Genomic DNA, 57,282 nt, shown 5'->3' with positions numbered 1-57,282 from the left:
CTGTATTTCTCGTGTACGAAGACCACTGCACCCTCGGGGCCTTGCATGGTGTACGCCTTGAACGCGCAGAGCCGGCCGGGATCAGCGGGCCACCGGGCACGGCCGACGTCGTACAGTCGCCGCACCGTGGCGAACCCGGACCGGCTCAGTGCGAACCCCAGGGGCTGCGCCGGGTCGTTCATGGCCGCATCCAGACGGGGGTCGTGCGCTCTCGGCGCGACGACCGTGTTGAACGAAATCGTCGCACCGTCCGGCGTGAGCAGGCGGCTGTGACGCAACCAGCACAGTTTCTCTCCCTGCAGGCGCAGCGCGGACACCGCTTCGGCGTCGCCGAGGGCGTCCGTGTGGATCTGCTCGATGGCGTCGGTGTGGATGTCCAGCGAGGCCTGTGCCGCGGCTTGGAGCAGCACGGTGGTCAGACCGTCTGCTGCCAGCAGTATGCGGGTGGCGGGGGAGGCGAATTCCGCGATGCGCGGATCCAGGCTCTCCGAGTGGGTGCGAAGGGGCAGGGGGAAGGCGGGGACGGGTGCCGTCTGATGCACGAGGGGGCAGCCTTCGCTGGGAGGTAGCGGTGCGTGCGTCGGGGCTGTCGGGAGTGTGTCAGGAGTGGTCCAGGTGCCGGCCCTGGGGCGATGCGGGCGGCTTGCGTCCCCATGTCGTGCGCACTTCGAAAAAAGGCTCCCTGGTGTCGGGTCGGCGCACATGGGCGAGGGCCTCGTCCATGGCCCCCGGCTGCATGCCGTGGGTGAGGAGGAAGTCCCGGGACTGCCGCAGGGTGCCCTCGACGAACTCGGTGAACCCGTGGTCAACGCCGACGACCGGCCGGTACGTATGCGACCCGATTGCGGTCAGCCCCATGTCGGCGAACATCTGCGGGTACCGGTGCGCGAAGCGCAGGTCGCTGCCGATCACTTCGGCCATCATCCGGTAGTGCCCTGTCACCGCTTCGCGGTAGTGAGGGTGCAGAAATTGTGTCTCGGGAAGCATGACTGCGTCGGAGAGCACCAGCAGTGCGCCGGGCTTGAGCCAGGAGAACATCCGGGGCAGCAGGTCCTCGCGCTCATGTACGTGCATCAACACCAGACGGGCGTGCACCAGGTCGAACTGGCCTGGCCGGAATCCGGGATCGGTGATGTCCGCCTGGAGCACGTCCAGTTCGCCGGGGATTCCCTTGAGGAAGGCTGTGTCACGGTCCACCGCGGTGACCCGTGCCCCTGCCTGCCGCGTCAGCCAGTGGCTGAGCGTACCGGTGCCCGCCCCGATGTCCAGACAGCACCAGCCGCACGCGACACCGAGCCCCGACAGCACGTCCCGGCTGATCGGGTCCAACGCCCCCGCCAAGCCTCCCAGCCGCTCCCGCTCGCTGTCGCATCCGGAGGAGAACAACACATCGCCGTAACGCTGTGCAGACGAGTCCACAGTCACGCCCCGACCAACGATCCACGAGTGGATTTGTCACCTGGGTCTACTGGTGGGCTCGCCTTCGGTGGTGCGGAGGAATTCGGCGACCCTGCCTGGCATGTCGGCGGTGACCGGCAGTTCCGGGGCGGGGCGGTCTCCTCGATGGCGGTGTGCTCGCCCGGCAGATCGCCCGTGAGGAAGAACAACACCGCGCCCTGGCCGCCTTCGTACGGGGCTGGGGCACGGCGGGAGGAACGTAGCGCTACTGCTGTACTGGTCGGACGACGGCGGTGTCATGCGCAGTCCATACCGAGCTCAGCGAGCGAGGTGCGTTGCGGGCATCTCAGCACATGGTGAGCTGTTCGTGCTCGGGCAGGTCGAGGTGGACGATCCGGCTCTGGGGAAGGACGTCGGCGATCTCGCGCGCCTCCTGGGCGCTGCGGGCCAGGATCAGTTCTTCCGCGAGTTTGGGCCAGGCAGCGGCCAGACCGGGGCAGGGCCGCACGATCCCGTACAGCGTCCGCCGTTTGTCGGCCACGTGGACCGGGACGCCGCGGGCGTACTGTGACCACATCATCGGCTTCTGCGGGATCTCCACCCGCAGGTTCGACGCCCGCCAGGCGTATTCGGCGACGGCGGCGAACAGCTCGGTCTGCTGCTGCGTCGACAGCCGGCCCCACCACGCCCGCGCGGTCTCCAGGTCCTGACGCTCCCTCTCCTCGCGCTCGGCCTGCTCACGGGCGAGGCGCGCCTCGTGCTCCGCCCGTTCCCGCTCCCGGCGCGCTTCCTCCTCCGCCCACCGACGCCGCATCTGTTCCATGAAGACGAGGTGCTCTTCTTCCCGCCGCAGCCGTCGACGTTCGTCCTCCTTGGCCTTCCGCACCCGCTCCTGCTCCTCCAGCTCCTTCCGGCGCTGTTTCGCAGCCTCCTCCTGCTCTTGCTGGCGGGCCTCCCGCTCCGTCCGCGCGGCCTCCTGCCGCTGCCGCATCTCCTCATGCTTGTCCTGATCGGCGATCGACCGCTTCGAGGTCCACCACAGATCCCGCTTGAACTGCCGCTGCTCACCGTCGACCGCCCGGTACACCCGCCGGTACCGGCGCAGTACCTCGGCAGGAACGAGCTGCCCCTCCAGCGCCCAGCGCACGAACCGCTCCAGCGTCTCCTCCTGGAACTCCCACCGCCCGCTCCGGTAGACGAACCCGGCGAGCCCGTCGTCCACCATCCACGGTTCCTCCCGCTCCCGCGGGGCGCGGACGCGGACGGCCGGCACCGCGCTGATCCATCGCGGCGGCCGGGCGCCCGGGTGCACCCAGCACACCCGGATCCCCTCGTCGGCGTACCGGTCGGTGCGATCAGCGATGTCGTCCACGGTGATCTGCGACAGCTGCGCCTCCCAAGCCATGCGCTGGCCCCCGTCCGTGGACGAGGCCATGACGTCCGCGCGCCACGACCCGTCCTCGGCCGGCACCTCCAGCGCCGCGAACCACCCGGCCGCCCGGACCGCGCCCGCCATTTCCAGCTTGAGCATGTGGTGCTCCCACGACTCGTTCAGCAGCTCGCACGACTTCGGCCGGTCCGGGGCGTGGCAGAAGAACCGAACTCCGTACCGGGAGACCTTCGGGTGCAGGCCCCAGGAACAGTCGGGGCAGGCGAGCGGGATGCGGGGATGGACCTTGTGGAGCTGGCCCCATTCCAGGCCGCGTCCGAGGCCTGGGAGGGTCGAGTCGAGGCGGCCCAGTTCAGGGTGCAGCGCAGTGAAAGGCATGAATCGCATCTCCCGGCGATCGGCATGCTTGCGGCGTATCTGACAGGACAGCAGATATCAGGCACCACTGACAGAGGGCCGCCGCCAGCGTCTGACGGCTGGGGCGCGCGGCCCACCGCACCGGCTCGGCGCCGAGGTCACCAGGCTGGGGTGAACTGCCGTCGGACGGCCGGGGTGGACACCCCTCTGGCGGCGGTCACCATTGCTCTCCGGCCATTGTCAGTGGGCGAGTGGAGAATCACCGGATGGCTCATGAACTGACGGAGATCGGCGAGTCCGAGATCCTTGCCGCTTCCTTACGCACATACCTGTTCGAGACCGGCTTCTCCTTCAGCGGCCTGACCGGGAAAGAGGCGACCCGGACCATCACCCGGGCGGTGGTGCAGTGGGTGGGAGCGTCGGGGTGGAGGTGCAGATCAGAAGCGCAAATGCGCTACATCGACCCGCCCGTGCTGCAGAGCGGGGGCTGTATCGCCTATTGGTCGCCTTCCTGGTCCGCCTACCTGGACTTGCGCGTCATTCGCAAAGACGGCCCACCGATCGCTGTGGAGATCGACCGCGCAGACGAGAGCACCGCCGTGGACAAGCTCCGCGACGAAGCACTCCGTGGGCGACCCGCGCTGTGGATCCGCTGGCACGGAGCACTGCGCGCCGAACTCCCGGCCGGTGTGGCCCGTTTGCACCTGCCCACGCGATCCAGTAAATCGCCCCTCCGGTACTCGCTGGCTCCGGTGGCCGGAACCGAGACGATCACCCTCGGACCAACCGTCACCCCCGAGGCCCGAGTGGAAGCCCTGCACCGCGATCAGCAACGAATCGCGGACGAGAAGCGCGCTGCTGCCCGCCCTCCAGGGCCCGGCCGTACACGCTGCTACTGGTAGGCCAGACACATCACGGAGACGGGGCGGCTTCGGCCAGTGGGAAGACTTCCCCGACGACCTGGCACAGACGCAAGCCGCCTGGAACACCACCTACAACACGCTCGCCGCGCCCCGCCCCCGCGACATCACCGCGTTGCGCCGCCGCCTGCTGCTCCTGCCCGGGCGGCTGTGGTGGCACCCCTGCTGGCAGACCGTTCCCCCGGCGCCGGCGGCGCGCTCCGAGCTGCGCAGCCGGTCCCCGCCCAGCGAGCCGTCCGGGCCGCGTAGAGCGCCGCCTCGGCCGACCAAGAGCCGGACCGTGGCCGCGGCTGGTTCTGCCGGGGATCCCGACCGCGTGCCCGGGTGCCCGCTGTGCGGTTGGCAGCCGCCAGACCGCACAGCGGGACCGACCCCGAAGCCACCGCACCACAAGGTGGAACGGGCGGGCCCATCCGACGTCAGGCAGCGGTGTGATGTTGTCCTGCACGCGTAGGCGTCACGCCATCGTTCCCGGGCCGCGCGCATCGTCGTGGGCCCGCGGCAGTGCCAGGGCTGCGGGTGCAGCGGGGTTGGCCTGGGGACCGGTGCTCGGGCCGTGGCCGGCCGCAGGCCCAACCGCTGTGTATCGGTCGATGATCTGCTCGTCGAGGCCCATCGCTTGGTGCCGCCGTCGCGCTGGGCGAGGAGGATCTGGCGGAGCTCGTTGCCGCGACCGCCCTGCGCCGCCCCGCCGCGCTCCCGGACGGCCAGGGCCCGGCGATGCTGGCCGCCCTCGCGCTGCGCCGCACGGGGTGGCCGGCCGCCGTCGGCCCGCGACCGCGTGCCCCGCTGGTGCCGCGCTCGCCTTCTTCAGGCCGGCGGGGCCGTTGGGGCGTGGGCCCGGGCGTGCCGGTGTCGCCGGCCTGGGCCGTCTTCGTCTGCACGTGCTCCGTCTGCTGGCTGCTCCCGCCCGGTGCCGGGTCCTCGTCGGTGGCCTGCGGGCGGGTCCGGCGGTCGGTGCCGTCGCGCCGGCTGAGGCCGCGGCACCGGTCCGGCCGGTGCCTCGCCGGCCGCCCGGCCGGACCGGTGCCGCGCCCTCGGTCCGCCCGCTTCGCGGTTCTGCCGGCGGCGGCCTGACGGGTTTGTGGGCACTGTCGCGCCGGGCCGCCCAGCGGCTCGGCTGGACGGTGGTGGTCGGCGGCCCGGAGGTGCTGGGCAGTCTGCTCGCGCCGGCGACGGTGAAGTCGAGGTGGCTAACGGCGGCGCGGGTGAGCGTTGTTGTGGCGCCTGCGGGTGTCGTATCGCAAGTTCCTGCTGATTTCTGCGGCCCGGGCCTTGGGTCGCAGAAATCAGCTCAGGGAGCTACTTCATCGTTGCGGGGATGCTTGTGTGGTGGAGATCGCTTCGTCGAGGGTCGTCACCGCCGCGACCAGTTCCTTCGACGTGGGAACGATGTACCGAGACGGCAGATTGAAGCCGTACTTACCCGTATCTCCAAGTTCCAGAGTGTAGGTGTATTTGACTCGCAGCTTGGCCTTGGCGTAGTCGTCGAGGCCTCCGGCTGCTGGGTAGAGCAGAATGGCACTGTTGCCGACGCTGTATTCCGTCTGGAACTCTTTTTTGATCTTGTCTGCCATCAGCCTGCCTACCCTATCCATTTCCTTATAGTCGGGTGACAGGACCTTGTCGTAGCCCCAGGGGTACAGGATGTACTGGCCGTAGGAGTGGATGTCCAAGACGGCGGCCGGCTTGGTCTTGAGCGTCTCGAAGTAGTTCTTCAGGGCGGCCGTCTCCGGCTCGGAGAACGCCTTGGTACCAGGGTAGGTTTCCTGGCACATATTGCGGCTTGTGCCCTTGCCGCCCCATTTGTAGCCCCAGTTGCGGTTCAGATCCACACCGGCACAGCGGGGACCTTTCCGCCTGTTCTTGCGCCACAAGCGGTCGTACTGGAACGTGTATTCGTAGCCGTCGGGGTTGGCCACGGGCACGATGGTCACCGTGCGGTCTTTCAGCGCGGAGGCTCTGCGGCCCTCGGTGATGTACGACATCAGGTAGGTGCAGGTCGCCGGGGAGATCCACTCCCGTCCGTGCTGGCCGCATACCAACACGATGCCCGGTTTCTTGTCTGCCGGGTCCCCGATCGTGATCGTCTTGAGCGGTCGCCCTTCGACGCTTTTGCCGATCACGGTCTCGCGCGCGATCGAGGGGTAAGCGGCGGCGACATGGTCCATGTACCCGTATATGTCTGCCAGCGGATGGTAGGTGGTCCATTCCATCCGGTTCCCCGTGGTTTGCTTACTGGAGGGCGCAGCCGTAGCCGGTGCTATCGCCGCGACCGCGGCCATGGTCACCGCGAGCCCTAACGCGGACCGTAATCCCTTACCGAACTTCACTGTTGCTCTCCCTGGTCGACCTGCCACACCGATGCTTGTTCGCAGAAGCCCGCCGCCCGGTCGATGCGCCGGGACGGTCACGGGCAAGGCAGTGGCCGCATTCCGGGAACCCAGCCCGCCACCCGGCAGGCTTCCGGTCACACCTCCAAAGATCAACGCACCTTCACTCGTACGAATGAAATCTCGGATGAATATCAGCCGATTCCTGCCGGCGGCTCGCCGCTACGGCGACGCTCGCCCTCCACCCAAGCCATGGCCCGAATCCCCGCGGCGGCGGGGTCCGCAGGAGCCCGTGCTGGGTGCGAGGTACGAAGGCTCGCACCGCCCGGCGCAAGGGCGTTGACGCAGCCGTCCAGCCAGAGGCAGAGAAGCGGGCGCGGTGCGGGGGCAGCGCCGTTCGTTGGCCAGGTTGGCGGTGAGGTCCAGACAGTGGCGGGGGCGGGCTGGGGTGTCGATGTCGTGCGGGCAGAGGTAGTCGGCGACCCAGTTCATACCGATGAAAACGGCGTCGAGGCAACCGACATCGTCCAGGAGCCAGCAGCGTGGATGACGTCGGCTTCCTCGGAACCGATGAAGGTGACGACCTGAACGTCGTTCTCCCAACGCGCGCTCCGAGCACGGCACCCGCAGGCGTCTAGGGCCGCCAGCAGGTCTTCGAAAGGGGCCGGTTCCGGTGGTGGTGCCGTTGCCCGTCGCTTCCGAACTTCACCCCCGCTGCGTCCTCGTCGCCAGCCGGGCGCTGCCGTGCGATGCCGGCCGGGTGGTCGCGGAGCGGTCGCTGAGCTCTGACAGTGTTCGTCGCCCGCGTGTACCGCTTCGTCGACCAGGCGCCATCGTCCGCCTGTCCGCCTGTCCGCCTGTCCGCCTGTCCGCCTGTCCGCCTGTCCCCATGCCTTGCCTGTGGTGGCTGCGCCCTCGGACGCCACAGGTCCCGCGCCGCCGGCGGGCGCGGCACTGTCACCACAGGGCGGATCGAATGCGGAATCGTTGCGGGATGCCGGGCCGGCTGCTGAGGAGTCACCTTCGCCGATGTCGATGCCGCTGCCTGCGGCCGGTGCCGGCGTTGGAGCCAGCGGTGCCGGGGGCGTTACCGACAGCCGGGCCGCCGGCCGCCGAGCCGGCCCGGGCCGCCAGTTTCCGCGCCTGCCCGTCGAGGGTGTACCTCCACGAGTCGGCGCTGGCACCGCCGTCAGCAACTCCCGTCCTGTCCCCGGGGGCAGTGACCAGGACGGCGACGAGGGCAGCGAGTCGGGCCGGGAGCCGCGTCCCCTTTCTGGAGGGCTGGGGCGCGGCGGGTGGTGGCCTTTCTTCGCTGTGCGCGGCTTGTCGTCGTCACGCGGCGGCGAACTCCTCGACGGGGGCGAAGGGGCTGGGGTAGGCGGCCATTTCCTCCAGTCGCCGGATGACGGCACGCGTATCGCCAAGGGCCCGGTGGCCGCCGCGTAGCTTCTGCCATGTGTAGCTGCCGAAGTAGTCGTGCCAGTCGCCGTAGAAGGCCGCGTACTGCTCCATCGCGCACTTCTCCCACACCTGCGCGTCCAGCCAGGTCTGGGCGGCCGGATGCCGCCCGGGTGTCGTAAGGGGAGCGCTTGGCCAGGTCGACTGTGCCGTCGGCCTGGTGATGCAGGTGGAGCTCCCACAGCAGCCGGCCGGTGTCGTAGGCCCGGTTGTAGATCACGATCCGGCGTCCGGCGAGGGCCTCGGTGAGGCGGGGGAGGACCTCGGAGAAGGTGGGCGCGTCGTGGACCATGGCGTCGGTGATGCCGTGAATCGCCGTCGCCTCAGCCGGGATCGGCTCGCCCGGCAGATCGCCCGGGAGGAGCAGCAGCGCCGCGCCCTGGAGGACTTCGCCGGCCGGTGGCGCGCGGCGGGCGGTGAGCAGTCCTAGGCGGTGGCTTGCGCGGGTCGGGCGAGGAGCAGCAGGACGGCCTGGAAGGTCAGCGGCTCCTGATGGTGCCGCGGACGAGCGCGTAGGGCATGACGCAGAAGGCGCCGAGGGTGGTGGCGACGATCAGGGTGAGGAACAGCCAGTAGGAGAAGCCGTGGCCGTTGGACGAGGCGAGGAGGTACCCGTACGTGAGGCTGGTGAGGATGCCGGTGAGGGCGATACCGGCCGCCCACCCCACCACGGTGAGCCCGAAGCCGAGACCGATGTACGCCCAGAACAGGGCGGGGCCGGCCACGGCCGCGATGGCCAGGAACACCGGGAAGTCGATGTCCCGGCCGCCGATGTAGTCCGTGAGCTCAGGTACCGAGATGAAGGTCATTAAGCCCATGTAGGCGACGGCGATGACGACCAAGACAGTGGTGAGCACGCGGGCGGTGCGGGTGGTGGGAGGGGTGTTCGCGGCGTCGGTCATGAGGCGGTGGGCTCCTTCTCCTACGGCGGGCAGGGCAGTCGGCCCCGCTCCGGTATAGCCGATGGGGACCACAGGGGTGCGTGCTTCCCGGCAAGGCTCCCCGGGGCCGGTGACGAACAAGCCACTCGAAGCGGTGACGCGACACCGGTGACGGCAACGCACCCGCTCGGCCGTGCAACACCAGCTCTGCAAGACGTCAGCACATTGCACCTCTGAACTGCGAAAACACCGGCCAACGGGAGGTCTGGGCGCTCACGTTGCAGTGCGTGTTGCACCGCCGTCCGGTGCCGGAAGGTAAGACGAAGGCCCCGGGGGTCACGACGTCCCGGGGCCTCCACTTCGCTGACCTCCCAGTTCAACGACGGGCGAGGTGGCGTGTCACGCCCACTCCCGCGGCGCGTCTGGCTGCGCTCTGGAGGGCCTGTCGCGTGGGATCTGCAGGGCCGCGGCAGCCCGCAAAAGCCAGCGGCGTTGACCTTTCCCAGTGGATACATTCGGGTGGTGAATGAGATCGCGCGCCGAGACGTGCTGCCGCCTGCTGTGGACGACCTTGAACGCTTCGAGGAGATGCTCCTCGATCAGCTCGCCGAGACCGGGCTCCCGACTGACGGAGTGCTGGTGGAGCTGGCGGAACGCGGGCAGGCACTCGCGAGCTTCGGGGGCGCTCTCCGGCGACTGCCGATGGAAGACCGCGGCCGGTCGGTGTATGTGAGCAAGATGATCACTGCGGCGGCCGCCGGACTCTTCGACGCGGCGCTCAACTACCTGTGGAACGAAACAGTCGGCGAGCTTCGCCGGCGCGTAGCCGGATACGACCTGGCCTACTTCTTCGACATCGCCGTTCCGTCACACGACCGACGGAAGCACCTGTCGACGGAGGACGACCTGGTCAAGGTCGACGACATCGACCTGCTGCGTGCTGCTCGCGAGATCGGACTGCTTTCCGCCACCGGCCACGCTCAGGTTGACCACATCCGCTACATGCGGAACTACGCCAGTGCTGCCCACCTCAACCAGGTGGAACTCACTGGCATGCAGCTCGCCGCCTGGCTGGAGACGTGCGTACGGCAGGTCATCACCCTGCCGTACGACACCATCACGGCCGAGACGGGCAAGCTGCTGGCCAACATCAAGAAGGACCAGCTCGACTCGAGCGAGGTCAAGAACACCACGGCGTTCTTCGAAGACCTTCCCGCAGACCGTGCCGACGCGCTCGGCGCCGGCCTGTTCGGCCTCTACACCAACACCAGCCGCACACCGGTCGTCGCCAACAACGTCCTCATGCTGTGGCCGGAGCTGTGGCCAGAGATCAGCGAAGAGGCGCGGCAGCGCTTTGGCGTCCAGTACGGCCGATTCAGCGCCAGCGCCGACATGACGCAGGCCCGGGCGGCCAAGGAGCTCCTCAACCTCGTCGACGGCGGGGCCTACCTGCCGGAGAACGAGCGGGCGGCAGAGATCGATGGGGTACTGGACGACCTGCTGGCCGCTCACCACGGCTACAACAACTTCCACACCGAACCGGCACCGGCTCGATCCCTGGCCGTGCTCGTTGGACAGTACGGCAACGTCCCGGAAGCGGTGGAAGGCAAGTACGTCCTCACGCTGGTCGAGGTCTTCCTCGGAAACGAGTGGGGCGTATCCAACGCGGCCGTACCCAGCTACGACAAGCTGTTCGGGAAGCTGACGAGCAGCCAGGCCGGCCGCGTGCTGCGCAGCTTCACCGAGGCGCCGATCTCCGCCAAGCTCTGGTTCGCCAAGCCTCGGGCACGGTGGAAGAAGCTGCTCGACATCATCGAGCCCAAGCTGACCGCCCGCTCGGACCGGGAACTGTTCGAGGCGGTACGCGCCTTCACCGGGACCCCGGACAAGCTGGCCAGCGACACCAAGATTGCTCGGCTGGCCACCCCCCGGCGCGTCGTACGGCGCCCGAAGAAGAAGTGAAGGGGTGGGCTCCATACCCGGAGCCCACCCCCTCGCCTACGCCCAGTCGATGCCGAGCTCCTGCAGTGCATGCCGTTGTTCGGTGGTGAGTTTGTCGCGTCGGGTCTTGGTGTTGGAGATCCACACGCCCAGTTTCACGATCACCGGCTCCGCCTGGCCGTTGACCGTGATCTCCTCGACCGTTCCGCGTGGCACAGGTCGGTCCGTGCCTTCCCGCTCCACCCACTGTGCGAGGGCCGCCAGGCCGCGCTGGAACGCCTGCTGCGCCTTGCTCGGGCCCTTCGTCGCACGGGACGCCACCGGTGCGGGAGACGGGGTCGCAGGTGCGGTGATGCCGAGCGCGGTCAGCCGCTGCTGCTCGGGGAGGAGTTGCGCCCAGGTGCCCGGTTCCTGCTGCCGCCATCGCCACTTGCCCACGTCGTCGCCGTCGAAGACGACGCCCGGCGCGATGTAGGGCAGAACGCCGTCGGCGTCGACCAGGTCGGCGACCACTCGGCAGTGGCGCTGCCAGTCCAGCGGCCATGGCCAGTCCCAGTCCGGGTCGATCTCGGTGAGCTGCGCCGCGCGTGCGGCTGCCCGCTCCGGGTCCTTGCCCAGGCCGTTCTTCGCGCCCTTGCGCCGGAGGCTGGCCACGTGCTGCCCGACGGGCACCATCGCCTCGCCCTCGCCCCACACCGCGTCCTGACGCGGCGCGAGGTGCCCGGTGGCCCGCCGGTACGACCGCAGGGCGGCGAGCTTGGCCTCCCACGCTTCCTCGCCCGGCTCCCAGACCATCCCGGCCTCCGGCGCGTCCAGCAGCGTCTTGCGCCGGTCCTCCAGCTCCCCGGCCCGCAGCGCCTTCCTCTGCTGGTGCACCCACCGCCCGAGCGGGAAGTCCTTCGTGACGCCGACCTCGACCTCAACGTCATACGGGACGGCGTAGACGCCGTTGATCTCGTGCTCCTTTCGCCAGCGGATCAGGGCCTGGTAGCCCTCCAGCCACACCAGCGACTCCGGCCGGTACACCCGGGTCCGCAGGAACGCCGCGATCGTCGCCGCGTCGCGCGGGCTGGAGAAGTGCAGCAGCGCCGACTCGGCAGCGGCGTCGGCGTCGTCCTGCTCCTGGTCCGCGCCGTCGCTCTCGCCGCCGGCCCCGACGATCCGCCCGTCCTCGTCACGCTGGACGTGCACGGTGTGCTCGTGCTTCCTTCGGGTCAGGGCGCGGGAGGCGAGCTGCTCGACCAGGCGCTCATCGTGCGAGCGCAGGCCCTGGAGCACGGCCACGAGCGGCTTGAAGCTGGCGGAGGCGACCATGTCGGTTGGGTCCTAGTTCGGCTCCAGGAACACCGGCACGATGATCCTGGCGACCTTGGTGGAGCCGTCCTTGTTGGGCCGGAGCGCGCGGCCGATGTTCTGCACGATCTCTACCTGCGAGCCGCGGGTGTCGGCGAAGCAGATGGCTTCCACGCCCCGCTCGCCGGTGATGTCGACGCCTTCCCCGAGCACGCGTACCGAGGCGAGGAAGGCGCGGTGGACCCGGCGCCCGGCCGCGTCGATGCCATTGGCGAACTGTCGGAGCACCTCGCGGCGTTCGGCCACGATGACGCTCGGAGGGGGGTTAGTTGGTGTACGGGGTGTGGGCTGATCTGGGGTGTTGCTGATTGGTTGAGAGGCCGGGCGAGCGGTTCGAGCGGGGAGGTCAGCGTGTGTGAGCTGGGGTTGTGTCTTTTGCGTTGAGTGGAGCCGGGCTCGTTGTATGTATCGGTAGCGCTAAAAGACCCGGTGTGTGTTTGTGCTGGTCGGGGCTGTTCTGCCTGGTCGTGGGTGGGGTTAGCGGGTCCGGGTGGGGCGGTGGTGGGTTTCGGCCCGCTGCTGTTGGCCCACCTCGGTGTGCTGCCACCCGGGGCGTAGTGTGCTCGTCGCTGACGGTCGGTTGGAGCCGGACGCTGGTGCCAGGCCGGGTGGCTCGCTGGTCGGGCGGCCCGTGCAGAGGACCGTCGCACCAGTTTGTCGTCCGTCGCGCCCGTGTTGGCTGCTGTCTGGAAGCTCTCTGCGCGGCGGCCGCTGTGGGTGCGATGTTGCCGTCGTCGCGTTGGTGGTGCTGGCAGAGTGGTGGGGCAAACGGGGAGGGGCCGTCATGTTGGGGTTGCTCGGTTTCTACGACGAGTTCGAAAAGAGTCCCGGGCAGCCGAATGGTCCTGTGCGTGATGCTGTGCGACCGGTCGGAGAACCAGATGCGACAGCACTGGTTTCCTACCTCGATGCCGGTCACGTGTTGCTCGACGTCATGGAAGGCGGCAATGACGTCATCACAGGAGAGGCTCACCGCCACTCGCCAGGCTGCTCCTCGCTGCTCACCGACGGAGCGTGGCTCTGGCGGCAGGACTTCCCTCACTACGTGGAGACCCACCACGTCCTGCTCCCCGCCGTGTTCATCGAGCGCGCCCGCGGCCTGAACTACCAGATGCCCACGCTCAACTGTGCGCAGTTCGCTCCCCACTTCGACGAGACCATGCCCGTGATCGGCTGGACGTCAGCCGTGCCCTGGCGATCGACCAAACCCGTCATCGAACCCGAGCCGCGCACGGTGATGAGCAAGACGGAATACGACGCCCAGACGCTGGCTCGAAGCCGGCACCGGCCAGGTAGCAAGCGCACCAAGCCACGCAAACCGAGATCGCCCTAGCGTTCGAGAGAGCGCGGCCGGTTCCCGCCGTGGCGCTGGCTCGTGGGGTGGCGCGGGCCGGGCCCCGCCCGCCTCGGCGAGCGCGGCGCGTCCGCGGTGATGTTGATGGCCAAGCCGAGGCACAAGAAGGTCGGGAACGTCCGCCGGTACTTCAGCCCTCTGCGGAGGCCGTCGTCGAGGTGACCGGTCTGCTGGCGCCCGGTGACGCCCGGCGGCCAGTAGGTCGCGCCACCGGCTGGCGGATGCCGTCCGCGGCCGGCTAGGCGGGCCTTGGCCGACAGGGCGCGATCTGTCAGGCGCTGGCGAGGAAGTCGATGGCGCGTTCGTCGAGTTCGGCCGCGCACCGTACGCCGCGGGCGCGGAAGCGGGCGAGGTCGCGGCGCATGCTGGTGAGGGCCTTGCGGGTGCGGACGGACCGGACGCCGTCCATGTGGTCGATGGCCCGGTTCCAGGTGGCGCACGCCTGCTCGATCTGGCCGCGTTTGAGGTGCATTTCGGCGCCGGCCACCAGGTCGAGGGCGACGATCCGCGCGTAGGTGCCGGCGGGGCGGGAGGCGGCGGCGCGGGCGTACTGCTCGGCGGCGGCCCGGTGGTCGCCCAGCGTCTCGTGGACCTTGGCGGTGCGCGAGTAGACGGAGGCGGCTGGAGGGCCCCAGGTCAGGGCCCAGAACGGTACCTCGTCACCTGGTGCGGAGGTCAGCAGGGCGCGCGCCTGCTCGGCCTCGGCGAGGGCTGCCTGTGGCTGGCCGGACTTGGCGAGGGTGTGGGCGTGGACGACGCGGAAGAGGGATTCGGTCTGGGCGTCGACCTTGCCTTTGGCGCGGTCCAGTCCGGTCTCGGCGAGGCCCTGGCAGTGCTCGGGCCGGTGCAGCTTGAGCCCTTGCATGGCCATGGTGCGCATCACGAACCCGTCGTGGCCGGTGATCCCGGATTCGACGGCGAGCGCGTAGGACTGGAGGTAGTAGCGCTGCGCGAGGCCCTGCTGACCCGCGTCGTAGGACTTCCAGCCCAGGAGGTGCACGCCTCGGGAGGCGGCGGAGAGCATGTGCCGGCGGATCTCCTCGGTGCGGAAGCGGCCCCGGCACAGCGGGGCGACGTCGTCGCGCAGGTACTGCACGAGCGCGCTGCGGCCGTGCTGTCCGCCGTGGCGTTCGTCCATCTCGGAGAAGACACGCACCATGTCGCGTACGGCGGCGACCTCGGCCATGCCGACGATCTGGCCGGTGCGGGCCGCGGCGCTGCGGTCGGCGATCTCCTGGACGTAGGACAGCGGCAGTGCGGCAGCGGCCACCGAATAGGCGGAGGTCATCAAAAAGCGGCGCCGATCCAACTCGAACCTCCACATCGGCAGCAGGGCGTCGATCGGGTCAGCCCCGAGCGACAGGCCGATGCTGTCATCCTCTCCGCCATCCTCGTCCGCCAGCCCGAGGTCGTGCAGCGTCAGCAGGCGGCCCAGACGCCGGGACAGCGCCACGGCGAGGTAGCGGCCGGTGTCGCCGGCGGGCGTGACGCCCGCGATCCAGTGCTCGACGGTGGACTTGTTGGTCCGTAAGCCGGTGCCGCACTCGGCGGCCACCGCGCGGACAGCCTTGGCCAGGGCCGCATACGTCAGCCCGGATTCGGCGACGAGGTCCCGCAGCTGGTGGTTCGGCGTTCGCGTGGTCATGAGCACCTGCCCGTATACCCGATATACCGCTTGCCCTGCCCGCCACCGTACCGCCGCACGGGCCAGGCGGGTTGACTGTTCATCAGGCCAGGCGGCTGGGCCCAAGAGGCTCCCCGGGTCCCGCCGTTCGGCGTGCACCGCCCGTCCACCGGCGCCCACTTCCGGGCGCGGGGGACGACAAGACCTGGAGGTTTCGATCATGGAGCAGACCACCATCCCCGTGTACGTGGCGCCCCTCGTCCTGGACGTCGGGGACGTCGCCGAGGTGACGCTGGGGACGAACAACTTCGACACCGCCGACGACACCCAGTACAAGAACGCCTGATCCACCGGGTTTGGCTCGGGGCCGCAGTGGCTACGTGCCGCGGCCGGCTCCGGGTGTAAGCGGGCGCCGGGCTACGAAGGTCGTGCTGGGGCACGGCCACAAACGGCCCGGCGCTCGCTCTTTTCCCAGACCACCGAAGTGAACTTCGAGGAGCGACTGATGCGGTGGAGCACGGGCTGGTACGCAGGAAGCGGACACGACCGGGTGCCGAGGGGCAGCCGGCCGGTGCCGGGCCACGAGGCGGCATGGACGGTTGGCTGGCCCGCCAGCCGGGTCCGCACGGCGGGCTCCGGCCCGCTGGCGTTGGCCATGGTCGGTGACTGCGGCGCCGACGACCAGCAGCTCGGGCAGGCGCTGGAGCGGGTACGGGCGAAGGACTGGCGGGCGCTGACCCGCTGGCCCGGCTCCTACCTGACGATCGCCCGCAGTGGCGAAGCGCTGGCGGTAATCGGTGACCTGGCCGGTCAGCACCCGGTGTACTGGCGGACCGAAGGAACCGGGACCTGGTGGTCGACGTCGGCCGGTGCACTGGCCGCGCTGGACGGGGCGCAGGTCGATCCGACCGCGCTGGCCGCCCATCTGGCCTTCGGGCAGCCGGACGTGCTCGGGCAGCGAAGCCTGTTCCGCGCGGTGAGCCGGGTACCGACCGGGCACCTGCTGCTGATCACCCCCGAGCAGACCGCGGCCGTACGCTACGAACCGGCCGAGTACACGCCGGTGAACCTGCACGATGCCGCCCCGACGGTGCGGGCCTCGCTGAGCGAGGCGGTCGCTGTCCGGCTCGGCGACCGGCCGATCAGCGCGGATCTGGCCGGGCTGGACTCCACCACGCTGGCCTGCCTCGCGGCCAGGAGCGGGCCGGTGGCCGCGGTGACGTTCGCCGACGACCGCCTGCGCGACGACGACCTGGCGTACGCGGTCCGCACCGCGGCCACGGTGCCCAACCTCGCGCACCATAAGGTGCCCGGCAGTGCGCGGACCGTGTACTACGCCGGGGTCGGCGACCTGGACCGTCTGCCGATCACCGACGCGCCCAACGCGTACGTGGTGACCGCTTCCATCAAACGGGCCGTCCTGGACACGGTCGCCGCCCGAACCCGCGCTCCCGGCGTGCACTTCACCGGTGCGGCCGGGGACGCGGTGCTGTCCGCGCCGTCCGCCTACCTCGCCGATCTGCTGCGCACCCGGCAGCACCGCCGGGCCTTCCAGCACGCCCAGGCGCACGCCCGGCTGCGGCACACCTCCGTACTGTCCGTGCTCCGCCGGGCCCGCCCCGCCTCCCGCACCGACCTGCCCGCCTCCTGGCGCCAGCTCGCCACCACGCTGCGTCAGGCACCTGGGGAGTGGGTTCCGCAGGCCCAGCAGCCGGCGGCCTGGACGCCGTTGCTGGCAACCGCGCACTGGATGAGCCCCGACGTACGGGGCCAGCTCGCGAACGCTCTCGATACGGCGGCCGACCACAGCGCCGAGGCGCCCCGGCTCCTGGCAGCGTGGGCGGACCGCCAAGACCTGGTCCGGGTCGGCGCGGACACCAGCGGGTGGCGCGAGATCGCACTCGCCGGTCACGGCATCGAGATCGCCGCCCCCTTCCTGGACAACGAGGTCATCCGGGCCTGCCTCGCCGTACCCGCCGACCAGCGCGCCGCCGCCGGCCGATACAAGCCGCTGCTGGCCGAGGCGTTCACCGGCACCAGCGTGCTGCCGGGCTTCGTGCTGTCCCGGGTGACCAAGGGCGGGTTCAACGCGCTCGCCTACGCGGGCCTGACCCAGAACGCCCCCGTGCTCATGGACCTGCTGGGCTCCTCCTCGCGGCTGGCCGCCGCCGGACTGGCCACCGAAGCGCCTGTGGCGAGGATGCTGGCGCGGGCGGCGGCCGGACAGTCAACCGCCCACGGCGCGCTGCACCTGGCCGTGGCCGCTGAGGTGTGGCTGCGGCGGTTGGAGGCGCACGCCGCCTCTTCGTGGTGGGAGGTGGGGGCTCATGCGGCTGCGTGAGAGCGCCCACGCGGTGCTGACCGATGCGGGCGGCGCCATCCTCGATGAGCGCACCGGGCGTTGGACGCACCTGACGCCGACCGCGTCCGCGGCGCTCATGCTCCTGCTGGCAGGGAGCACCGAGGACCAGGCCGCCGGACGTTTCGCCGAGCGGTACGGCATCGCCGCCGAGCAGGCCGCCCGCGATATGCGCACGGTCGTCGACACGCTCACCGCCCAGGGCCTGGCGGCTGAACCGGTGCCCGTTCGCCGCTGGTGGAGGTGGTGGCGGTGACCAGCATGGAGGCGTACTCCACTGTCCGCATTGGCACGTATCCCGAGCGGCTGGCCGCAGCCGCGGGCCTCGCCTTGGCGCTCGTCTTGCTGCACCGGCCCCTCCGCCGCAAGGTCCGCTTCCGCTACACCGTCCGCGGCGCCCGCCTTGCCCGCCGGATCGGCCACCGCGACCTCGACCCCGCGCGGGCCGAGGCGCTGGTCGACGCCGTCCGGCACACCGCCCGGCTGTGGCCGGGACGTGCCGCCTGCATGGAGACCTCTCTGGGCGCCGTGCTCGCCGCGGCCCTGCTCGGCCATCGCCTCAACTGGTGCCTGGGCGTGCGCTTCCAGCCGCCGCCGGTCGAATACCACGCCTGGGCCGAAATGCCCTGGGGCGGGCCGGTCGGCGAGTACACCGCCGGCGGGTGGCACCAGCACACGGCCCTGACGATCTGGGACGTCTTGGACGCCGCGGCCGGCAGCCCCTGGGGGTTCTCGCAGTGGGACACCGACGATCCGGAGGGCGAAGATGTCCGCATCGGATCCGTCGGCCAGCTCTCGGTGATCTACTTCGCCAACCGCGCCCTGCGCCACCTGTCGGTCCTGGACATCGTCTGGCTCGGGTAGCCGCCGTGCCGACGCCCCGCCCGACCGTCCGCTGCCCGCGTCGACCGAGCCAGCGGGTCGCGAGCCGGCTCCGCACGGCCAGCGAAGGGGGCGCGCTCACCGGTGCCGTTACGGCTAGGCGTGCTGGTCGTTGATCCCGTTATGACTATGCGTGAGGTTTCTCATCTCTGCAGGATGTGCACCGCCGGCTTGTCCGCGGGACCGGCCTGCCTCGTCGACGGCGTCGTGAAGCGGAAGCGACGAGCGGTCTTCGGCACCTTCCTGATCTGCCAGGACTGCTACCTCAAGGGCGCCCCGGACCCGGTCACCGGCCGGACGCGCTCGCAGGCGGCCCGGCAGACGGACGGAGCCTGGTGGCTGGACCTGACGGGTCGTGGAGAGGTCCTGGCGCCTGAGCCGTGCCTCGCCTGCGGGATCGTCGTGGTGCGCCGGGCGGAGAGGCTGCTGCGGGGGGTGACGTGTTCGCGGGCGTGCCGGACGTCCCTCACGCGCAGGCGTAACGGTGGGCGGGGGTCGGGCCGGCCGTGCGGCAGTTGCGGCCGGCCCGTGATGTCTGGGCGTGCGGATTCTGCGTACTGCGACGCGGCGTGTCGTCAAAAGGCATACCGCCGCCGAGTCGCCGACCGCGCAGCGGAAGCGAGCGTCGACCGTGCGACGGACCCGGTCGCGGAACTGCTGACGGCGTTGGAACCCTACGTCGTCCGGCTCGACGGGGGCGTTTCCCAGGCGCTCTACAAGGCGCTGTACCTCGTGTACGCCGCGCACTTGCACGGCGATCCCGCGGCGGCCCTAGCGGAGCTGGCATCCATGAACGCTGACCGCGTCAAGATCCCGGACACCGACGACGGCCGCCGACTCCGAGCCGCCCTCCGCGCCATCAGCTCTCCGGCCTGAGGTTCCTCACGCACATCCGTAACACCATCGGATCCCGCATGCGGCAGGGCGACAGCGGCGGCAGCGGCGCGCCCCGTACGAGCCCGGCACCGCGCGGTTCTCAATCGCACCCGTGCGATGAACCTTGACCTGTCCAAACGTCTCGGTGCCGGCTGGACACTGAAGCAGGGTGAGGGTGACACCGAGAGGCAGACGTGGCTGGTCGAGCGTGACGGTGCGGTGCGCGGTCTGGTCCACCGCTACCACCACTAGGACGGCACCTAGTCCGCCTGCTGCGTACGCCGTCCACCACCACGGTCGTCTCGTGGCGAAGAAGTACCAGCAGGAGTGTAGGAAGCCCCAGGACACGCTGGACGGCGCGCCCGGCCCCGTATCGATCCCGTTCGCCGTGCCGCCGCTCGCCCCTGTCATCTCCAACTCGCTCTACAGGGCGCTGTATCGCCGACACGTCGCGCACGCACGTGGCCACGACCCGGCGGAGCCCTTCACCATGCTCCCCCGGGCCGGTGCCCGTCGCGGGGCTGGCGGGTGGCCTGTGCGCGGTGCGGCGTTCGCGAAACGAGCGGAACGGGTCACGACCGGGCAGTCGTCGCCGGGCGCCGCGCGCTTCCAGGACCGGCACGTCGCCGATCTTGAAGCTCGCATCGCCGAACCGGCACCGAAGTCCTGATATCTCCCGCCCAGTCACTGTGGACGGCCACGGTATTCCCCATGGAGAAGTTCATGGACTTCTCCATGGGGAATACCGAACGCGCCTTCGTGGGCATGCGGTCCTACCGGCACGGCGGCGCGCTTCCGGGGTCATCCGGCAGCTGCGGCGTTGGTCCGCCGACCTCGGTCAGTAGCCGATCGTGAAGCGGCGTTGGACGAAGCGCGGCAGCTCCGCCTCGTCGACGAGAGCGACAGCGGCGTCCTCCATGGAAATCCGGCTGCGCCCGTCCGCGTCGAGGACAGGCTGGTCGCCGCCGATCCTGAACCGGCCCGTACGCTCACCTGGCGCGATGTCCTCCGCAGGGCTGAAGTAGGTCCACAGCCGGTTGGAGGTGCGCAGGACGTTCAGGGCGTCCCGGTGGCCGCGCACCGCGGCGGCATACTCCCTCGGCAGGCCGATCGCGTCCAGGGCCTCGTGCAGGAGTTGGTCGGAGTCGGCCCGGACTACGCCGGGTTCGATCTCCAGGCTGCCGGCGCCGCCGATGACGATGAGCCGGGTCCGTGGGTGGCTCTCCAACGCCTTCAGGAGTACTCGCGCGGCGGTGGCGTACGTCGTCGGATCAGCGATCGAGCGGGCCACGGTGTTGGCCATGTCCTTGGCGGCGTTTCCGGGCTGGAATCCGCTGATCAGCACGTCCAGGCCGGGTATGGCGGCGGCGACACTGTTCACGTCGAGAACGTTGATGCTCTTCCAGACGGCGTTCTTCCGGTCGTCGTCGACCCGCGTGGCGTCGCGGCTGAAGGCCGTGACGTGGTGCCCCCGTTCGAGGGCTTCGGTGACGACGCGACTGCCGATGCCGCCCGTGGCCCCAATGACTCCAATGTGCATGGCTTCTCCCCTTAGTAGCTGCTCATGCTGCCGCTCCTTCGCGACATGGTAACTATACGCCGTGAAGTTTAGATACGGGCAACACTATTGTGACGCTGTAGAGTGAGCGGTCATGGGAAGCGTGGGAAACACCAAGGGGCGCCGTGAGCGACTGCGGGCCGAAACAACCGCCGAGATCAAGAAGGTCGCGCTGGAGTTGATGGCCTCGGGCGGGCCCGACGCGATCACGCTGCGGGCCATCGCGCGCGAGATGGGCATGACGGCCAACGCCATCTACGGTTATTTCGCCACCCGCGACGACCTGGTCACCACGCTGATCAACAACGTCTACACCTCATTGGCCGAAACCGTGAACGCCGCCTGGGGCGCTGCCCCCGTCCAAGACCCGGCCGCCCGGATCGAGGCATGGGCCAGTGCCTTCAGGAACTGGGCACTGGCCAACCCGGAGGGCTTCCGCCTCATCTACGGCGACCCGGTCCCTGGCTACCGGCCCCCCGAGGGCGGCGCCGCCCCGGAAGCCGCCCACCGTGTCTGCACCGGCATCACAGCACTCGCGGCCGCGGCCTGGCCGCACACTGAACCCCGTTACCGGGACAGCGACTTCGAGTGGTCTGACTTCGACCCCGGCCTGCTGGACAAAGTCCGCCCCGCCTTCCCCGACCTGCCCCCGGCCGCCGTGGCTCTTGCCCTGCGCATCTGGAGCCACCTGCACGGCCTGGTGTCATTGGAGATCTACGGTCACCTGCAGACCCAGACCCTAAGTCCGCAAAAGCTCTTCCGCGAAGAACTGGCCCAGCTCATCCGCTCCTTGGGCATCACCCCGCAGAGTTGACGGTCCTGCACAAGTGGCTGCCTGGAGGGCCGTGCCGCACCCACCGGGATGATCCGCAGGCGCTGGCCGAGGCACTGGTTGCCGCTGCCGCAGAAGACGGGGACGGCTACCGCGACGACGCAACTGCCCTGGTGCTCCTACGCCGGCCCAGCTGGAAAACGCCGCCACCGGGGCCGCGGGTCGCGGGTCGCCGCCGCACAGCACCGCACCGTGGTCACCTCCGGACAAGGCGAGCGCGGCGGGACCTGGTCCCGCCGCGCTCCCGCCGATTGGCCCGACTCACCGCTCTCAACCGACGGCTGTGCGTGTGAGGTGTTGCTGTCCGGCCGCCGCGAACCCGCCACGCTGCGGCGAAATGTTGTCCTGCACGTGTAGCCGTCACGTCATCGTTCCTGGGCCGCGCGCATCATCGCGGGCCCGCGGCAGTGCCAGGGCTGCGGGTGCAGTGGGGGTCGCTTGGGGACCTGTGCCCGGGGCCGCGGCTGGCCGCAGGCCCAACCACTGTGCGGTGGTCGACGGTCTGCTCGCCGAGGTCCATCGCTTGGTGCCGCTTACGTGCACCGTCGTGCTGGGCGAGGAGGGTCTGGCGGAGCTCGCTGCCGCGACCGCCCTGCGCCGCCCCGCTGCGCTCTCGGACGGCCAGGGCCCGGTGATGCTGGCCGCTCTCGCGCTGCGCCGCACGGGGTGGCCGGCCGCCGTCGGTTCGCGACCGCGTGCCCCGCTGGTGCCGCGCTCGCCTTCTTCAGGCCGGTGGGGCCGTTGGGGCGTGGGCCCGGGCGTGTCGGGTGTCGCCGGCCTGGGCCGTCTTCGTCTGCCCGTGCTCCGTCTGCTGGCTGCTGCCGGCCGGTGCCGGGTCCTCGTCGGTGGCGTTCGGCCCGCAGGGGCCGGCGGTCGGTCGTCCGTCGCGGTCTTGTCCCTCGGCCGGTGACGTCGCGCCGGCTGCGGCTGCTGCCGGCCGGGCGGACGGTGCCTCGCCGGCGGCCCGGCCGGACCGGTGCCGCGGCGTCGGTCCGCCCGCTTCGCGGACCTGCCAGCGGCGGGTCGACGGGTTCCCGGGCCGGGCCCGTTCGGCTGGCCGTTCGCGTCGGTCCGGTCGCTCGCGTCTGCTCGTCGTCGGCCTGTAACAAATCCACGAAGGATCACTGCATGAGTGATGCGTTGAGCTGCTGATCTAGTGATCGTTGCGGGATTCCTGGTCGTCGTGCCGTATCGATCTGAGCTGGGGTTTCCGTGGAGGTCCGGGAGTCAAAGGGCTCTCTGGAGTGCGAGTTCAGTGATCGTTCCGGAATCTAGTGATCGTCGAAGGATTTTCTATTGCCGGGTGGATCAGACGGAGCGAGTCTGTTCTGGTCAGTGGTGGCGTGGGGGAGTGGGGTGGGCCAAGAGCGGGACTGCGGGCGTGGTCGGTGGTGACGAGCTGGTTGGCTGGCCTCGTGGAATGAGGTTGATCTCTGCGTATCCATGATCAGGGCTTGGCATGGTGCCCGTCGTACCGTTTCTCGGTGGGTGTCAGTGCCCGGTCCTAGGCTGTGGACATGACGTCAGCGAGGTCCAAGCGCCCGGTCGGTGAACTCCCGGGCGATCCCGCCCGGTTGCATCTGCATTACGGTCACGGGCATCCCGCGGTGCCGTACGACTTCGAGGACACTCTGGAGTCCTGGTACGTGAAGGTCACCTATGGGATGGCGGGTGACGAGGAGTGGGAGGACGAGGAGGGCGAGGGAAGCCGTGCTCCGGCTGCGGGCACCGAGGTCGGGCATGTGATCCTGTGGCGGCTGCGTGATGACACCGGTGACAGTGGGTGGGAGGCGGCGGATGCCGAGTCCGGTGATCTCGCGGTCATCGCCTCAGCCGTTCTCGGTCGGTCCGGATACGCGGGCTACAGTGCCGCGTTCGAGAAGGCCGTCACCCATCCCGTCGGTGATCTGCTGATCCTCGACCGTGTCCATCTCGACAGGGCATGGAGGGGCTTCGGGCTGGGACCGATCCTGGCGGCCGAGGCGATCCGCCGGCTGTCCGGCGGCTGTTGTGCGGTGGCGGCGTATCCGGCCATGGGCGAATATCCCGAGGACCGCGAGCAGGTCACCGAGGCGTACCGCCGCCAGGCGAAGAAGAAGATCGCCGCGCTGTGGGAGAGCATCGGCTTCCAGCGGTTCCGCCGCGGGGTCTGGCTCCTGGACACCGCCCTGCGGCAGCCGGAGGAACTCATGCTCGCCCGTCGCGCTGAACTGCACGCGCTCAGCGCGGACTTCCAGCGGTCCGGCCTCTCTCGGAGCGGTCCGGTGGACGCTGTGAACGTCGTGGAAGACGGCAGCGAGGTGTCAGTGGGGCCACGTACGATCTGACTCTTCCTGCGGGCGCTGCAGCGCAGATGGGCAGGCACACCGACGCGGGGGAGCGGGGCAGGAGGACCCCAACCAGCGAGGAGGCTCACGGCGTTGGATCATCCGCGAGGTCGAGAATTCCCTGCGCCGCCTCGGCACCGAGCACATCGACCTCTACCAGGTCCACCGCCCCAGCCCCGACACGGATGTCGCCGAGACCCTCGGCGCCCTCTCCGATCTCGTCCACCAGGGCAAGGTCCGCTACATCGGCTCCTCGTCCTACTCCGGCTCCCAGATCGTCGAGGCCCAATGGGCGTCCTAGGCGCGGAACCTGGAGCGTTTCGTCACCGAGCCGCCGCCGTACTCCATCCTGGTCCGCGGCATCGAGGAAGACGTCCTGCCCACCGTGCGCCGCCACGGTATGGGCACTCTCACCTACAGCCCGCTCTCCGGCGGCTGGCTCTCGGGCCGCTACCGCAAGAACGCCACCGAGGGCCCCGCTTCCGCGGCACGCCCCCAGGCCCGTTTCGACATGAGCACCCCCGCCAACCAGCGCAAGCTCGACGCCGTCGAACAGCTCGCGCTCCTGGCGGAGAAGGCGGGTCTCACTCTGATCGAACTGGCCGTCGCCTTCGTCATCAACCACCCCGGCGTCACCTCGGCGATCATCGGGCCGCGGACCATGGAGCAGCTCGAGGCGTTCCTGCCCGCTGCCGACGTCACGCTGTCGTACGACGTGCTCGATGCCATCGACGAGATCGTCGCACCGGGCGTCACTGTCAACCCGGTCGACAACAGCTATGGCGACTTCGAACTCCGCGCAGACCATCGACGCCGCTGACGCGCTGTGAACCGGCCTGTAGGCCCCGAGCCGGGCGAGCGGCGTTCCTCGGCCAGCACCTGCAACTGGGTGGCCATGCCCGCGGGCCGGTGCTCCTGCCGGACCCACCACGGGGTGTTGTCGTACCCGGGCCATCTGTTGCGGCCTGACTGGAGGTGAGCAGTCCTTCGCTGTCGACCTGCGTGTTGCTCAGTTCGGAGAGCTGAATGCATCGGAGTTGACTGATACTCAGTGCTGGTGTTTTCGGTCCCTGAGCACTGTGAGCTGCGCGTTCGTGGGTGCCCTAACCGGCCTGCTCACTATGAGCGTTGACTGCTCAGTGGGGGAGAGCCGCCGGTAGTGGCGGTCGAGGCAGCGGGCTGAGTGGTGGTCGGCGGCCTTAAAGATGGCTCCTGTCTTGGTCGCGGTCGTCCTGTTCACCCCGAGCGAGACACCAGCCCGCCGACTCGGTCAGCTCATCCAGGCATGGCGCATTCCCACCGAAGCGCCCATCCGGCCCGAGCCCGTGCAGCCCCCCGCGTCTCCATCTCCTCCTGCCCAAGACGGCAGATGACAGCGTCCCCAGTCCTGCGAGATGCGAGCGGCTGGTCAACACACTCGTCTCCCCTCCCGAGCACGCTCTGGTCTCTGGCCCATTGGCCTGACTGCCGTGGCGGGTGGCGTCGCGACATCCCACGTCGCAGCATCCGGCAAGCAGCCGAAATCCAGGGCGCCCCCTCCTCCGCCCATCGGCCATCATGATCTTGACCAGGCCGCGGAGGCCGTGGAGCTGCTGCGTGCTCAGTAGCCGACTGAGAGCTCGTCGGTGATCTGCCGACCGCGCCCGTCTCCCAGATCGTCCAGCGCCAGGGCGGCGGCAATGCACCAGTCGAGCCAGTCCGGATCACCACGGTAGTCCTCGATCAGTATGTGCAGCGCGCGAACGGCCGCTTCAGGGTCCAGGGTTGCGAGCCGCCTCGCCGCGTCGAGGCGGTCGTCGAAATGGAGGTCCGCCGCTTCGGCGAGGTACCCCAGGGCGCGGCAGACGCGCTCGTCGCCGGAAGACAGGAGTACTTCAGCAGCTCGTACCCGGACGGAGCCGTACAGGTCGGGATCGTGGACGAGCCGGTAGCAGGCATCTTCCCCTCGTGGCGGGTCCAACTCCAGCAGCCGTCTGGCAGCGAGGAGGCGGTCGCTGAAGTCTGGGCTGTGGGGGTCCTCGTTGAACTCATCGTCCAGACCTTGATCGTCCGCCAGCATCTCCAACGCGGTGGTGCCCTGCTGCAGGTCCAGTTCCGCCAGCACGGCCGCTGCCCAGACACGCGGGGTGGCCTCGCCATCGGGATCCGCGCACGCTGTTGCCATCGCCTGCGCGGCCGCCTGGATCAGTGGTTTCCACTGGCCGGTGAGCAGGGTGCCCAGGGACAGCAGGGTGGCGATCAGCAGGCACCCGCGGATGTTGTCGGGCACCGCCAGGGCCTCGAGGCAGGGGGCGGGATCGGTGGGCGGGGCGGTTCCGGGGTCGATGAGGAACCCGATGTAGGAGGCGGTGTCCAGCGGCGCACCCCACGGGTTTGTTCCTCCATCTTCCTTCCAGGGGCCGAGCAGCCGGTTGAGCTCACGGGCATGGGAAGTGGGGTCGCGTGCGAGGTGGCGTGCAGCGCAGTGCTCCTGAAAGGTCTGGTGGAGAAAGGTGAAACCGTCCCCAGCGCGGGTGAGCAGCCCGCTGCGCCCAAGGACCGAGGACAGGAATTCGTTCCAGTCGTCTTCCGGAACGGCGCGGGGGCGCCGGGCGTCGTCCAGGGCGGCCAGCGCGGCAGCCCAGGACGCTTCGCTGCCGCTGTGATGGCCGAACGCCAGGCTGTCGATCGTTTCCGGCAGCTGATCGAGCAGGTCATGGGCCCGCGACATGGCCGTGGGGCCGAAACGTGCAAGGGCGGCTTCGGCCTGGCTGCGGACGCCCGACTGGTCCCTGCCGCTCATACGGCGGTGCAGCAGGTCGGTGAACTTCGCGTACAGAGCCCCGCGGGTGTCCGGCAGCGACTGCCCGGGATCTGCGGCGTACAGCTGGCATAACATCGTGGCCATGAGCGGAGTGAGGGCGAAATCGGTGAGGTAGGCGTCGTCCAGCACACGGACGAACCGGCCTGCCGCGTCGCGGGAGTCGGGTATGCCCAAGCTGTCCAGGATGCGCCGGGCCGCCTCGGACAGTTCGCTGCGGGAGAAGGGCATCACCTGGTAGCGGGGCACGTCAGGGCCCAGGACGCGCAGTTCCTTCTCGGGAAGCGGCCGGCTGGCCACGACGAACCGGTACAGGGGGTCGGGCTCGGAGGCGAAGTTCGTCAGGGTATGCAGGAGGTTCTGCCTGTCGTCCCGGTCGGTGATCTCATCGAGTCCGTCGACGAGCACGAGCCAGCAGGCGCCCGGGGCAGGCCTGTTGAGAAAGAGCTCGTCGGACAGCGTCCGCTGCAGTGCGAAAGTGGCCAGCTGTCTGGTTGCCGCTGCCGCCAGAGCGCTGGGCAGGGGAGAGCCGAGCAGCGCCGTGGCCGGCACTGTCACCCCGAGCAGCCCCTGGCCCCCGGGGGCGGGCCAGCGCTCGGCCGAGTCAGCTTGCACAGCGCGCAGGAGGCTGGACTTCCCGCCGCCCGGTCCGGCAAGCACCAGACACACGGGTGCGCGCCCCGGGAGCGCTGCGGCCCCTGCAACATCGTCGGCAGACCGGTCCGCCGCACGGCCGCTCGGCTGCCCGCTCTCAGGTGTGATCCGCTGCAGGCGCTGAGGCACGTAGACAGAACTCAGCGACGGCATGGACAGTGACTCGGCCCCGGGATAGGGATGTATTTGTGCTGCACGCCGGCTCGCGCGCAGCACGTAGTCGGCCAGGTCCAGGCGGTCCAGGCGCAGCGCGACGTCGCGGAGTTTCTGCGGCGTCAGGCGCTTGCGCAGGACCCTCTCCGGCACATTGAGCCGCGTCACCAGCGCCTGCCAATGCGGTCCCAGACGCCCACCCATCGCGAGCCTGACCCGGTTGAGGAGATCCGCGTGCATAGCCTCGGCTTCTCCGACCCGAAGATGCGGGGCCAGATCGAAGAGCGCATCGCGATTGCGGCGCTCCAGCTCGTATCGGTCCGGCAGTTCCTCGATGCGAACCAGCCGCAGGAACCCCGCAGTCTCGGCAGCGTTCGCACCGAGGTACCTGGCGATCCTGTCCAGCCGCTCTGCGCTGTCACCTCCCCGCCCCTGCGCGACGGCCCGCACATCAGCGTCGGAGCTCAGCACACCCTCCACGCCGACCGTCAGGACGTACGTGAGATCCTGGTGTTCTCTCAAGACCTGATGGGTGCGCAGAAGGCTCGCCAGAGCCTTGCTCCTGAGGACGCCGAACAAGGTCCAATTCTTCTGCCCCTCACGGGACTTGATCTGCTGGAAGTCCCACAGCGCTGCTCCGCCCGGCACCGTGCCGTCGGTCCGGGCGACTAGGACATCCTCGAAATGCTCACACGTCACATGGAGCACTCCGCCACCCGCCAGCATCTCCATCACCGCGCGGAGGCCGCCCTGCGCCTGATAGGCGAAGCGCTCCTCGGTTGCCGACCCCGTGTCGTCGGGCGCCGGAAGATGGCCCGGATCCTGCATCCCCGACGTCCCCCTGTGGGCCGGTCCCTGGCACAGCAGCATAGTGACAATGTGTCATGCGGACTGCAGGTCGGCGCCGGGGCACCGGCTGGAGGAAATGCCCGTGACCGGCCGGCCGGCGAGGCCGTGATTTTAGCGTCCATCGTCCCACGTGCTGCTTCGGTGACCATCCAAGGGCGCGCTGTCGTACCCCTCGTGCAAGATGGAGGACTGCCTCTACACCACGGTGCGGCGGCAGTTGGGGACTGTTGTACTCAAGGGGGAGTTCGTGTTCCAGCGTCATCTTCACCGTCATGACGACGTCAATCTGGTCATGTCCGCGCTGGGGAACGATCCCCAGTGCCTGCCGGTCCTAATCGAACTGGGTGTGACGCTGCGGCGGGACGTGGCTTCGGCGCTGCGGGAGGTTATCGCGACCGGAGTGTGGCAGAGCGACTTCCGTGTCCGCAGCGCTGTGGCCCACTGGCGTGAGGAACCCCGCTTCCAGGTCTTCCTCGACCACGGGCTCGAAAAGCGCCGCAACCGCGGTCCCAAATATGAGCACCTGGACGCCGCTCTGCTGACGTTCCCCGAGGCCCGTGCCGCTCTCTACCGGGTGAGCGCGGCGGAATGCCCGCAGCACTGCCGAACGGAGACCGCCACCTTTGCCGAGGACCGGCATGTGGATGACTACCGCGAGGCACTGTTCGGCTGGTACGCCGCCATCCAGCACGCGCACGCCTGCGTAGTGAGGGCGGCACGCTGGTTCGCGGGCGCGCAACCGTCCGACTCCCGCCGGCCTGAGGCCTTCACTCACTGGATGAGCGGAACGCGGCGCCGCCCCTGCGGTACCGTGCGGGAGACGGCCCCGACCGCCCAGCGCGCCTTGCAGGAAATCATCCTGATGATGCACGCCTGGAGTCCGCACACCTTCGAAGCTATCGACGTGGCCTTCCAGAAGGCGGAGGGACAAGACGCATCCCACGCCTGGGGCGGCAGTTTCGAGCCCGCCGGCCGGCCCGAAGCCCAGGCGGCCGCGGAGGCACTCGCGAGGGTCTTGTCCCCACGGGAACGCCAGCAGGTCCGGGACGTCATCGACGGGATCGAGAGCGACGACGAGTACCGAGACATGGACCTCGCGAAGGACAGCACGCTGGCCTGCACCAGCGACCGGCACCGCGCCTACGGCGCTGGCCCCGGTGAGCGCGAGGACTGCGCCACGGCCCGAGGCCGCGTGTACGAGGAGGCCTCCCAGCCCTGGAGTGAGGGCGTCGACCGCGAGGCCGACGCTGCCCGGCTGGCCCGGTTCCTACTCGGACCCCGTACCGACCGAATCCAGGCCGCCCTTGCCACGGCTCGGGCCGCCGTTGCCCGGGAGACCACCGAGAGGGCGCCGCAGGTCTGGCATGACAACGCCGAACACCTTCGGGAAGCCCGCGAAGCCGCAGGACTCGATCTCCACGACGCCGCCGGACACCTGGGCATCAAGTCCGCCACGCTCGAGCGCTTCGAACAAGCAGCGGGCAAGCTCCCCGGACGCCCGGTCTCCCTCGGCTACCTCCAACTCCTCGCCCTGACCTGCACCCAGGCGGGCCGCACCGCTCCCGCCTGCATCCCGCAGGCCGTCTCCCAGCCGGTGATCTCACTGCCGACCACCCTGTAAGACACCACCGCACCCACATCCCTGGCCGGGCGCCCTGCGGCAGACCGGCTAAACCACAGACCCAGGTGCACCGGCACCGGAACCGACCAGCGGAGGTCTTCCGTGAAACGCGAGCGCGCCACCACACTCGTGAACGACATGCTCGACCGGCTGGAGGAGGGAGGCTGGCCGCTGGACCTCATCGACGAGATCCTCGTCTTCGGCTCCTACGCACGCGGCGCACTGAACCCCTCAGACGTCGACCTGGTCGTCGAGCACCGCAGGGACGACCGCCTCACCTCCGAATTCCTTCACGCCCTGTCCTACGGCCGCGACCCTTCCGCCTCGATGAAACGCGCCCTCAAGAGCAGCAGCCGCGGCCTGCAGATCCACTTCGGCGAACGCAAGACCCTCGAAGCGGAAGGATTCGCACTGACCCCGCTGTGGAACCGGGGCGAACCCATCGACGCCGCCCGCGCCCGGCTCGCCGCCATCACCCCCGACCCCGCGGCAGGCCGGGCCCCACGCGACCACATGCTCGAAGCCTTCGACGGCATCGACCGCTGGGTCCCGCGCCCAGTCCGCATCACCCTCACCGAACTCGTCGACCGCAAAGCCGCCACCATCCGCCAACTCCAGCTCCCCGACGCCGACCCCGCCCATCCCGCAGCCCACGAGGCGCTCACCCGCTGGACCGATACCAGCCCGCTGCGCCGCGCCGCAGCAGCCGCCCTCGCCCATCTCGAGGCCACCTCCCGCCCCCTCGACTCCGTCTACCTAAACGGGGAGCCGGTCATCGGTAGCCGCTACAGCGACACCACATGGCAGATCGGCATCGGATTCGGCTGGAGCCACTACCGCAGCATCTCCCACCACCTGCAGGAGGGCACCGACTGGTTCGAGGTCGTCCGCCCCACACACGCCCAGCCCCTGCACACCCTCCACATCACCGTCCAGGACCGCTCCGCCCTACCCTGCCTGTGACGAGAACGCCCATGCACAGGTGAGTCCTGGTCGGCCAGCGCTGAACAAGGGGACACGGCAGTCTCAGGCATCTGATGCTCCAACTCCAGTCACAGCAACAGCACTTGGAGTACTCGCGAGTGTTGCCAGCGTGCGATAACGAGAGGCGCTGAAGATCACTTCCCATCCAGTCGGAGACCGTTCCTGAGCGGGAAGACGTACAGGCGCTCGCTCAGCTGCGCGCGCTCCGTCAAGGCCGAAGTCCGACCCCGGAGCGAATGGGTGCAGGCTCACTCCGCCATGCATGCCGCGGCCACTCCATTTATGTCAACATCAAATGAGCACTCAATGAGTGCTAAAATTGATCGAGGTTGTCTGTCAGGCGCGCGAAGGGGAGTGGGCATGGTCAAGGAGTCGGCGAACAACGCGGTGAAGCGGCGTCGCGCCGAGCTGAACCTCACGCAGCAGGAGGCGGCGCGACGCGCTGACGTATCTCTGGCGACCTGGCGGCGCTTTGAGAACAACGCAGGCAACGCCAGCGCACTGGAGGGGTTCCGGGCGGACAACCTGCAAGGAATCGCCCGGGCGCTGAAGATCGGCGTCCCCGTGCTGAGGCAGCTGGCTGGCGCCGACGGCACCACCGTGGCTATGCCCAGCGCCGACGGGCTCACCGAGATCGACCAGTCGGTCAGTGACGTTGTGCAACTGTTCAACCGGTCTTTCACAGGTGACCCGCTCACCCCGGTAGATGCCATGGCCCTGGCCAACACCGTCGACTTCTCCGATTTCGCCCCTGCTCGGGACGGCAAGCTGCACCTGGACACCTCGTTCAGCTACGAGTTCGCTGCTTACCTGAAGGGCGAGGCGACGATCCGGGACGTCGGCCTGCTTCGCGACCTACCCGAACTGGCGCTTACACAGGTCAACAACCACTGGCTGGTGCGCATGGGGGAGCGCATCATGCGGATCGGCAGCGAACTGGGAGAAGGGCGTGTTCCCCGCCCGCAGTGCCTTGCCGACGAGTACGCCCTGTGGATCGTCATCCAGAACACCGACCCGCCTCAGCTCGGCGACGTCCTCGACATGTCCCCCGGACTTCGGGATGCGGACGACGTGTTCGGCTACGACCCCGACGTCGATGAACCCGACGACGAGCGCGCGATCCGGGAGGACTGGATGAACCGCATGGTGGGCGGCCTCCTCCCGCCGGACGAAAGCCACAGTCATCGGCGGTATGACCTGACCCTCATGGAGGCGTACGGACAGGGCATCTACGACCCCAGCGACCCCCGCCACCCTCTTCGCTGGTTCGACCGGGACGACCTGCGTGAACGGTGTGAGTCGGAGCTGGCCTTCGTGAGACTGTCGAAAGAGGAACAGGAAGCACGGACCGCCGAAGCACTCAACCGCATGTCAGAGTTGCTGCGCCCGGGAACAGCCGACAACTCCACTACTGACTTCGGCGCTTCAAGGTGATGGTGGTGGGATGTCGAGCGGGAACCGGGTCCCGGCGATGAAGCCGTCGCAGGCCGCCCGGGCGCTTTTAGCTCCGCCCAGGCCGCCTCCTTCCACGCGGTGATGGCCTGCTCGTCACGTTTCGCGGCCCTGCGAGCAGTGAACCGCCCTGGCTCGAGTGGAGGCACCGGCCCGGGTGAGAGGTGGACACCGCCTTCACCGCCAGTACGCCGGAGGAGTCGCTGATGCTGCTGTATCCGAGTACTGCGTCGGCGAAGACGAAGACGTGAGAGGGAAGAACCCGAAGCGCTGGCCGTGGGCCTCGCGGCTGAACATGTAGACCTGCGCCTGATCGAGGATGTCCGACGGTGGGTCGGTGTTCTCCACGACGATGGCCTGGCCGCGGAAGGCGTTGAGCAGATGCCGGTAGAAGTGCTGGGGCACGCTCTGGCGCAGATCCGCCTCCCGCACCCCGGGTTCCCGGAAGGTGACCAGGGGGGAGTCCAGCACGATGAAGCCGGGATGGCTGCGCCGTTGCTCCAGGCAGTAGTCGGCCAGAGCTGTGGTGAAGGCGGCGTGCAGGACGGCGCGCATGCCCTTGCCGTGGCCGGAGCGGGACCTGTCGCCCACATACAGCTCCGCCGTGTACTGGTCGTAGGCCACCTCCTCCTCCCGCCGTACCCGCCAGGCATCCAGCGTCCGCTCGACGGTGCGATCGAAGCCGGTCAGTGTGGCGGGCGGGATGCCGCGGCTGGGCTGCCCGCCCGGCTGGGCCTCTTCGGAGACCAGTTGCGCTCTGACGTCTTCCAACTCCTCGATCCGTGCGTGCAGGCCGAGTTCTTTCTCCAGACGGGAGCGGGTGGCCATCACCTCGGTCACCTCGTCCTGCAGGGGGGTGAGTTCCTCGCGTTCGATGCGGGTGATCTCGGCGTCCGCCTGCTCGGCCAAGGCGGCTTGCACGGCCTGGTCTCCGGCCACGTACTCGCGCTGAGAGCGCAGGTCGTCGATGGTGAGCAGCAGGTCGGCCAGGAGCGTGCGGGTCTTGGTGCTTTCCGCGGTGACGGCCTGGTGCAGGGCGGTGGTTTCCATGGCGTCGTGACCGGCTTGCTGGTGGTGGGGCTCTGCGCCGCAGAACACGCACGGGCCGCTGCGGAAGTAGCCGAGCAGGCTGCCGGCCTCGCTGACCATGCCCAGGCGGGCCAGGTCGGACTCGTACTGGGCGCGCAGCAGCTCGAACCGGCCCAGCAGGTCATCCGTCTCTGCCAGGCGCTGCGCGTAGCGGGCCAGCGCCACGGACAGGGTCGCGCGGTCGGAGGCCGCCTGCGTGTGGCGGCGGGTAACGTCCCGCAGCGACTCGGCGCGGTCTTCTTGATGTTCCAGCAGCCGCCGCAGCTGTTGCTGCAGCTGACTCTGGTTGGCCTCGCGTGAGGACAGTTGGCGCTGCAGTCCGAGGATCAGATCGTCCAGCAGGCTGATCTTGCCTTTGTGGACGCGGCGCTGTGCCTGGTTGAGGCGGCTGGGCGAGGGCTGCTCGCCCGCCCCGGTGAGCAGGAGCTTGAAGGCCGACTTGTGCGCGGTCTGGCCGCTGGTGCCCGAGGTGCGCAGGACGGGGGAGACCTTCGAGACCATGCGGGTTTCGCTGATCAGGCATAGGTGCAGCAGGTCCCGGAAGCCGGCGAGTTTGGTGCCCCCGGAGTCGTTGGTGGCCAGCAGCGAGCCGTCGAGCCCGATGCGCTCCATCAGGTAACGGGAGAGGTTCTTGGTGGTCCGGGGGCTGTGCTGGGCCGAGAGCACCAGGTCCGGCGACCGGTAGACGAGGTCGCGGATATCTTCCTCGAAGATGCTGACCCGCCCGGACTGAGGCGCTCGCATCAGGGTGATGACCGATGCGTCGGGCAAGGCGATGCCCAGCAGGATCTGTGAGTAGCCCTCGGCCTCGGGGATGAGGTTCAGCTTGCGGGCGCCGAGCATGTAGTCGATCGACTCGGTGACGAAGGACTTGCCGGTGTCCGAGGCACCGTAGACGATCGTCAGGCGGGGATCGAAGTCCACGCGGGCCGTCTGGCGGCCCATGCCGGCGTAGGTCAGATGCAGCAGGCGCAGCTCAGTCATCATCGCCTCCTCGGCGCGGCAGACGGCTCTCGAACGTGTCCATCCACTGCTGTGTGATGTCGTCCGTGGCGGCGCGGCTGTCGGCCGGGGCGCCATAGTGGAAGGCCAGCGCCCACTGCGCCCGCTCCCGCAGGGCTCCGAGATACGGGGCCTCGAGCAGGTCGAGGAAGCCCGGGCCTTCCTCGCTCGCCCGGTACATCAGTCCGCCGTTGTCCGCCTGCACGTCGGCCAGCCCCGCCCGCATCAGCACCACCAGTCCCTGCTCGAGCAGCTGGCGCTTCATGGCCAGTTCGCCCGGGCCGGCCGGCAGTGACGGGTGCACGCTGGGCGGCCCGTCCATCTCGCCGCTGTGCAGCATCGCGTAATCCAGATACACCAGTTGAGCCAGGTCCAGCGGCTGGGGAAAGGAGGCGGCGAGCAGCACCAGAGCACGCACACCGACCTCCAGCGGGCTGTTGAGCGCTCTCACGTCTCCTCCTCGACCCAGGCCAGCCGGTCGTCGTTGGCGAGCTGGTGACAGATGCCCATGCGGTCAATGGGCTCCACCACGTGGACCAGGACATTCGTTCCCAGCTGCATGTCGCGTGCCGCGTCCTGCACCGAGTTGAGCCGGTCGAATCCGGTGGCGAAGTCCCGCCAGGTCACATTGACGACACCGTCGTAAACGTTCTTCTGCAGCGATTCGAAGGTGCCCTCCGGCACGCTGTCGCGGGCGAACACCCGCAGTTGCTCGGCGCAGTAGAAGGCTTCCCGCTGGTGCTGCAGGTGAGGGCCCGCCTTGGAGTGGGCGCGAACCTGCCCCATCGCTCCGGGGTCGCAGCCCCACTTCTCCTGGTAGACGTCCAGGAGCTTTTGGATATACCGGGTTTCTACCGGTGTGTGCTCCGGCGGGGGCGCCTGACGGGCCTCGCGGTCAGGTAGCCGCGTGCCGAACCTGCGTACGTGATACGGCGTGGTGGCGTGCTGCTCGAGGATCCGGTCGAGATTGGCCGCCTCGAAGCGGGCGAAGTCCGTCTGCCGGGCCAGTTCCAGCGCCGCGCCGAGCGGATCTGCGCCGTACTCCGTGGTCAGCCGGTCGGTGCCCTTGGCAGCCCAGTCGAGGAACGACTCCTTCAGTTCCGCGGGTTTGGCCAGCAGTTGCGTGAGGGAGGCGCCGATCCTGGGTGCCACGAAGACGTAACGCTCGGGTAGTGTGTGGTACTTGCCGCCGGCCACCACTGCGATGATCTTCAGTATCTCAACATAGGCAATGGCCGGGGTGAGCGCCTTCCCGTAGTGCTTGCACTGATAGCAATGCCACCGGTCGTCCGTCCGGTGCGCCGTGAGGAACGCGGCGACATCGGCGCCGCCGTCGTGGGCGCCGCCCAGCTGCATCACGTCCACGTATCCCTCCTCCTTCAGCGCCAGCAGCCACTCGTAGACGAACTCCTCGAACTGAGTCGGCGAGTGATGCGCAAGGATCTGCTTAGGCGTCACCGCGGGGCCTGTCGCCATCATGGGGGACAGCACCGTCACTGGGACCTGCGACGGCTTCGGGACCTCGGAGAACAGCGGCTCGGCGGAGCCGTCAGGTGAACTCATGCATCCCCCGTCGCATGATCATGATCGTTGCCCAGAGCACGTTCCTACCATCGCCCGCCGCGCCCCGAAAGCATGCATTCCGCCATTCAGGAACCATGTGGCCGAGGTGTAGGCAATGGGTGGCATCTCGGGGTGAGGAACTGACCGCGAAGCCCCCCGTGTATGGCGTCCGTGCCGCCGCCCGGGAGCTTTCCGTTCCTGGTTGGATCCTCAACCGGCCTGGCACGCCCCAATGGTTACCCGGCGGCTGTGCCGCCGAGCGCGCCGGTTGATCTGGGTGCGCCGCATGATGCGCTCGCGACGCGCCCGGGAACCGTACGAGGCGGTGAACTCCGTTGCACCCTCACCCTGGCAGCCCCCCCGTGAGCAGGAACTATAGGATGCGGATCATCTACCGCCACCTGCGCAGGCCACGGATGACCGTCACCGGCCCGCCGCTGGCACTGCGCCCGGACGCCACGGAACTCCCGCACGTCTACCCCAACGGCGACCTGTGCCTGCATCTGCCCGAGGAGTGGAAGGAACACAGGTTCCTCGCGGACACGATCCTGCCGCGACCTCGGCATGGCTCCTGAACTACGAACTCTGGCTGGCCCTCGGACGGTGGACCGGCACCGGCGACGAGCACGCGGTGCCGTCGCTGGGGAGCCGGAGATCCAGTGAGCGATGCGCACCCCGATGTACGGGAGGAATCCTTCCCGAATTCGTCAAAATCTTACGGAAGTTGTAGGCCATGAGCCTGTAGACGGTGCTCTGCCCGAATCGGCTGTCGCTGTGGGGGGCGAGGAAAATGACGTGCGGTGCTTGTGGCGGCCGTCGTGGGCGCCGGTCCGTCCGCCCGCTGCGGACCTGCTGTTCGTTTCAGTAGCGGATCTGGGCTGTCGCGGCGTCGATCTCTTTCATGGTGATGTTCTCGCTGCCGCTGCGGATCGCGATGACGGCGGCGGTGGAGATGACGTAGGTGAGGGCTTTGAAGTAGCCGCCGGTGCGCCGGTGCAGTTCGACGGCAATGGCCTGCTTGCTCAGGGCGTGTTCTTCGAGCCGGTACAGGCTCAGGTCGGCCTCGAAGCTCGCCAGGACGCGCCGGAACGTCTTCTGTTCCTCGGCCTTGGTGCCCAGGGGCAGGGGGTGCAGCCAGGTCACCGGCAGCAGCTCGGTGGGTGAGGGCGAAACGGGTTGGGCCGGCTGTCCCGCCTGTTCCAGCCGTACCCGGTTCTCCTCGCTGACCCGGGTCAGGCCCCCGGCCAGGATGCGGGCCTGGTGCAGGCGGTGGCTGGCGCCGGTGCCGCAGTAGATGATGGAGATGCCCAGCTTGTCGCGGAGGTAGTCGAAGTAGGGGAGCACGTTCGCCAGGTGCTGCGGCGAGGCGCGGTTGATGTCGTCGATGAGCAGCAGACGGGTCTGCGCGGTCTCCAGGACGTAGTTGACCGGCAGGGTCACGTCCTGGTGCTTGCGCATCTCCAGGACTTCCTGGAGGTTTTTCGGCTCGGGGTTGAGACCCAGGTAGGAGCCGATCTCCCAGAGCCAGTTCACCCTCGGCTCCGGGTCTGCGGGGGTGGTGATGTGCACCACCGGGATCGTGTTTGGCTGCCTGCCGCCCGTGACAGCCTCGATCTCCTTCTGGGCGGTGCGTCCCATCGCCCGCAGCAGGCAGGTCTTGCCGGTGCCCGGGGGCCCGTCGATGACGTGGTCCATCAGCCCGTCACGGCACCCGCTGTTGCGGTGGACCGCCTCGACGACCGTCTCCTGCATGTGGGTCGTCGCGTCGGTGGACACCATCCGCAGATGCCGGTGGTAGGCGATGGCCTGTTCGTCTTCCTTCCTGCCGGTCGTGGGACTGCTGCCCGCCGGCAGCAGGACGGGCGGCTCCACTTTCTCGTCAACGAAGTGGGTCCAGCCGGTGAGCTGGAACAGCGGCAGGGGCCGCATCGGGGTTTCCTTCAGCTGCTGGCGCAGGCGGGCCTCACGTTTGGCACGCAGTTCGATGGATGCCTTCATCATGCTCCTTTCTCGTCACGGTCCTGCTCACACCGGCAGACCGGCTCCGGGCCGGGAAACCTGTCCGCCCCGGGGCCGGCCTGCGGCTGCACGGTTCACGGCCCCTGCCAGCGGTCGCCTACATCTCCCATACGTCGCCCTCGTCCTCGGCACCGTCATCACCGTCCGGACCGAGATCGTCGAGAACCTCCGCCTCGACGACCTCGTAGGCAGCTGCCGGTGCTCCGGCCGCGGCGGCCTCCGGCGGGCTGCCGTCGCCGTCGTCGGGGAAGAGCGCTGCCAGCGGATGCGGAGCCTGCCCGCCGCCCGGCGGCCGGTCCGCGCCGCCCATGCCGGCGGGCAGCGCCGGGACGAGCGGCGCGGACGGGGGCGCCAGGGGGGAGACGGGCTGCACCGGGTAGGGCCGCAGCGTCGACAGATCGAACTCCTCCAGGTCCGCGTAGGGGTCCCGGGACGGCTGTTCGGTATCCAACTCCAGTCCCTGGAAGGGTGGTTCGGACCCGGTGCGCTTCGGCGGCGGCCTGCGGCTGCGCCGGCGCCGGTCACGCTGTGCCAGGGCCAGGGCGATCGCCTCCTCGTCCCGCTCGCTGCCGTCGGCCGCGCAGTGCTGCTCGGCGTACTCCTGCCACATGTCCGCGGTCCACGGGGCGTTCAGGAGGTGCCGCAGCCGGAAGTCGCACGTCACCCAGGTGCCCGCCGTATGGTCGTAGAGCCACACACGCTCGGGGCGGTAGGGGTTGAAGCGGCATTCCCACTGCTTCTCCCGGCCGGGCAGCTTTGAGCCGCCGCGCAGGAGGATCTCCCGGTAGTGTCCGGCGTCCTGCGCGACGGGCTGGTAGGTCCGATAGTCGATCATGAAGCCGCCCTTGCCGGGGGTGACCCACTGCGGCAGCAGGAAGAAGCGGTTCTGGGCGGGGGAGAGCGGCACGGCCCGGTAGCCGCTGCGGGCTACCTGGACGGCGTACATGTCGTTGGGCGACAGCGCGACGCCCGGCCGGAACGGGTCGTGCAGCCCCGCATCGGGGGTCTGCTGGTACTCCAGTGCCACCCATTCCTGGGCCATCTGCTGGAGTTCGGCGATCGTGTACAGCGGCATCCGCTCGATGCCGCGGCCGCGCTTCTTGTGGCTGCGGCCCTGCCAGCCATGCCGCACATGCTGGCTGAAGCGGTGCGCGAGGGTGACGAAGAAGTGCTCGACGAGCGGCTTGTCGGGCGCGGTTCTCTTGCGCGCCGGGCGGCGGGCGATGCGCAGCCGGTCGCAGACCTCGGTGAAGTGCTCGCTCACATAGGGGCTGCCCTGGTCGTAGATGATCAGTTCGGGGCGGATGACCGGGCGGGCGGCGGTGGCCTCGGTGAACCGTTCGTCCGCCGCGCGCAGCGCCCCGAACGGCAGGCTGGAGGCGGCGGCAGCGCTCAGCGGGTCCCAGCCGGGCATCACCGGCCAGGGCGCGAAGGCCTGGGCCAGCATCAGGGTCAGGTCGATCGCCCGGGTCGCCCGGCCGGGCCGCCCGCTCTCGGCGTCCCGGGGACGGCTGGGCGTGATCATCAGCGCGCACACGCTGTGGTTGGCCACGTCGATCAGGGAGGTCATCTCGGTGGAGGTGGGCCGGCCGTCGTCGCCGCGGGCCAGGATCCGCAACGGCGTGGTGTCGACCTGAGTCACCTGCCCCGGCCGCAGCACGGCCTCACGCCCGCCGTGGGGCAGCGGCGGGGTGGAGGCCAGGGCGGCACGGGCCCGCGTCGGCCGGTCCAGGGCATCAGCCAGGCCGGACTCCTTCATCCGCAGGTAGAAGGTGGACCGGGAGGGCAGCAGGGCCGCCACGGCGGCCGGATCGCCGAGTTCCTTGCCGTAGCGCGCGTGCAGGAGATCCTTGACCTCCTCGCGGATCACGTCGATGGTCACGTCCGACGCGTGTGCGCGCCGGGCCACCACCTCCTGCATGGCGGCCAGGCACCGCGGATCGCTGAAGCCTCCCGGCCGTCTGTCCCGCGCCGCGGGCAGCAGGACGACCGGGTTCTCCCCGGCCGCTTTCCACTTGCGCCGTTTGTCGGCGAGGGTGTGGGCGGAACAGCGGACGCCGTCGGCGGCCATCCGCGCCGACATCGCGGCGCACCGCTGGGCCAGCGTCGTTTCCGGCCCGAATCCCCGCGCGTGCTCGCTTCGGCCCGGCGCCAGACCGGTATCGATCTCCACCATGCGCGCCTGCCACAGCGCGGCTTCTTCTTTCTGCCCCTCCTGACGCCCCCACCCGCCAAGAGCCGCACCCTCCGCGTCCGGCGCCGTATTGCCGCTGAGGACCGCGAAGTCGTCCGCGCCCACCAGCCACCGGTACGACACCGCCCGGGGCGCCTCCCCGCCGTCCTGCGGCAGCAGCGTGACCTGCGACCCCTGCCACTCCACCACCTCCCACTCGCGCTCCTGCCAGCGCACCCGCGCCCCGATGGACAGCGACCCCGCAAGCCGGGCCTCACCCGATCCCGCCATGTGCCCCTTTTCCGGTCCTCAGGCTGTCCAGGCCACGGCATCGGGCAGCAGCGGGTGCGCGATGTCGAACAGCAGCCGCCGCTGCCACAGCATCCGGTAGGCGAGGTCCAGCCCCGTCAGCTCGTCCAGCCCACTCGCCGCCACTCCCGCCCGCAGACCTGCCGGCTCCCTGAACGCCTCCAGCAGCGCCTGCTCCTGGCCCTCCTCGTCGCCCGCGGGGAACCGGTAGCCGGCCAGCCATCCCAGATTGCGCACGCGCAGTCCCGACGGCTCACGCACCTGCCGCACCCGCCACCCGGCCGCCCCTGCCACCTCCTCAAGCACCTCAAGCCTCACCGCGGGCAGGCTTTCCCGGCCGGCAGGCTTCAGCACCAGCACCTCACGCACACCCTCGGCCGTGCGCGCCAGGAAATCCGGGCGCCACCGGCGAAGGCGGCCTCCCGCCCGCCACCGCAGTTCCACCGGGCCGGCACTGAACGCGGCCCAGGCCGGCTCGAAGTCCAGCTCCACCGCCAGCCGCCACTGCCGCAGGCTGCCGCACACCACGGTCTGCTCCCGGGTCGCCACAGGCCAGTAGGTGATGATGCCCTTGCGGCCCCGGTAGGGCACCGGCTCGCTCACCGGCCCGAACTCCTCCAGCGTCACCCCCCGAAGCCCGGCCGCGCTGCACAGGCGCACCGGCCCGTACGGCTCGCGGTACAGAGCCACGACATCCTGCCCCGCGCCCGGCACCGCCTCGCCTTCCAGCAGGTCGCCCAGGCCTTCTGCCTTGCTCACGCCACCCACCCCTTGCCTTGCCGCCGCAGGGTCCCGCAGGCCTGTCCGGTCGGCAATCCTCCAAGTCCAGTCCCTGATCGTGTACCAGCCGATTCACGAAACGGCCCGGCGCCGACAGTCCGCAGACCGGCCGCGATTGGCGGGGCCGGACAGCCAGGCTCTCACCACCCGCTCGCCCGCCCCTGCCTCTTCCCGGTGACGACTGCTGCCGCAGCATCCCGGCATGCCCATGCTGCTCCGTGCTGCGCCGCGAGAACTTACCCGCCGCCGGATACACCTGAAAGGGTGAACACGCTGGCGACAGGGAAGGGGTGCCGGGTACTGCCCGGGCGCATCGAGCGCGGCTCGACTGCCGAATGCGCTCACGAGGAAGCCGGCCTTCGGTCCGCTGGACGGCTTCCGCGGTAAACGGGCGCGCGGACGCATCGACGGCTTCGCTCTCGCGTACCTCGGCATGAAGGACGACTGGCTGCCCGCCGACCTCGTCCCGCGCAGCGCGGTCGCCTCCTACCCGACCACCTTCGCCGCCATGGCCCGCGGTGATTTCGAGGCCATCACCCCCTGCGGCGAACAGCTCATGCGCACCGCCCTGCCGATGTACCTGCGCCCCGCACACCGCTGAGGGCGGCAGACGAAGCAAGCGGTTGGCGACGCCACGTACCGGGCGTAAGCCACCCCGGCGCTCCGGCTACCTGACGCGCCGTCAGGGAATCTGCCGGTCCGTCGAACGTCGCCAGGGTAGCTGTAGCTGGTCGTTGCCGCGATGGGAGGGCCGGGTGTGAATCCGGGTCTGGGTGTTGTACTTCCCCTTACCAGTTGGGGAGTTGCTCCCCCGGCTGGTGCTCGAAGCGGCCCCGCCCTGACTCTGAATCCGATTGGCGCCGGAAGGTTGCCTTTGATTCGAAGTGTCGGGCGGGCCGTCGGCGTGGCCCCCGGGCGCCTGGCTTGAAGAGAGCCTGTCCGACTCAACCCAGATCTGCCGACGTTGCGGGGGCCACGCTGTCACCGTATCGGCAGCAGGGAAGACACAGGAGTTGGAAGCACACCATGGCGTTGCCGGAATCGATCCGCACAAGCACAGCGCAACCATCTCGCTGGTCGATCGGAGAGGCGAAGCGGAGGAATCTGCTTCCTTCGCCGTAACGTCCGACGGGATCACTGAACTGCTGGGCTTCCTCAGTGACAGTGAGCTGGTGATCGACCGGATCGGTGTCGAGGGATCCTCCAGTCTGGGACAGCCGCTCGCCCTCGCCCTGGCCGCGGCCGGATACGACGTGCGCGAGGTGCAGCCGAACCGCACCGCCGAACGCCGCAGGCGCCGACGTCGCGCCAAGACCGACATCGAAGACGCGGAGGCGATCGCCCGCGAGACACTGGCCGACCCGCACCTGCCGCCGGCCGGCAAGCACGCCACGCCGGATGCTGTCTGGGACGAACTCACCGCCGTCCATGACTGGCGGTCCTCCCTGGTCATGCAGCGGACACGCCAGCTGAATGAGGCCGAGGCCGTCCTGGTGGCGCTGCCCGTGAGCATCCGGGCCGAGCTTCCGGCGACCAGCCGTGTCCTACCCCAGTTGGAGGCGTTGGAGACTATCGCCCGGCAACAGCCAGAAGCGGCTTCTGCGACTTTGATACACATCGACCGGCTGGTCGCCGCCCTTGACGACATCCGTCGGCTGACCCGGCGGATCAAAGACCTCGACACGAAGGTTCCCGCACTGCTGGCCACGCTGGGCTGCACGCTGGCCGAGATCTGCGGCATCGGAGCGATTACCGCCATGGAGTTGTTGGTCGAGGTCGGAGACCCGTGCCGGTTCCGCACCGAGGCCCAGTTCGCCCGCTGGTGCGGTGCCGCCCCGCTGGCGGTCTCCTCCGGCGAGGGCCACGGCCGGGCCCGCCGCCACCGGCTCGACGTCGGCGGCAACCGCAAGGTCAACTCGGTGCTGCACATCGTGCACGTCACCCAGGTCCGCTGCCACGAGCCCGCTCGTGCCTTCATGGCCAGAAAGATCGGCGAGCACATGCCCAAACGGTCCGCGCGCCGAGCTCACAAACGCCAACTCGCCAACGTGATCATCCGGCACATGTGGAGAGACGCTGAGCGTCGACCCGCCCAGCCGCCCGCATACAGCGCAGCTTGACAAGAGAGCTTCGAGTCGATCAACGCACGGCTGCGGAAAGCCACCCGCAACCGCGGGCACTTTCCCTCCGAGCAGGCCGCGCTGAAGGTGCTCTACCTCGCCGTCCGCGAGCAGATCACCCCCAGAGCACGCGATGTCAACCACGTCGCGGCACACTGGAAGAAGGCACTGAACCAGTTCTCACTGTTCTTCGAGGACCGGCTCAACACCAAGTGATGGCCCAGGACTTACACAAGGTTCCGTACACGCCCCCGTGGCCGGGCTTCTCATGACGGCTGATCGGGGTGGAGCTCACGGTGTCGTTGGTCGGCTGGTCCTTGGCGCGGGGTGCCGTCGCGTAGCCGGGGCAGCAGGGGCGCATCCGGGGTGAGCAGGGTGCGGAGGCGGGGCAGGGGGAGGGCTTCTTGCCGCAGTACCAGGCCGTCGGCCAGCAGTTGCGCGACGCGCAATGCGATGTGAGGCGGGAGCCAGGCAGCTGCGGTGCGTGCTTCGTCGTCGGTGGCGGGTGGGTGGGAGCGTGGCCGGCCGGTGAGGAGGGCCTGGTAGAGGCCGGTGGCGGGCAGCAGCGGGGGGAGGCCGATGGCCTGTGCGCGGTGGCTGGTCTGCTGGGCGCAGTGCAGGCCGTCGAGGTCGAGGTCCGCGTACATCAGCAGGGTGTCGACGGGGTGGTCGCGTTCGCGGAAGGAGGGCAGGGCGGTGGGGATGGAGGCGGTGAGTTGGTCGCCGGAGCCGAAGCCGAGCCAGCCCACCTGGTCGAGGTCGGGCCAGGCGCCGAGGATCTCCCGCAGGCTGGTGAACGCGGCGGTGTTCTCGACGATGAGCATCCAGGGGGCGGGCCCGAGTTCGAACATGGCCAGCGGGGCGGGGGTGGGCCGCGCCCGCAGGTGCGCGGCCACGTCGAGGAGTCCTTTGGCCACGAGGTGGTGGCGGTCGATGTCCTTGAGGTGTTTCTCGTCGCCGTACAGCTGGTAGGAGCGGTCGGCGAGCGGGACGATCTCGGCATCGGGTTCGTCGCGCAGCAGGGCGTTGACGGGGCCGAGGAGTGCGTGGTCGGCGGCGCTCAGGTTCAGGGCGGTGGCGAAGGACAGCTGTTCCACGAATGCCCGGGGCACTGGCCGGGGCCGGGAGGGGCGGGCGGGCTGCGAGCGCTTGACCCACCGGGGCAGCGGCGGGTGGGCGCTGTAGTCCCAGCCTGCGCTGCCCTTGGGTAGCTGGGCCAGGCCGCGTCGTTGGAGGGCTTGGGCCGCCTCGGCGAGGACGCGGCGGCGCCGTGGTGAGGCGGGCAGGCTGGAGTCGCCCGCCTCGGCGGCGCCCGCCAGCACGTCGAAGTCGACGTGCCGGCGGGGCTGCAGGGCCAGGTGGGCGGCCATGCGGTCGGCGGTGCTCATCCGGCGTCCTGCCCGGGACTCTCGGGGACCTGACCGGTGTCAGGGGGAAGAACACGGCGTCGCAGGAGGCGGGCGGCGGCGATGCCGTCGTCCTGGGCGCGGGTGACGCCGTCCGCGACGGCGTCACCGTAGCGCTCGAGGACCTGCACGTAGCGGCGCTTCGTGCGTAGATCCATGCCGTTGCGCAGGCGGATGATGAGAGGGAACCGGTCCAGCGCCGGGCGGTCGTTGGACCCGGTGGTGTAGACGAGCTGGATGCCGTGGGCGCCGGCGACACGGCGCTGGAGATCGACGAAGGGCCCGTAGTTGGCCTTCCCGAAAGGGTTGTCCAAGACGAGCGTACCCACGCCGCCGGGGACGCGGCGGTCGCGCTGGGCGGCACGCATCCGGGCGAGCGTGCAGTACAGCAGAACGGAGACGGTCAGGAGTTCGCCGCCGCTGAACTTCTGGATCTCGGTGACGGATTCGCGTTCGACGACATCCAGGCTCTGCGTCGGCTTGATGATCCTCGCGATGATGTTGCCGTGGCCGCCCAGCGCGGCCAGAACCAGTCGTTTGGCCAGCGGCATCGCATCGGGCAGGGCGCTGGCCCGGCCTGCGGCGCCGGCCGGCAGCGAGGCGATGAGCCGGTCGACTTCGGCGGACAGCCGGCGCGCGAGCTCGTCCCCGCGGGCGCGCTGGCGCAGCTCCAGCGTCAGGAACCGCTGGGCGGACCAGCTGCCCAGGTTGCCCGGGAGGCGGGAGCGGCGCGCGGCTTCCTCCGCGCTGTCGAGGACGGCTTCGACCATGCTCGCGCAGGCGTCGACGACCCGGGCGTGGTCCTCGTCGGACTCGGCGAGCAGCGCGCGGACCTCTCGTTCGCGTTCCTCGATGTCTTCCAGGAGGGAGGTCAGCCGTGCGGGCAGGGCAAGATCCTGCTGCAGGCGTTCGCGCAGCCGGCCGTCGACGACCGCTGCGTACTCCGGCTGCAGGGACAGCCGTTCCACCTGCTGCATGTACTTGCGCAGGGCGGTTCTGGCGCCGTCGTGGGCGCTAACGGCCTGGAGAACCTCACCGGTGATGGCGTCCTTGACCCGCTCGGCGTCCTGCGGCTGCAGGGACCGGGCGGTCACGGCGGACAGCCCGTGCCGTTCCAGGAGCAGCGCGTCCACGCCCAGCTCCGGGCTGCCGTCGCTGTGGCCGGGCGGCTGGCGGTCGGCGGCCGTGCCGAGACTGCCCGCCGACTGCCGAAGCTGCGCGGCCTGAGCGGCCGCAAGGTCGGCGGTGCGGTGCGTGCGCTCAGCGTCCAGGCGCCGCACCTGGGCCAGTGCCCGGTCCTCCTCCAGACGATGCTCCTCTGCCTGTAGCTCCTCCTGAGCGGCCTGGAGGCTGGGGAAGGAGACCTGCTGTGCCCCGGGAGCAAGTTCGTCCAGCTGTTCGGCAGCCTTCCGGTGGGCCTCCAGGGCCTGGCGGTGGAGGAGATGCGCTTCGTGTTCGGCCCGCTCGGCGTTCTTGCGGGCCGCGTCCGCGGCGGCGATACGGTCGGTGAGGCGGTCGGTGTCGGCTGCCTCGGCTTGCCGGGCAAGTCCCGCCGCCCGGGCGCGTACCGCGGAACCCGTCGTGTCGGCAAGTTTCTGGTTGAGGGTGTCGATGGCCGTCTGGGCGGCGGCGAGCCGCTGCTGCAGCGCGGTGTCGCTGATGCCGTCGAGCCAGTCTCCGCGGGCCTGGCCCCAGCGCTCGCGCAGCGCCTGCCCGAGAGCATCCGCGCGATACCAATGGCCTCCTGCATCCACCTGACTGACGCCGATTTCGATCCAGGCACTCGCATGCTGCCGTCCAGTCGAAGGACCGTGCCGGTGGCGTAGGAGGAGCGGTCGCTGAGGAGCCACGCGGCGGCCTGGGGGTTCCCCTGCTCTCGCAACGGGTGCAAATGCGAGGGGGCCGCCACCGCAGTTCGGAGAGGCGGCGGCAGAGCCATCGTCAATCCTCAGGTTCCCGAGAATTGGGCTGGTGGCCATGCCGATTCGTGAGGTCCGGGAGATTCTGCACCCGCCGGGCCTCGTTCACCATGGCGAGGATGGCGTTCAGAATGGTGGGCGACAGCCCGTTAGCGCGCAGCGCGATATTGCGGATACGGGCGTCGCGCAGGGCGGAGGCCAAGGCCAGTTCCGCACTGACGCGACGGGATACCTCTTCGTTGAAGAAGTACTCTGGCGGAACGCCGAAGTATCGTGCCAGTGCCTCGAGCTGACGAATCGTCACATTACTCTTCCGGCCGGTGGCCAGCTCCCACAGGTACGTACCGGAGATTCCTCCGCCCGTCTTCTCGCGGATCTCTTTGGCCAGTCGCGCGTACCCCGGCCGGGTTCTCTCGTCGGGGTACACCGACGCGATCAGCTCGTTGAGACGTTCGCTCAAGGTGAGCAGCGCAGGACGCCTACCGTCGTTGTCGGGGGCTGAAGCGACCTTACCCATCATGCGGTTCCTCACTGGAGGCGATCAGCGGCTACCTGGGCTGGGTCATCTGCTCGACCGGACGGAATCATTCCCTTATGGATACCGGCATCCGCCCACGTTGACAAGGCGCTGGATAGATCTCCGCCGTCGGGTTTGATCTTGGTGTTCGGTTTGTTGTCTGTGGCCTGTGTCTGCGATAGATCGCTCGCTTCGTACGACGAGCTCCGTGCGCGTAGCCGGGCTACGCGACGAGCTGGCCGTGGCGAAGGCCCGGCGTCGCGGACGCGGGACGTGGGGCTGGAGGCCCGACTGGCTCAGACCTTGAAGAACTCCTCGAGGCCGCCCTCCTCGGACGGGCCCGCGAAGCCGTCACCGAAGTCGTGCGCCCCCGCTCGGGCCGGAGACCGGGACGGCCGGAGGGGCAACTCGGTACAACGCTGCGACAGCGGACCCCCGACCACGCGGTGCTCCACCATCCCGAAGGCACCTGCGGTGGTTGCGGCGCGGACCTGGACGACGCCGCGGTCGATCGTGACGAGTGGCGCCAGGTTTTCGACCTGCCCGAGCCGGTTGGCCTTGAGAGCACCGAGCCCCGTTGCTCTGGCTGCGGTGCGCGTGCGAGAAGCAGATCAGGGCCGCCGCCCCTCACAGGGTAAGTGCACCGCGATTGCGTACCAGCCGGCGGATCACCGCGGTGGGCGTGTATCTGATACGCGCCCAGTTCCTGTTCAAGGCCCGTACCGCCACCGTGCTCGTTCGGTGCGCCCGTCGCCGCGGGCACGATCGCCTCCTGGGTCCGTCGCTGCGCGTCGTATCTCAAAGCCTTCCGCGCCCCTGCATGCCCACAGAGCAGAGGGACTTATCCAGTCACGACAAGGCGAATGTCAGACACTGCTGAGGCGAGGCCATCCATCAGCTGTAGCTGATGCATTGACGCTCCTTATCCGCTGTCCTAGGCTCCTGAGCCAGTCATCGCCAACGACTGCCCCTGACCGAGGGCAGCCGATCGCGACAGGCCCGACCTGTCTTCCTCACGACCGGAGACGCCGGCAGAACCGCCCCGTGCGCCTTCCGCCCTCCCACTCGTCGACCTCGCCTCGCGGCGCAGGCGTCCTTTGGAGAGTGCTCATGCCTGGCCTCAGCACGAACAGGGCAGCTATCACAGCCGAGTTATGCACCTTTCCCGAACTGACCGACGCGCCTGGGGAGGAGGGCGCCCCCGTCCGCCGGGTCACCACCCCCACCGGTGACCAGCTGTGGCTCGTCACCTCGTACGCGCTCGGCAGAACGGTGCTCAGCGACCCGCGACTCAGCCGGGCGGCGGCCGTGGCGCGCGGCGCACCCCGGCTGTCCGACACCGCCCCGGCGCCAAGCGCGATGACCAGCATGGACGGTCCCGAACACGCGAGAATCCGCAGGATCGTGGCCGGAGCATTCACCACCCGCTGCGCGGAGGCACTCAGGCCTCTCGTCGAGCGGTTGACCGACGAACTGCTCGACGGCCTCGCCACCCAGGGCCCGCCCGCCGACTTCGTCGCTCACGTGGCGGCTCCGCTACCACTGGCGGTCCTGTGCAGGCTGCTGGGCATTCCAGACGAGGACCGGGATCAGTTCAGATCGTCGGTGGGCGTCCTGTTCGACATCACCGCCAGGCCATCCGCCGAGAAGACGCGACAGCGGCTCATGCTCGTCTATTACATGACGACGCTCATCGAGCGCAAACGACGATGCCCCGATGACAGCCTCATGTCGACGCTGATCCGGACCAGGGACAGCGAGGGAGCCCTGTCCGAACACGAACTGGTTAATCTCGGACTCGCCCTGCTCATGGCGGGCTACGAGACGACCGTCGGCCAGATCGGCCTGACCGCCCTCGCGCTGCTGACCGACCACGACCACCGGCGCACACTCCGATCCCGGAGCGCGTGGACGCCCGCCGCAGTGGACGAGTACCTGCGCCTGGTGCCGGCCACGCCCCTGAGCTTCCCCCGCGTCGCGCTCCAGGACGTCCCGCTCGGACCGGTCACGGTGAGGGCCGGCGAGGCCGCCGTGGTCTCCCTCGCCAACGCCAACACAGACCCCACCGTCTTTCCCGACCCGGTCGCCAGTCTGGAGACACGACCACCACACCTGACGTTCGGCCACGGGGCGCACCGATGCCTCGGGGCACATCTGGCCCGGCTCCAGGTGTCAACGGCAATCGGACGCGCCCTCGGGCGGTTCCCCGAACTGCGCCTGGCCGCAGGCGACGCGTCCGTCCGCTGGACCAGGGGCCTGGCCACCCGCGGCCTGACCCGGCTGATCGTCACCTGGTAGCCCTGCACCCGCCCGTCCCGCACCGCCCCGTCGCAAACGCCCAAGGAGCTGACGTGGACAACGCCATGACGACCGGACAACAGCAGGTGCGCTACGAGACGCACCGCCACACCCCTGCGACACCGCCACAGGAACCGGACCAGGCCTCCGCCCTGGCCGACCTGTGCGCACGCATCGAGGGACTGACCGCGCCCCTGCCCGTGCACCGGACCTCCGGGGCACCTCTCGATGCCCGCGCCCTGGTGGCCGAGGCACGCAAGCAGGCGGCCCTCGCGAGTGACCTGACAGGCCGGCCGGTCCTGGTTCTCGACGATCTGCCCGAGAACGTGCTCACCGGTTTCCTCGCCGCGGCACTCGCCGGAGCCTTGCCCCTAGTGGTCAGCCCCAGCCGCCCAGGAGAGTCGCAGTCCTCCGTACGGAATCGTGTCCTCACTGTGGCAGAGTCGGTCGGCGCCCACCGCGTCCACACCGGCGGGCAGTGGCAAGATCTGCCCCGCCCGACCACCCCGGTGAGCGACCCTACCGACCCGGCACAGACCGCGTACCTTCAGTTCAGTTCCGGCAGTTGCGGCCCGCCGCGTCCCCTGCGCATCCCGCATCGTTCGCTGGGGCTCCAGCTCCGCCTGCTCGCCTCGACCTTCTCGGTCGGCGACACGGACATTGTCGGCTCCTGGCTTCCCCTCTCGCACGACATGGGCCTGATCGGCGGAGCGCTGCTGGCACTCCACCTCAGGCGACCCCTCGTCCTGTGGAGCCCGGCCGAGTTCATGCGGTCACCGCGAGCTTGGGTGAACCGCATGGCGGAGACCGGCGTCACCTACTTCCCCGTCATCCCCGCCGGCATGCATGTCACAGCCAAGGCCCTCGCGACGAGCGGCACCCGCCCGCCACTACGGACGGTCCCGGTCGGTGCCGACGTCCTGCGGGCGCCGGTGTTGAGGGCCTTCGAGGAGACGCTGCCGAACGCACCGGTTGACGTGATTCGGCCCTGTTACGGCATGTCGGATGCGACGCTCATGGTGACCTGCGCCCCGGCAGGACGCCGCTGGCGCACGGTGCCCCTGCCCGACGGGGCACGAGGGCCTGGGCTCGCGGCATTGCCAGGTGGCAGCCCCACGGTGTCGGTGGGCGCTCCAATCCCGCAACACGATGTATGGATCGAGCGGGACGGCCGACGGGTCGGCGAGCACGTGATCGGCGAGGTGAAGGTCCGCTCCGCCACGCGCTGCGCGGGCCCGTACGGGCGACCGGGACCCGTGTCCGCGGACACTGTGGTCGACACGGGGGACCTGGGCTTCATGGCCGACGGCGAACTGGTCTTCGCCGGGCGTGGACGCGAGGTGATCCGGGTCGGCGGGGAGGACTTTCTGCCCTCCGCCGTGGAGGAGTTCGTCGTCCGTGAGGGATACGCGAAGCACGGCCGGGTCGCCGCGGTCGGCGTGACCGACACCGCTGCCGGCCGCATGGTCGTGGTGATCGAGGACGAGCAGGCGGGCGACCGCGAACGCCGCGCGCTGCTGCGCACTGCCAGGACTGGCGGAGTTCCCGTGTCAGACGTGCGGTTCGTCGCCCGGGACTGGCTGCCCAAGACCACCAGCGGCAAGCTGCAGCGACTGCGGATAGCCGCCGCTCTCGAGGGCCGGGAGGAGGAACCGTCGTGAACCTCCCGACACCCGCCCGGAGCGACGATGCCTCCCCGTGGCACGTTCCGGAAGGCTGGAGCCGTACGGCCGTGCTCGGCGGCGGGACCGGAGCACCCGCCGGTGCCCCGCCGTCCGGCCCGGTGACGGGGACGGACGACGGCGCGTCGCCCGGCGCAGCCGACGACTTTCCCGCTGCACGGCTGAATTGCCTGCACCACTGCCTGCGCGACGTACTGTGGGGCCACGGCGTCGCGGCGGCCACCGACCAGCTCGTCCAGCCAGTCGGTACAGTCTTCTCCATCGACCGGGCCTTCCGCCCCTGGCTGGCATCGCCGGGCGAACAGTGGCTCACCGTCCCGGAGTTCTTCGGCTCCGTGCGAGCTCAATGGCACGCCGCGTGGACCGTGGATGACTTGCGCGGGCGCGTCCGCGAGGAGATCGAGCGAGGACACGTGCCGATCCTGCACGCCCACCGCTGGCGCGTGCCCTGGCTGTCCGGCACCGATCTTCTGCCGGCCGACTACCACACGATGATGGCCCTCGGCTGCGACGGGCGTGCGGTGCTGCTCGCCGACCGGCAGCCGACCAGTATCGATCCCGTACCACGGGAGCACCGGGTGCGTTGGGACGACCTCACGGACACCGCGCGGCGGGGGGTGCAGGTGCTCGCGTACGACATCGGCGAGGCGGCCGTCGTGGACGGTGACCGGCACGACGTCGACCTCCACGCACTGCTGAGCCTTTCCTGTCGCAACCTTGGCGGTCGCGTTCCGCAGGTGCCCGGTATGGAACACGGGGTGGCAGCCGTGGAACTCCTGAAGTCCTTCGCCTCCGCGCACGCGGCGGCGATGCTCGACAGCAAGCTCCTACGGCTGGCGCTGCGCTGGCACCTGCCCTCGTGCATCGACAAGTACGTGGTGGGCAACCGTCGGCTGTTCCTCCACTTCGTCCACCGCCACCGGTATCTCCACCCGCAGGCGCTCAGCCCCGCGCTGTGCCACCGAGTGGAGGAATCCGCCACGGCATGGGCGGTAGTCGGACGGTCGCTCGCCCGGTCCGCCCGGCGCGACGGCATGACGGAACCCGACGTCGCCTCGTCGTTGGCCGACGTGGCCGACGCCGATCGACGGCTGCTGGCGGCCATGACGACCGCACGGGACCTGCTCGGCGATCCGCCACCGCCCGCCCGGCCACCGGCGCACGACACCGTGGGGGCGCGATGAGCGCTGTACCGTCCCGCACACCCACGCCGCTGAAAGACCCGCAGGCTGAGGCCGACTGGGACCGGGAGCTGGGCCGCTACCCTGTCCACACCCCCTTCCAGCGAGCCGGCTGGACCGCGGCGAAGGCGGGGGCCGGCTACGAACAGGTCTTCCTCAGCGGAGCCGGCTACCACCTCGCGGGCCTGGTGACACACAGTGCCGGAGGCCCCGTCCTCACGTGCACCCGCGGACCCGCGTACGCGGACGAGACCGCCCTGCGGACCGCCACCAAGGACATCCGCACCAGCTTTCCGGAACACGAGGTGCGCATCGGACCCTACGCGGAGGGCACACCGGCGGTCCGGACCGCCGAGCATGTGCTCCGCGAGGCCGGATGGCGGCCCGTGGGAACCCAGTTCCACCGCATGACGGCGACCGTGGCGCTGGGATCGGACGAGGCGATGGCCGCGCGGATGTCGCACGGCACCCGCTACACCCTGAAGAAGGCGGACCGAGCCGGGGTCCGGGTCAGCGCGCGGGCGGACGAAGCGGCGGCCAGGCGTTTCGCCGGCTGCTACGCGGACTTCGCCCATCGCAATGGATACCGCTCCCTCCCGAACGCCTACCTGGAGAAACTCGGCGCCTGGTTCCGGCGGACAGGGACAGGAACCTACCTGTTCCTCACCGTCGGCGACGAACTCCGCTCTGCCGCCCTGCTCCTGACCGCGGGCCGGCTCGGCTGGGTGTCGCGCGCGCCGACCACCGGCTCCGAGCCCTACGGAGCGGTGCTGTTCTGGGAAAGCCTGCGCTGGCTGCGCGACCGCGGCTGCACGCACTGCGACCTCGGAGGGATCCACTCCGACGAGACCGGCCGGGCGGTCCTCAACGGGCTGACGAAGTTCAAGCTCTCGCTCGGTGCCCATCTGGTGCCCATTGTCGACGAGCACGTCCTGTACCGCCGCTATCACGAGGGACCGTGACGTGACCCACCTTCTCGATCTGCTGTCGGACGGCTCCCACAGCCGAGCCACCCTACGCTTCGGCCCGGACCAGAAGCCCGTCACTGGTGACGAGGTGTGGCGGCGGGCGGAGGACTGCGCCCGCTGGATCGGCGCCCGGACACCGGCGGGAAAGGCCGTCGGCATGTTCCTCACGCTGACCCCCGACACCGTCCCGGTCGTGGTGGGCGCCTGGCTGGCCGGAGTGGACCTGGTGTCCCTGCCCCTCCCCGGACGCAACCCGAACTTGCCCGGATACCTCGCCATGATCGAGGCCATCGTCCGTCGCCTCGACCTGACACTTGTCCTCACCGCGGACGGGGCCGAACTCCCGCTCCCGTCGCATCCCGCCCTCCGCTTCGCACCGTTCGCGGCGGCGCGCGAGGGCGGCCCACCCCTACGCCGCTCCCGCCCGGGAGCGCTGATCCAGTTCACGTCCGGAAGCACTGGTGCCCCCAAGGGCATACGTATCTCCGCGACGGCACTCGCCGCCAACGTCGAGGCGGTCATCGGCCGGTTCGCCCTGGACGAAGGCGTGCGCTGCTGCTCCTGGCTGCCGCTCTCCCACGACATGGGCCTGATCGGTGCCCTGCTCACCTCCTGGGCGGCCGCCGGACGGAGCCGGGCCGGGGCGGGGGACATCGTGCTCAGCACCCCGGAGGCATTCCGGCACGATCCTTTGTCCTGGCTGCGGGACTGCTCTGACCACGGCGCCGACTACACCCTCGTACCGAACTTCGCGCTGGACCTGGTCGCCGCACGGCTCGCCGACGGTGGCGCCCCGCTCGACCTGCGCCCTCTGCGGCGGCTGGTAGTGGGCAGCGAGCCCATCTCCGCCGGCACCCTGGAGCGCTTCGCCGAGGCCGCCCAGGCAGCCGGACTGGACGAACGGGCGCTGTGCCCCGCGTACGGCATGGCAGAGGTCGGTGTCGGTGTTTCCGCTGTGGCCCCGGGCGAGGTCTGGTCCGCGGCCGACGTCGACTCCGCCGCGCTCGGCCGCAACCGCTGGCTGCCCGAACCCTCCGGCACGGGACATCGTTTCGTCGGTCTGGGCCGGCCGCTGGACGGCGTGGAGGTGGAGGTCGCGCCCGAGCCGGCCGGAGCGGACGGAGCCCCGGGGACGGGCGACGGGACGCACGGCCGGATCGGCTACCTGCGGATCCGCACCCGGTCCCTGCTCACGGAGTACGTGACAACCGAGGGCCCCCAGCAGGTCGGCGAATGGCTGCGCACCCCGGACCTGGGCTACGTCGACGCATCAGGCGAGATCTTCGTGACCGGTCGTTCGCAGGAGGTCATCGTGGTGGCCGGACGTAACCTCTACGCGACTGACATCGAGCGCGCAGCCCAGGGTGTGGCCGTGGTGCGACCCGGCAACTGCGCGGCGGTGCCGGGAAAATCGGGTGGCTATGCGGTGATCGCCGAGCCGGTGCCCGCCCACGAGATCGGCGTGGACGCCATGCGGCGCTTCCGGGTCGCACTCGTCCAGGAGGTCGGCCTTGGCCCCACGGAGATCATCTTCGTTCCCCGCGGCACGCTCAGCAAGACCTCCAGCGGCAAGATGCGCCGCTCCGAGATAGCGCGCCAGTACCACAAGGACGCGTACGACGTCATCGCACGACGCGAGTTCGTCTGGCACCCATGACGGTTCGCGGGGGAATACCACCCGCCGACGAACGCCCACGACGACGAACCCGACAACCAAGGAGAACGAAGGTGGACAGGACGACTCTGCTGGCCGAGATACAGACGCTGGTGGCCGGCTTCACCGGACTGGAACCCGAGGCGATCGGCCCCGAGGCCCACGTGCAGAACGACCTCGGACTCGACTCCCTGAACCTGGTCCAGCTCCTCACCGAGCTCACCCGTCGGCACGGCCTCGAGGTCCGCATCGACCGCCTCACCGACCTCGACCGGATGATGACCGTCGGCGGTCTGACCGACACCCTGCTCGCCCTGGCCGGAGACAGCGCCGAGGTGCACCCATCATGACGCGCACTGCCGCACTGGGCACCTATCTCAGCCACCCCGAACTGCCGTACCTGGCGCCGCCCAGCTGGCTGCACACCCAGGAAGTCGTCGGGGAGACGAGGAGCGTGCTCGCCCTGGCCGAGGACGAGACCGGAAACCCCCGCCGCAAGCCGCTGATCCCACTGCCCGGCCGACACCACCGCTGGCACGATGACGTCACCGCACTCGCCGCAACCCTCCGCGCCGAACCGGACGGGACCCGCATGGTCGTCATGGAAACCGAGGCTGGGACACGGCACCTGACGGAGCGGGCCGACGCCCTGCCCTGGAAGACGGACTTCGACTGGTACGGCATGGTGCGCGAGGTGCACGACCCGGGCCCGGCAGAACGAGCCGTGAGCCTGGCACAGGTCCCGCACCTGATCCCGGCCGCGTTCCGGCTGTGGAACGACGAGAGCTTCGCGGCACCCATCGATGACGAGACGAGCAGGCGGCTTACCGCCGAACACCCCCTGTGGCTCGCCGAGAACGCCTACGTCGTCACCCCGGACGGAGAACACGTCGTGGCGACCGCCCGCCTGCACATCGAGAAGGACGGCCTCAGCGAACCCTTCGCATTCCTGCGCGGCCTGATCGTCGCCCGCACAGCCCGCGACACGTCGAGCCTGTCCGCGCTCACCGCCGTGTACGCCGCCCTCATGGACCGGCTCCGCGCCGATGGCGTGCCCCGCTGCCATCTGAAGGTCGCGGCCGACAACCACAGGCTGCGCCAGTTCTACGAGCTCCTGGGATTCGGCGTCGAGGCACGGGTGCGAGAACTGAGCGTCCCCGTCGGCACCGGTGCCTGAGCACACCGTAGACCGGCACCGCACCGCACAGACCGATGCCCGAGGAGGAACCATGACTGCCACGTCCACCGCGCTGCGCCTGTGGCTGGTGTTGCGCGACCGACTGAAAGCGGCGCGCACACCGCAGCCCGACGAGGACGCCGCCGCGCTCGTGGCCGCCGCGCTCGGCACGCGCAGCGGCGCCATCCGCTGGCTGGACGAGGTTCCCGAGGACCAAGTCGCCGTCGGCCACCGACTGTGCGCCCGCCGAACGGACGGCGAACCCCTGGCCTACGTCCTCGGCGCGATGGATTTCCGCGGCCTCAGACTGAGCATCGACGAACGGGTCCTGGTACCGCGCAGGAAGACCGAGACCCTGGCGGCGCTCGCCGCCGAGGAACTCGGCAAACTGCTGACAGGGCAGGACCTCGTGCGGGTGGCCGATGTCGGGACCGGTAGCGGCGCAGTGCTGCTGTACATGCTCACCGCCGGGCGCGAGCACACCGGTCGGATCCGGGCCTACGGCCTGGACTGCAGCCACGACGCCCTCGACGTGGCGCGCTCGAACGCTGCCTCGCTGGGGCTTCAGGCGCCGGTGCAGTGGTTGCAGGGCGATCTCGTCGACCCCCTTCCGCAACGGGTGCACCTGATGACCGTCAACCTCCCCTACCTACCTGCCGCGGAGGTCAGCGCACCACCCCCGGAGACGCTGCGGGAACCCACCGAGGCCGTCTTCGGCGGCGGCACCACGGGAATAGAGACACTCCGCCGCTTCTACACCGCAGCCCCGGGCAAGGTGACCGCCGATGGCATGTGCCTCGCCGAGGTCCCCGAAACCCACGCGGAGGAACTGCACGCGGCCGCCCTAGCCGGCTTCCGTAGCGCCGAGCTGCTCGCCGACCTCTCCGGTGTGCCCCGCCTGCTGCTCGCCCGCTGCTCCCGCGACACCGACGTGGAGGAAGGCTTGTGAACAAGCAACTGGTCACCGTGATGGGCACCCGCCCCAATATCGTCAAGGCGGGTCCCTTCCTCAGGGCGCTGCGCCGCCGCACGGACATCGTCAACACACTGGTGCACACCGGACAGCACT

The 57,282-nt window shown here is 69.7% G+C and carries 45 protein-coding genes and 7 pseudogenes (2 of these 52 running past the window's edge); 31 read left to right on the top strand and 21 right to left on the bottom strand.

Features of this window, described 5'->3' with window-relative positions; all coding sequences use genetic code 11:
* The 3 genes from ABD385_RS29540 to ABD385_RS29530 all read right to left on the bottom strand — a co-directional run.
* A protein-coding gene (locus ABD385_RS29540) for a hypothetical protein (protein WP_344581816.1) crosses the window boundary here: on the bottom strand, positions 1-410 show its 5' portion. 43 nt of this gene lie to the left of the window's left edge; only the first 410 of its 453 coding nucleotides appear in the window; the start codon lies at positions 408-410; its stop codon lies off the left edge, out of view.
* A gap of 190 nt (positions 411-600) precedes the next feature.
* Positions 601-1,425: a class I SAM-dependent methyltransferase gene (locus ABD385_RS29535; protein ID WP_344581815.1), complete on the bottom strand. Its 825-nt coding sequence runs from the start codon at positions 1,423-1,425 to the stop codon at positions 601-603.
* Positions 1,426-1,744: 319 nt separating this feature from the next.
* On the bottom strand, positions 1,745-3,166 hold the full coding sequence (locus tag ABD385_RS29530; protein ID WP_344581813.1) for a competence protein CoiA family protein: 1,422 nt from the start codon (positions 3,164-3,166) through the stop codon (positions 1,745-1,747).
* 245 nt (positions 3,167-3,411) lie between these two features.
* Between ABD385_RS29530 and ABD385_RS29525 the strand changes: the two genes are divergently transcribed.
* A complete protein-coding gene (locus ABD385_RS29525; protein WP_344581811.1) occupies positions 3,412-4,047 on the top strand; it encodes a hypothetical protein in 636 nt (211 codons plus the stop codon).
* Between the two features lie 1,325 nt (positions 4,048-5,372).
* Here ABD385_RS29525 and ABD385_RS29520 read toward each other — a convergent pair.
* From ABD385_RS29520 to ABD385_RS41410, 3 genes and pseudogenes are all read right to left on the bottom strand, one after another.
* A complete protein-coding gene (locus tag ABD385_RS29520) occupies positions 5,373-6,281 on the bottom strand; it encodes a M14 family metallopeptidase (protein WP_344581809.1) in 909 nt (302 codons plus the stop codon).
* 1,449 nt (positions 6,282-7,730) lie between these two features.
* Complete coding sequence (locus ABD385_RS29515; RefSeq protein ID WP_344581807.1) at positions 7,731-7,910, bottom strand: hypothetical protein; 180 nt, start codon at positions 7,908-7,910, stop codon at positions 7,731-7,733.
* Between the two features lie 163 nt (positions 7,911-8,073).
* Positions 8,074-8,148: pseudogene (locus tag ABD385_RS41410) on the bottom strand (hypothetical protein); the annotation flags it as partial.
* A gap of 15 nt (positions 8,149-8,163) precedes the next feature.
* On the opposite strand from ABD385_RS41410, the gene ABD385_RS29510 reads away from it, so the two are divergent.
* Positions 8,164-8,286, top strand: a complete 123-nt coding sequence (locus ABD385_RS29510) for a hypothetical protein (protein ID WP_344581805.1) — start codon at positions 8,164-8,166, stop codon at positions 8,284-8,286.
* A gap of 49 nt (positions 8,287-8,335) precedes the next feature.
* Here ABD385_RS29510 and ABD385_RS29505 read toward each other — a convergent pair whose 3' ends face one another.
* Positions 8,336-8,758 (bottom strand): hypothetical protein, encoded by a 423-nt coding sequence (locus tag ABD385_RS29505; RefSeq protein WP_344581803.1) that lies wholly within the window; start codon positions 8,756-8,758, stop codon positions 8,336-8,338.
* A gap of 501 nt (positions 8,759-9,259) precedes the next feature.
* On the opposite strand from ABD385_RS29505, the gene ABD385_RS29500 reads away from it, so the two are divergent.
* Positions 9,260-10,699: a hypothetical protein gene (locus ABD385_RS29500; protein WP_344581802.1), complete on the top strand. Its 1,440-nt coding sequence runs from the start codon at positions 9,260-9,262 to the stop codon at positions 10,697-10,699.
* 36 nt (positions 10,700-10,735) lie between these two features.
* On the opposite strand, the pseudogene ABD385_RS29495 reads toward ABD385_RS29500, so the two are convergent.
* Positions 10,736-12,280: pseudogene (locus ABD385_RS29495) on the bottom strand (helicase associated domain-containing protein); the annotation flags it as partial.
* 535 nt (positions 12,281-12,815) lie between these two features.
* Here ABD385_RS29495 and ABD385_RS29490 point away from each other — a divergent pair.
* Both ABD385_RS29490 and ABD385_RS29485 read left to right on the top strand, forming a co-directional pair.
* Positions 12,816-13,364 (top strand): hypothetical protein, encoded by a 549-nt coding sequence (locus tag ABD385_RS29490; RefSeq protein WP_344581801.1) that lies wholly within the window; start codon positions 12,816-12,818, stop codon positions 13,362-13,364.
* A 72-nt stretch (positions 13,365-13,436) separates the two neighbouring features.
* Positions 13,437-13,627, top strand: a pseudogene (locus ABD385_RS29485) (hypothetical protein); the annotation flags it as partial.
* Between the two features lie 29 nt (positions 13,628-13,656).
* Here ABD385_RS29485 and ABD385_RS29480 read toward each other — a convergent pair.
* A complete protein-coding gene (locus tag ABD385_RS29480; protein ID WP_344581799.1) occupies positions 13,657-15,030 on the bottom strand; it encodes an NsdA family TPR-like regulatory protein in 1,374 nt (457 codons plus the stop codon).
* A gap of 199 nt (positions 15,031-15,229) precedes the next feature.
* Here ABD385_RS29480 and ABD385_RS29475 point away from each other — a divergent pair, with 199 nt between their 5' ends.
* The 6 genes from ABD385_RS29475 (at position 15,230) to ABD385_RS29450 (ending at position 19,796) form a co-directional block, all read left to right on the top strand.
* Entirely contained in the window at positions 15,230-15,355 is a 126-nt protein-coding gene (locus ABD385_RS29475; protein ID WP_344581797.1) for a lasso RiPP family leader peptide-containing protein, read from the top strand.
* 159 nt (positions 15,356-15,514) lie between these two features.
* A complete protein-coding gene (locus tag ABD385_RS29470) occupies positions 15,515-17,350 on the top strand; it encodes an albusnodin/ikarugamycin family macrolactam cyclase (RefSeq protein WP_344581795.1) in 1,836 nt (611 codons plus the stop codon).
* Complete coding sequence (locus ABD385_RS29465; protein ID WP_344581793.1) at positions 17,337-17,624, top strand: PqqD family peptide modification chaperone; 288 nt, start codon at positions 17,337-17,339, stop codon at positions 17,622-17,624. Before ABD385_RS29470 ends, ABD385_RS29465 begins: the two co-directional genes overlap by 14 nt.
* 5 nt (positions 17,625-17,629) lie before the next feature.
* Positions 17,630-18,232, top strand: coding sequence for a lasso peptide biosynthesis B2 protein (locus ABD385_RS29460; RefSeq protein WP_344581824.1), 603 nt, complete (start codon positions 17,630-17,632; stop codon positions 18,230-18,232).
* A 684-nt stretch (positions 18,233-18,916) separates the two neighbouring features.
* Complete coding sequence (locus ABD385_RS29455) at positions 18,917-19,126, top strand: hypothetical protein (RefSeq protein WP_344581791.1); 210 nt, start codon at positions 18,917-18,919, stop codon at positions 19,124-19,126.
* A 304-nt stretch (positions 19,127-19,430) separates the two neighbouring features.
* Positions 19,431-19,796 (top strand): hypothetical protein, encoded by a 366-nt coding sequence (locus ABD385_RS29450; protein WP_344581789.1) that lies wholly within the window; start codon positions 19,431-19,433, stop codon positions 19,794-19,796.
* Between the two features lie 168 nt (positions 19,797-19,964).
* Here the strand turns inward: ABD385_RS29450 and ABD385_RS29445 are convergent, their stop codons facing one another.
* Positions 19,965-20,666, bottom strand: a complete 702-nt coding sequence (locus tag ABD385_RS29445) for an NAD(P)-dependent oxidoreductase (protein WP_344581787.1) — start codon at positions 20,664-20,666, stop codon at positions 19,965-19,967.
* Positions 20,667-20,778: 112 nt separating this feature from the next.
* Between ABD385_RS29445 and ABD385_RS29440 the strand changes: the two genes are divergently transcribed.
* The 3 genes and pseudogenes from ABD385_RS29440 to ABD385_RS29430 all read left to right on the top strand — a co-directional run.
* Positions 20,779-21,498 (top strand): TetR/AcrR family transcriptional regulator, encoded by a 720-nt coding sequence (locus ABD385_RS29440; RefSeq protein ID WP_344581785.1) that lies wholly within the window; start codon positions 20,779-20,781, stop codon positions 21,496-21,498.
* Positions 21,499-23,033: 1,535 nt separating this feature from the next.
* Positions 23,034-23,843, top strand: coding sequence for a hypothetical protein (locus ABD385_RS29435; RefSeq protein ID WP_344581783.1), 810 nt, complete (start codon positions 23,034-23,036; stop codon positions 23,841-23,843).
* Positions 23,844-23,904: 61 nt separating this feature from the next.
* Positions 23,905-24,663: pseudogene (locus ABD385_RS29430) on the top strand (aldo/keto reductase); the annotation flags it as partial.
* 780 nt (positions 24,664-25,443) lie between these two features.
* Here ABD385_RS29430 and ABD385_RS29425 read toward each other — a convergent pair.
* Positions 25,444-28,320, bottom strand: a complete 2,877-nt coding sequence (locus tag ABD385_RS29425) for a dsDNA nuclease domain-containing protein (protein WP_344581781.1) — start codon at positions 28,318-28,320, stop codon at positions 25,444-25,446.
* A 160-nt stretch (positions 28,321-28,480) separates the two neighbouring features.
* On the opposite strand from ABD385_RS29425, the gene ABD385_RS29420 reads away from it, so the two are divergent.
* The 3 genes from ABD385_RS29420 (at position 28,481) to ABD385_RS29410 (ending at position 32,338) form a co-directional block, all read left to right on the top strand.
* Positions 28,481-29,920 carry a helix-turn-helix domain-containing protein gene (locus tag ABD385_RS29420; RefSeq protein ID WP_344581779.1) on the top strand — a complete coding sequence of 480 codons (1,440 nt, stop codon included), beginning with the start codon at positions 28,481-28,483 and terminating at the stop codon, positions 29,918-29,920.
* Between the two features lie 102 nt (positions 29,921-30,022).
* Complete coding sequence (locus ABD385_RS29415; RefSeq protein ID WP_344581777.1) at positions 30,023-30,883, top strand: nucleotidyltransferase domain-containing protein; 861 nt, start codon at positions 30,023-30,025, stop codon at positions 30,881-30,883.
* Between the two features lie 381 nt (positions 30,884-31,264).
* Positions 31,265-32,338, top strand: coding sequence for a helix-turn-helix domain-containing protein (locus ABD385_RS29410; RefSeq protein WP_344581775.1), 1,074 nt, complete (start codon positions 31,265-31,267; stop codon positions 32,336-32,338).
* 195 nt (positions 32,339-32,533) lie between these two features.
* On the opposite strand, the gene ABD385_RS29405 is transcribed toward ABD385_RS29410, so the two are convergent.
* Genes ABD385_RS29405 through ABD385_RS29395 form a run of 3 tightly spaced genes read right to left on the bottom strand, consistent with a single transcriptional unit; the run spans position 32,534 to position 36,010 of the window.
* Positions 32,534-34,429, bottom strand: a complete 1,896-nt coding sequence (locus tag ABD385_RS29405; protein ID WP_344581773.1) for a coiled-coil domain-containing protein — start codon at positions 34,427-34,429, stop codon at positions 32,534-32,536.
* The gene (locus tag ABD385_RS29400; RefSeq protein ID WP_344581771.1) at positions 34,422-34,898 is read right to left on the bottom strand and encodes an ABC-three component system middle component 2; all 477 of its coding nucleotides are present in this window, start codon (positions 34,896-34,898) and stop codon (positions 34,422-34,424) included. Before ABD385_RS29400 ends, ABD385_RS29405 begins: the two co-directional genes overlap by 8 nt.
* Positions 34,895-36,010 (bottom strand): ABC-three component system protein, encoded by a 1,116-nt coding sequence (locus tag ABD385_RS29395; protein WP_344581769.1) that lies wholly within the window; start codon positions 36,008-36,010, stop codon positions 34,895-34,897. Before ABD385_RS29395 ends, ABD385_RS29400 begins: the two co-directional genes overlap by 4 nt.
* 380 nt (positions 36,011-36,390) lie before the next feature.
* On the opposite strand from ABD385_RS29395, the gene ABD385_RS29390 reads away from it, so the two are divergent.
* Complete coding sequence (locus ABD385_RS29390; RefSeq protein WP_344581767.1) at positions 36,391-36,585, top strand: type II CBASS E2 protein; 195 nt, start codon at positions 36,391-36,393, stop codon at positions 36,583-36,585.
* A 286-nt stretch (positions 36,586-36,871) separates the two neighbouring features.
* On the opposite strand, the gene ABD385_RS29385 is transcribed toward ABD385_RS29390, so the two are convergent.
* The 3 genes from ABD385_RS29385 to ABD385_RS29375 form a co-directional block, all read right to left on the bottom strand.
* Positions 36,872-38,008, bottom strand: coding sequence for an AAA family ATPase (locus tag ABD385_RS29385; RefSeq protein WP_344581765.1), 1,137 nt, complete (start codon positions 38,006-38,008; stop codon positions 36,872-36,874).
* A 118-nt stretch (positions 38,009-38,126) separates the two neighbouring features.
* Positions 38,127-40,493, bottom strand: coding sequence for a transposase (locus tag ABD385_RS29380; protein WP_344581763.1), 2,367 nt, complete (start codon positions 40,491-40,493; stop codon positions 38,127-38,129).
* An 18-nt stretch (positions 40,494-40,511) separates the two neighbouring features.
* The gene (locus tag ABD385_RS29375) at positions 40,512-41,270 is read right to left on the bottom strand and encodes a TnsA-like heteromeric transposase endonuclease subunit (RefSeq protein WP_344581761.1); all 759 of its coding nucleotides are present in this window, start codon (positions 41,268-41,270) and stop codon (positions 40,512-40,514) included.
* A gap of 454 nt (positions 41,271-41,724) precedes the next feature.
* On the opposite strand from ABD385_RS29375, the gene ABD385_RS29370 reads away from it, so the two are divergent.
* The 3 genes and pseudogenes from ABD385_RS29370 to ABD385_RS29360 form a co-directional block, all read left to right on the top strand.
* On the top strand, positions 41,725-41,892 hold the full coding sequence (locus ABD385_RS29370; protein WP_344581759.1) for a hypothetical protein: 168 nt from the start codon (positions 41,725-41,727) through the stop codon (positions 41,890-41,892).
* Positions 41,893-42,175: 283 nt separating this feature from the next.
* Positions 42,176-43,411 (top strand): IS110 family RNA-guided transposase, encoded by a 1,236-nt coding sequence (locus tag ABD385_RS29365; RefSeq protein WP_344581757.1) that lies wholly within the window; start codon positions 42,176-42,178, stop codon positions 43,409-43,411.
* Between the two features lie 12 nt (positions 43,412-43,423).
* Positions 43,424-43,627 (top strand): annotated as a pseudogene (locus tag ABD385_RS29360) (transposase); the annotation flags it as partial.
* Positions 43,628-43,677: 50 nt separating this feature from the next.
* Here ABD385_RS29360 and ABD385_RS29355 read toward each other — a convergent pair.
* From ABD385_RS29355 to ABD385_RS29345, 4 genes and pseudogenes are all read right to left on the bottom strand, one after another.
* Positions 43,678-44,799: a hypothetical protein gene (locus ABD385_RS29355; protein ID WP_344581755.1), complete on the bottom strand. Its 1,122-nt coding sequence runs from the start codon at positions 44,797-44,799 to the stop codon at positions 43,678-43,680.
* Positions 44,796-46,571, bottom strand: a complete 1,776-nt coding sequence (locus ABD385_RS29350) for a coiled-coil domain-containing protein (protein ID WP_344581826.1) — start codon at positions 46,569-46,571, stop codon at positions 44,796-44,798. Before ABD385_RS29350 ends, ABD385_RS29355 begins: the two co-directional genes overlap by 4 nt.
* Positions 46,572-46,600: 29 nt before the next feature.
* Positions 46,601-46,678 (bottom strand): annotated as a pseudogene (locus tag ABD385_RS41405) (short-chain dehydrogenase); the annotation flags it as partial.
* 80 nt (positions 46,679-46,758) lie between these two features.
* Positions 46,759-47,256, bottom strand: coding sequence for a hypothetical protein (locus ABD385_RS29345; protein WP_344581753.1), 498 nt, complete (start codon positions 47,254-47,256; stop codon positions 46,759-46,761).
* Positions 47,257-47,397: 141 nt separating this feature from the next.
* Between ABD385_RS29345 and ABD385_RS41400 the strand changes: the two are divergent.
* The 10 genes and pseudogenes from ABD385_RS41400 to ABD385_RS29300 all read left to right on the top strand — a co-directional run.
* Positions 47,398-47,622: pseudogene (locus ABD385_RS41400) on the top strand (DUF6444 domain-containing protein); the annotation flags it as partial.
* Positions 47,623-48,363: 741 nt separating this feature from the next.
* The gene (locus tag ABD385_RS29340) at positions 48,364-49,551 is read left to right on the top strand and encodes a cytochrome P450 (RefSeq protein ID WP_344581751.1); all 1,188 of its coding nucleotides are present in this window, start codon (positions 48,364-48,366) and stop codon (positions 49,549-49,551) included.
* 53 nt (positions 49,552-49,604) lie between these two features.
* Positions 49,605-51,212 carry an AMP-binding protein gene (locus ABD385_RS29335; protein ID WP_344581749.1) on the top strand — a complete coding sequence of 536 codons (1,608 nt, stop codon included), beginning with the start codon at positions 49,605-49,607 and terminating at the stop codon, positions 51,210-51,212.
* Positions 51,209-52,417: a hypothetical protein gene (locus ABD385_RS29330; RefSeq protein ID WP_344581747.1), complete on the top strand. Its 1,209-nt coding sequence runs from the start codon at positions 51,209-51,211 to the stop codon at positions 52,415-52,417. The genes ABD385_RS29335 and ABD385_RS29330 overlap by 4 nt, the downstream gene beginning before the upstream one ends.
* Positions 52,414-53,376 (top strand): GNAT family N-acetyltransferase, encoded by a 963-nt coding sequence (locus ABD385_RS29325; protein ID WP_344581745.1) that lies wholly within the window; start codon positions 52,414-52,416, stop codon positions 53,374-53,376. Before ABD385_RS29330 ends, ABD385_RS29325 begins: the two co-directional genes overlap by 4 nt.
* Position 53,377: 1 nt before the next feature.
* Positions 53,378-55,039: an AMP-binding protein gene (locus ABD385_RS29320; RefSeq protein ID WP_344581743.1), complete on the top strand. Its 1,662-nt coding sequence runs from the start codon at positions 53,378-53,380 to the stop codon at positions 55,037-55,039.
* 71 nt (positions 55,040-55,110) lie between these two features.
* The gene (locus ABD385_RS29315) at positions 55,111-55,386 is read left to right on the top strand and encodes an acyl carrier protein (RefSeq protein WP_344581741.1); all 276 of its coding nucleotides are present in this window, start codon (positions 55,111-55,113) and stop codon (positions 55,384-55,386) included.
* Entirely contained in the window at positions 55,383-56,213 is an 831-nt protein-coding gene (locus ABD385_RS29310) for a GNAT family N-acetyltransferase (RefSeq protein ID WP_344581739.1), read from the top strand. Before ABD385_RS29315 ends, ABD385_RS29310 begins: the two co-directional genes overlap by 4 nt.
* 52 nt (positions 56,214-56,265) lie before the next feature.
* Positions 56,266-57,162 carry a N5-glutamine methyltransferase family protein gene (locus tag ABD385_RS29305; RefSeq protein ID WP_344581737.1) on the top strand — a complete coding sequence of 299 codons (897 nt, stop codon included), beginning with the start codon at positions 56,266-56,268 and terminating at the stop codon, positions 57,160-57,162.
* Positions 57,159-57,282, top strand: partial view of a UDP-N-acetyl glucosamine 2-epimerase gene (locus ABD385_RS29300; protein ID WP_344581735.1) — the start only. 962 nt of this gene lie beyond the right edge of the window; the window shows 124 of its 1,086 coding nt (coding positions 1-124); it begins with the start codon at positions 57,159-57,161; the stop codon falls past the right edge of the window. Before ABD385_RS29305 ends, ABD385_RS29300 begins: the two co-directional genes overlap by 4 nt.

Origin of the sequence: Streptomyces lunalinharesii, from assembly GCF_039532155.1 — a bacterium.
Taxonomy (GTDB): Bacteria; Actinomycetota; Actinomycetes; order Streptomycetales; family Streptomycetaceae; genus Streptomyces; species Streptomyces lunalinharesii.
Note: the sequence above shows the minus strand (reverse complement) of the source record. Positions and strands in the feature narration are given on the sequence as shown.

What these genes read in the sequence shown, in the direction of transcription:
- ABD385_RS29530 (WP_344581813.1), bottom strand. Translation starts at nt 3,166, where the DNA reads ATGCCTTTCACTGCGCTGCACCCTGAACTGGGCCGCCTCGACTCGACC.
- ABD385_RS29525 (WP_344581811.1), top strand. Translation starts at nt 3,412, where the DNA reads ATGGCTCATGAACTGACGGAGATCGGCGAGTCCGAGATCCTTGCCGCT.
- ABD385_RS29520 (WP_344581809.1), bottom strand. Translation starts at nt 6,281, where the DNA reads ATGGAATGGACCACCTACCATCCGCTGGCAGACATATACGGGTACATG.
- ABD385_RS29515 (WP_344581807.1), bottom strand. Translation starts at nt 7,910, where the DNA reads ATGGAGCAGTACGCGGCCTTCTACGGCGACTGGCACGACTACTTCGGC.
- ABD385_RS29505 (WP_344581803.1), bottom strand. Translation starts at nt 8,758, where the DNA reads ATGACCGACGCCGCGAACACCCCTCCCACCACCCGCACCGCCCGCGTG.
- ABD385_RS29490 (WP_344581801.1), top strand. Translation starts at nt 12,816, where the DNA reads ATGTTGGGGTTGCTCGGTTTCTACGACGAGTTCGAAAAGAGTCCCGGG.
- ABD385_RS29480 (WP_344581799.1), bottom strand. Translation starts at nt 15,030, where the DNA reads ATGACCACGCGAACGCCGAACCACCAGCTGCGGGACCTCGTCGCCGAA.
- ABD385_RS29475 (WP_344581797.1), top strand. Translation starts at nt 15,230, where the DNA reads ATGGAGCAGACCACCATCCCCGTGTACGTGGCGCCCCTCGTCCTGGAC.
- ABD385_RS29470 (WP_344581795.1), top strand. Translation starts at nt 15,515, where the DNA reads ATGCGGTGGAGCACGGGCTGGTACGCAGGAAGCGGACACGACCGGGTG.
- ABD385_RS29465 (WP_344581793.1), top strand. Translation starts at nt 17,337, where the DNA reads ATGCGGCTGCGTGAGAGCGCCCACGCGGTGCTGACCGATGCGGGCGGC.
- ABD385_RS29460 (WP_344581824.1), top strand. Translation starts at nt 17,630, where the DNA reads ATGGAGGCGTACTCCACTGTCCGCATTGGCACGTATCCCGAGCGGCTG.
- ABD385_RS29445 (WP_344581787.1), bottom strand. Translation starts at nt 20,666, where the DNA reads ATGCACATTGGAGTCATTGGGGCCACGGGCGGCATCGGCAGTCGCGTC.
- ABD385_RS29440 (WP_344581785.1), top strand. Translation starts at nt 20,779, where the DNA reads ATGGGAAGCGTGGGAAACACCAAGGGGCGCCGTGAGCGACTGCGGGCC.
- ABD385_RS29435 (WP_344581783.1), top strand. Translation starts at nt 23,034, where the DNA reads ATGACGTCAGCGAGGTCCAAGCGCCCGGTCGGTGAACTCCCGGGCGAT.
- ABD385_RS29425 (WP_344581781.1), bottom strand. Translation starts at nt 28,320, where the DNA reads ATGCTGCTGTGCCAGGGACCGGCCCACAGGGGGACGTCGGGGATGCAG.
- ABD385_RS29420 (WP_344581779.1), top strand. Translation starts at nt 28,481, where the DNA reads ATGGAGGACTGCCTCTACACCACGGTGCGGCGGCAGTTGGGGACTGTT.
- ABD385_RS29410 (WP_344581775.1), top strand. Translation starts at nt 31,265, where the DNA reads ATGGTCAAGGAGTCGGCGAACAACGCGGTGAAGCGGCGTCGCGCCGAG.
- ABD385_RS29405 (WP_344581773.1), bottom strand. Translation starts at nt 34,429, where the DNA reads ATGACTGAGCTGCGCCTGCTGCATCTGACCTACGCCGGCATGGGCCGC.
- ABD385_RS29395 (WP_344581769.1), bottom strand. Translation starts at nt 36,010, where the DNA reads ATGAGTTCACCTGACGGCTCCGCCGAGCCGCTGTTCTCCGAGGTCCCG.
- ABD385_RS29390 (WP_344581767.1), top strand. Translation starts at nt 36,391, where the DNA reads ATGCGGATCATCTACCGCCACCTGCGCAGGCCACGGATGACCGTCACC.
- ABD385_RS29385 (WP_344581765.1), bottom strand. Translation starts at nt 38,008, where the DNA reads ATGAAGGCATCCATCGAACTGCGTGCCAAACGTGAGGCCCGCCTGCGC.
- ABD385_RS29380 (WP_344581763.1), bottom strand. Translation starts at nt 40,493, where the DNA reads ATGGCGGGATCGGGTGAGGCCCGGCTTGCGGGGTCGCTGTCCATCGGG.
- ABD385_RS29370 (WP_344581759.1), top strand. Translation starts at nt 41,725, where the DNA reads ATGAAGGACGACTGGCTGCCCGCCGACCTCGTCCCGCGCAGCGCGGTC.
- ABD385_RS29355 (WP_344581755.1), bottom strand. Translation starts at nt 44,799, where the DNA reads ATGAGCACCGCCGACCGCATGGCCGCCCACCTGGCCCTGCAGCCCCGC.
- ABD385_RS29345 (WP_344581753.1), bottom strand. Translation starts at nt 47,256, where the DNA reads ATGATGGGTAAGGTCGCTTCAGCCCCCGACAACGACGGTAGGCGTCCT.
- ABD385_RS29340 (WP_344581751.1), top strand. Translation starts at nt 48,364, where the DNA reads ATGCCTGGCCTCAGCACGAACAGGGCAGCTATCACAGCCGAGTTATGC.
- ABD385_RS29325 (WP_344581745.1), top strand. Translation starts at nt 52,414, where the DNA reads ATGAGCGCTGTACCGTCCCGCACACCCACGCCGCTGAAAGACCCGCAG.
- ABD385_RS29310 (WP_344581739.1), top strand. Translation starts at nt 55,383, where the DNA reads ATGACGCGCACTGCCGCACTGGGCACCTATCTCAGCCACCCCGAACTG.
- ABD385_RS29305 (WP_344581737.1), top strand. Translation starts at nt 56,266, where the DNA reads ATGACTGCCACGTCCACCGCGCTGCGCCTGTGGCTGGTGTTGCGCGAC.